Genomic DNA, 53,866 nt, shown 5'->3' on the forward strand with positions numbered 1-53,866 from the left:
TCGTCGCGCACAGTCCTCGGCTCCGGGCAGAAGCCGGTCGAGGTCCACGGCCCTTTCCCCGAGATGGACGAGGAACTCCTCGCCCCGCATATCGGTTTTTGGCAGCGCTAGGAGCGGCCTGACTTCGGCACCAGCTACGCCGGAATTTCGATGTCGTGGCCGCCGACGATGGGTAGAGCCGGGTCATCTCCGGCCGCCGCAATCACGCTGTCGAGCAGGCCGGGGAAGCGGGCGTCGAGGTCGGCGCGGCGCAGCGTGATCATCCGGTTGGTGCCGGCCACTTCGGCGCGGGTGACGCCGGCCTCGCGCAGTTTGGCCAGGTGATAGCTGAGATTGGTCTTGGAGCCGAGGTCGAGGAACCGGCTGCAGTTCAGCGGCACGCCTTCCTTGCTGGCGAGATAGCGCACGATGGCGAGTCGGGTCGGGTCGCCAAGCACGCCGAGCACGACCGGCAGGCTGATCTGGTCTGTATTGGGGTGCGGCAAAGTCATGGCCCGAAACTAAGCACAGTCGGTGGCGATTTCAACGCGTCCATGTTTCGCGGGCATGCACAGTCCGCTTCGCGATTGGCCCAATGGCTGTCCTGACACAGGGCTGTCAGCAGGCTTCAGCTATTTTCGTCTGGCTTCATTGACATCACGCCCTGTTATGTCCAATTGTTCAATAACTTTTGAACTAAGGACACGCCCTATGGACAAGCGCCTCTTTTGGCTTGCGCTCGGATCGTTCACGATCTCGACCGAAGGCTTCGTCATCTCCAGCCTGCTGCCTGACATCGCCACCGACGCCCGCATTTCCATTCCGCTCGCCGGCACGCTGATCACCGCCTTCGCGCTGGCTTACGCCATCGGCACGCCGATCCTGGCAACGCTGACCGGCGAATGGGACCGGCGCCGCGTCATCTTGTGGACGCTGGCGTTCTTCGTCATCGGCAATGTGGTGGCGGCGCTGAGCTCGTCCTTCGAGCTGCTGCTCATTGCCCGCATCATCATGGCGCTGTCGTCAGGCCTGTTTGCCGCTACCGCTCAAGGCACGGCGGTGGCGCTGGTCGATGACCACCACCGGGCGCGGGCCATTGCCGTCGTCGTCGGCGGAACCACGGTGGCGGTTGCGCTCGGTGCACCGCTCGGCGCGCTGGTTGCCACGATAGCCGGCTGGCGCGGGACCTTCTTTGCCATTGCCGGGCTCGGCGCGCTGGTCGGCGCCATCCTGTGGTACCGGCTGCCGCGCGGCATTGTCGGTACCAAGCTGCCGCTCAGTCGGCGGCTGGCTGCGGCGCTGCGCCCCGGCGTCATGCCGATCCTGCTGACCACCGCTCTTGCCCTGATCGGCGCCTTCTCGGTGTTTTCCTATATCGCGCCGCTGGCCATCCAGAGCGGCGGCCTCAGCCCGATTGCGCTCCCCGGCATGCTGCTCGCCTTCGGTGTCGGCGCCGTCATCGGCAACATAGCCGGCGGCCAGGCGGCCGACCGTTTTGGTGCGACGCGCACCGTCGGCTGGTCTCTGGCGCTGAGCGCCGTCATGCTGGTGATGCTCTCGGTCATCCCGACCTTCCTGCCGCAGCATCTCGCCGGGCCGGCATTGATGGCCATGATGGTGCCGTGGGGCATGGTCGGCTGGGCATTTCCGCCGGCGCAGGCCAGCCGCATCATCAAGCTGGCGCCCGACGCCGCCCCGATCGTGCTGTCGCTCAACGCTTCGGCCCTCTATCTCGGCGTGGCGCTGGGTGCTGTGGTCGGCGGCGCCGTGCTGCGCTACGGCGTGCCGGCCGATCTCGGCCTAGTCGCCGCCATCTTCCCGCTGATCGGGCTTGGCGTGGTGCTGGCCGGCCGCTGGGCGGCCCGGCCGGTCGCCATGCCGGCGGAATAGACCTTTGCAGTGACTGGCGGCCGCTCTTTCAGCTTGAAGGGGCGGCCGCGGGCACGTCGTAGTCCAGCGCCGCGACTTCATCCAGCATAGCGCGCAGATCTGCCGCTCGTTGCGGGCCGACCAGCGCCTCGAAGCGCTGCTGGGCAATGGTCCACAATTTCGTCGTCTCCTCGAGCTTGGCCAGGCCTTGGTCGGTCAGCCGCACCCGCTTGACGCGGCGATCGTCCTTGTCAGCGAAGGTGTCGACATAGCCGTCGCGGATCAGCGGCTTCAGCGTGTGGCCGAGCGCCGAGAGATCCATGACCATCGCTTCGGCTATCGTGCCCATCGCCGGCTCGTTGCTGACATGGATCTGGTAGAGCAGGCCGTACTGCGTGCCCTTCAGACCCGAAGGCGAGATTACATCGTCATAGAAGCGGCCGAGCTTGCGCGCGGCCCGCCGCAGCGTGGCGTTGTTGCAAAGGCTAAATCCCGGCAGCGCGGTCTTGCTCATCACGACTCCTTGCCGGCAAAACCGCTGCCGGCCTGCCGCAGAAATAGTTTCTGCTGCCTCCGTTGACAAGATGGTGGTATATGCCTACTTCCCGGAAAGTGGTATATGCCACTAATTGGAGATCAGGGCGGGACGAGGGTTCATCGACCTGTCTCGCCGGGCAGAAAAAAGGAACAGGACAATGAGTGGACAGGACAACAAGGGTACCGCAGTCGTCACCGGCGCATCGGCCGGCATAGGTGCTGTCTATGCCGACCGGCTGGCCGGGCAGGGCTACGATCTGGTGCTGGTGGCGCGGCGCGCCGACCGGCTGCAGGAACTGGCTGAAAAGCTGCGATATGCTTACAAGCGCAAGGTCAGCGTGATATCAGCCGATCTTGCCGAGGACAATGATGTGCGCCGCGTCGAGCAAGCGATCGCAGCCGACGACAGCGTCACGCTGCTGGTCAACAATGCCGGCATTGGTGGCCAGGCCGTGGTGGCAACGGCCGACGCCGACGAGGCCGAGCGCATGATCAAGGTCAACGTCATCGCCTTGACCCGCCTGACCCGCGCCGTTCTGCCGGGGCTTCTTGCGCGCAACCGCGGCGCCATCGTCAACATCGCCTCTGTGCTCGCCTATGATACCTCGTTCGGCGGCATCTACAGCGGCACCAAGGCCTATGTCGTCAACTTCACCGAGGCCCTGCACCGCGAAGTCGCCGGCACCAATGTGAAGGTGCAGGCGGTGCTGCCGGGCGCGACCCGCACCGATTTCTGGGAGCTTGCCGGCGGCGACATCGACAATCTGCCGAAGGAGATCATCATGTCCGCCGACGATATGGTCGATGCCGCGCTTGTGGGCCTATCCAGGGGCGAAGCCGTCACCGTGCCGGCACTTGCCGATGCGACCAAGCTCGACACCTTCCTCGGCGCAAGGCAAGTCTTCTACGGCAGCCTGCACGCCGACAAGCCTGCTGCCCGCTATGCTGCTTGAGAGTAGCTGGTTCGCTTCGCGAACCAGGACCCCCACCCCGCTCACTTCGTTCGCGGCCCTCCCCACAAGGGGGAGGGTAAAGTGCGCGCTCCCCTACCTCCCCTTTGTGGGGAGGTCGGACCGCAGGTCCGGGTGCGGTACTGGCGCCGACCTCTGCGTTTACGCTCCCCGCCACATCGGTATGATCGACGCAGCCAGCACCAGCGCCAGCACGATGTTGAGCGCGCGCCATTGCCATTCGGTCTTGAGCAGCCGTGCCAGCACCATGCCCGCCACGCACCAGATCGACAGCGAGACGGCTGCAGTGAAGCCGAAGGTCGAGCCGAGCAGCAGCGCGAGTTGTCCCGGACCGTCGGCAAGGGCTGCGAACGAGGCCGCCGCACCCAGTCCCATCGCCCAGCCCTTCGGGTTCATCCATTGAATGCCGGCGCCGCCGAAGAAGCTGTTGGGTTTTGCCATCGCCACATCGAGATCAGGCGGCCCGGCGCGGCCGATCTTGATTGCCAGCCAGATGAGATAGAGCGAGCCGATGATTTTCATCGCCAGTTGCAGCGACGGCATGGCCAGCAGCAGACCGGCGAGCCCGGCGGCGGCAGCAGCGGTCACGGTGGCGAGGCCGGCAGCGCTGCCGATCAATAGGGGAACGGAACGGCGAAAGCCGAACTGCGCACCTGAAGCAGTCGACAGGGTGGTGGCGATTCCCGGCGTGACGGTGGCCACGAAGGCAAACAGGATGAGCGGAAAGATGGGCTGCAACATGAGGCGTCCTCCATCGAAGGCCCTACGGTAGACTTCTGCATACTTCAGTAAATGCAATGTTTGCGATGGTTGGCATTAGTAGGTATAATGCCAACCATGATCCGTAACCTCGACACAGCGCTGATCCGCACCTTCGTCACTGTCGCCGACAAGGCCAGCATGACGGCGGCGGCGAACGCGCTGCATCTGACGCAAGGCGCCGTCAGCCAGCAGATCAAAAGGCTGGAAGAAGCGCTCGGCTGCAGCCTGTTCGAGCGCGACCGGCGTGGCTTGCGGCTGACGCGGCCCGGCGAGCGGCTGTTCGGCAAGGGCAAACGGTTGCTTGGCCTCAATGACGAGATCTGGGCCGAGATGGCGGGCACCGAGGTCGCCGGCCAGGTACGGCTCGGTGTTCCCTATGACCTTGTCGGCACCTTGCTGGCGCCGGTGCTGAAAGCCTATGCCGAGACCTATCCGAAGATCGAGATATCCCTACTCTGCGCCGCCTCGCCGGATCTTGCCGCGGCTCTTGCAGCCGGCACCATCGACCTTGCCGTCATCGAGGAACCGGTCGGCCCGTCCGCCGGTGAGTGCCTGGCCATTGACCGGCTGGTCTGGGTGGGGGCCAAGGGCGGCGTCGCCCGCGCCAAGCGGCCGCTGCCGGTGTCGATCGTCGCCGACACCTGCGCCTTCCGCCCGGTGGTGCTGTCGGCGCTGAACGAGCACGGGCTGGAATGGCGCACCGTGTTCGAGAACGGCAACATCGACGCCACGACCGCGACAGTGCGCTCCGACCTTGCCGTCACCGCCTGGCTGGCCTCCACCGTGCCTGCCGATCTTGACATCCTGGCTTTTGATGCCGGGCTGCCGCCGCTGCCGAATTTTTCCATCAATCTGCATTTGCCGAAGTACGGCACGGCGCCGGCAGCGCAGGAGTTCGCGCGGTATATCCGGGGTGGGTTGGCACGGCGGGCTGTGGCGGCTTGACAGAACTTGCATTTCCTCTCCCCCGTCGATCGGGGGAGAGGAAAGGTGCCAAGCCTGTCCCTGTTACTTCCAGTTCTTACGCCGCTCGAGCTCGGCCTCTGACGGCTTCTGCGTAGCGAACGACCCGACCTTGACCTCACCCCCGCGTTCGTAGGTCGCCATGATGACGCCTGTGGTAGTGGCCTGCGACTTGACCAGCTTGAAAGCGGCGGGCATCGCACCACCATCGAACAGCCGCTTGCCCTTGCCCAGCAGCAGCGGGAAGATCATCAACCGGATCTCGTCGATCAGCCCGTTGGCGAGCAAAGTCTGGATCAGCTCGCTCGAACCCTGGATGAGCAGGTCAGGCCCATCTTCCTTCTTGAGGCGGCGCAACGCCGCGACGATATCTTCTCCAAGCCATTGCGTATTTTCCCAGGTGAGCGAATCCGGCCGATGCGTCGCCACATATTTGGTCGCAGGGTTGAAGGCATCTCCGATGGCATCTTTCTGATACGGCCAGTAAGCGGCGAAGATGTCGTAGGTTCTGCGGCCGAGCAGCAGGGCGAAGGGTTTGGAGAACAATTCCTCTATGGCCACCCCCGCCACCTCGTCGAAGTAGTGGAACGTCCAGCCGCCGAATTCGAAGCCGCCAACCGGGTCTTCTTCCGGGCCGCCTGGCGCCTGCATGACGCCGTCGAGGCTGACGAAGGTGGAAGCGATGATCTTTCGCATTGGATTTTCCTTTTCCAGGATCCGCGCCGTCAGGGCCGGATTTCGATCTAAGGACGGACAGGCCGGCGGCCGCCCGACAGGCGTTGGCAAAAAAACGCTGCCGGCCGACAAGGGTACCTACCGCCGTCGCCCGCCGCCAAGCGCCTGCGACGAAAACCAGACGTCGCCGATGATGGCGGTGGCGGTCCGGTCCGGCGCCCTGTCTGATGTCAGCCAGATCGAACGGCTGCGCGCCGCCTTCTGGAGGTCGGGGATTTTGGCCGCCGAACCGGCCGCCGAGGCGCCGACGCAGGGGATGAACCACGAGCGCATGAAGGGGTCGCAGGCAAAGCCCTTGTCGTTGCGGGTTACCATCACGGCCAGGCCGACGCCCTGGGACGGACGCCAGGGAAAGATCATGCGGCCACCGGGTTTCAGCGCCCGCAGCCAGGCAGCCGGCGGTGCGACGACACCGGCATTGACATAGATGATGTCGGACGGCGGCAGATCGCCGGTGACGGCATCGCCGTGGACGACGCCTACATTGCCGTAGGTTTCGAGATTCTTTGTTGCTCTGGCAGCAAGATCTGCCTCTATTTCGAAGGCGGTCACCGGGCCGGGCGCAACCAGCCGCGCCAGCAAGGCGGTGTAGTAGCCTGTGCCGGCGCCGATATGGGTGACGGCCTCGTCCAGTCTGGGGGCGATCCTGCCTATCCACATGGCGTGCAGGGAGGGTTCGCCATTGTTGATGCCCTTGTCGGCATCGAGCGCCACCAGCACGTCCTGATAGATGTGAACAGGATCGGCGCTCGGCGTCATGATCTTGCCGTTGCCGGTGGTGAGCGCCCTGCCGGCGACTACCGCCCAGGGTCCGGGACCGAGAAAGGCCTCGCGCGGCACGGTGGCAAACGCCTCTTCGAGGCGCGGGTCGGCCGAGCCGGCATTGGCCGCCATCAGTTGCACGTAAAATTTCCTGGCGTCTTCGACACTTGTCATGATGGCGATCAAGATAGCGCAAGCGGCCGGTTTGTCGCGGTCGGGAATGAAACTCAGCCGACGCCGAAGACGGTGTCGTAGAGCAGCTTGAAGTTGAGCACCAGGATGACCGCCGCGACGACCCAGGCGAGGACCGCCACGCCGCGGGGAATGGCAAGGTTGCCCATCTTCTTCTTGTCGGAGACGAACTGCACCAGCGGGATGACTGCGAAGGGCAGCTGCATCGACAGTACCACCTGGCTGAAGACCAGCAACTGGCCGGTGCCCTTTTCGCCATAGAGCGCGGTGACGACCACCACCGGGACGATGGCGATGCCGCGCGTCAGCAGCCGGCGCGCCCATTGCGGAATGCGCAGGCGCAAAAAGCCTTCCATGACGATCTGGCCGGCAAGCGTTGCCGTAACCGTCGAGTTGAGGCCGGAGGCCAGCAGCGCCACCGCAAACAGGATGGAGGCGATGCCGAGGCCGAGCAGTGGCGACAAGAGCTCGAAGGCTTGGCCGATCTCGGCGACATCCTGATGGCCGGTGCCATGGAAGGCCACCGCCGAGACGATCAGGATCGAGGCGTTGACGAACAGCGCCAAGACGAGCGCGATGGTCGAGTCCGTCGTCGCCCATTTAATGGCGTCGCGCTTGCCTTTTTCGGTCCGTTCATAGGCGCGTGTCTGTACGATCGAGGAGTGCAGGTAGAGATTGTGCGGCATCACCGTGGCGCCGATGATGCCGATGGCGATGTAGAGCATCGCCGGATTGGTGACGATCTCCGTCGACGGCACGAACATCGAATGCAGGATCGAGCCGACCGGAGGGGCAGCGGCAAAGATCTGGATGGCGAAACAGCCGAAGATGATGATCAAAAGCGCGATGACGAAGGCTTCGAGATAGCGGAAACCCTTGTTCATCAAGAGCAGCACGATGAAGGCGTCGAGCGCCGTCAGCAACGCGCCGCCGATCAGCGGAATGCCGAACAGAAGCTGCAGCGCGATCGCCGTGCCGATCACCTCGGCGAGGTCGCAGGCGATGATGGCGAGTTCGCAGGCGATCCACAGCACGAAACTGACGGGACGCGGATAATAGGCGCGGCAGGCCTGGGCGAGGTCGCGGCCGGTGGCGATGCCAAGCCGGGCGGCAAGCGCCTGCAGCAGGATCGCCATCAGGTTGGACAGCATGATGATGAACAATAGCGTGTAGCCGAACTGGGCGCCGCCGGCGAGGTCGGTGGCCCAGTTGCCCGGATCCATATAGCCGACCGAGACCATGTAGCCCGGTCCCATGAAGGCGAACAGGCGACGGAACCAGACGCCGGACTGCGGCACCGCGATCGTGGAGTTCACCTCGCGCAGGCTGGGAGGATTGTCCTCCGGCCTGTCAAATCGCCAGGATGATCCCAAGGTAGCGTCAGCTTCGGACATGGAGGGCTTTCCACTGGGTGGATCGGTTGACGTCATCCTATCTATGCCAGGGCTCAACATTATGCAATAGGCTATATTTCATTGTATGTGCTTCCTGTTGCGCCGACCGGCAGGCCGGCCGGGGATCGCAAACGCCGGTTGCGCCTACCATGGAATGGAAATAAACGGCTGGAACAGTTAAGCCCGTGCTATGAATGGCAAAGGGCGATTGCTTTGCCCAAAGCCGATTCTTGTCAAAAGATAGGAAGGAGCGCGTGTTGGCGCTGAAGCACAGACCGGTTGGACGCGAGGAGCCGCTGCCTGACGCCGAGATTCATTCGAAAGGGTTCCGGCAGCAGCGCGAAGCGCGCCGCGGCGCGCTGGTCGAGGATTATGTCGAGCTGATCGCCGACCTGATCGAGGACGGCAATGAGGCGCGTCAGGTCGATATTGCTGCGCGGCTCGGTGTCGCCCAGCCGACGGTGGCCAAGATGCTGACCAGGCTGTGCGCCGACGGGCTCGTTTCCAGAAAACCCTATCGCGGTGTGTTCCTGACCGACGCCGGGCGCAAGGTGGCGGAAGAGAGCCGCATCCGCCACCAGACGGTAGAAGCGTTTTTGCGTTCGCTCGGTGTCAGCGCCGAGACGGCGCGCATCGATGCCGAGGGCATCGAGCATCATGTCAGCGCCGAGACGCTGGAAGCCTTTCGCAAGGCGATGATCGCGCCGCGCTGAGGGGTGCCGGGGCCGCACCACTGGAACCTCCGCACGTCAGGCTCGTTGCTCCTGACGTTGCGCGTGATTGTCGCGCGCCAAGGAGGAAAACATGGGCGTCGAACAGGCACCGACCGCGAAGGGCAAGCAGGCGGCCGAGGGTTTGAGGCAGGCAGCGGCAAAGGACGAACGCAAGACCGAGGTCGAAACCGGCCATGCGCTGAAAAAGGGCGCCGCGCGTTTCGAGGAACGCTCCAAAAGCTCGGACGGCAAAAGCGCCGGCACCAAGCAGAAGATCTGAGTTCTGTTCGCAAGCGGCAACCTGCCGCTCATTCCTCGGTGTCCTGCACCCAACTGCGCGGATGGCCGTCGACGCGGAACTGGAATATGAAATAGGGCGGAATGCAGGAGCCCTTGCCAGGCTTGGCTGCGGCCAGATCGTCGTAGCCGGCGGTGCAGATATAGTCCTCGCGGCAGGGATGCGCCTTGTCGCAGGCGCGCAGGCCGGCGGTCTTGGTGAATTCCTTGGTGCAGAATTTGTGGTCCTTGCCCGACGCGATGCAGTCGTTGAAACCGGTCTTGGCGAGGCGGCCGCAAGTCGCCTCGTCGGGAAGCTTGTCGCAGCTTGCCTTGCGCAGCATGCCCCCGGGAAAGCCACCGGTCTTCTGCTCGGGGTTGTCGTAGCGTTGGCGCGCCGCGCCATAGCCGGCGAGCTTGATTACCGGTTTCTTGTCGCGCGCCGGATCGATGGCGCAGGCTTTTGCGGTGGCCGGCGACAGGCGGCAATATTTGTCGCTGCCCCAGCTCGACATCTTAATCTCGCCGAACTCGACGGGGTCGCCGACTGCGGTGGCCGCCTCGCTGACGCAGGTGCCGAAGCCCGGATGGATGTCGCTTTCATGGACGCCGGCGCAGCGCAGGCTTTCGCCGCAGCTCCAGTCCTTGAAGCTGGCATCCTTGCCGCTGTAGCAGATCGAGCCCCAGCCATTGTAGAGATCAGTGCCTTTCAGCGCTTCGGCGAGTTTGGCGTCCGGACGGGCGGCGAAGCCGCGTGAGAAATCCGGATGGCCGCCGGCGGCGAAGTCCTCGACGATGGCGCGGCGGCGAGGCAGGTCGGCGAAGAACACCGCCGAGCCGGGGACGAAGACGGCGTTGCGGCGCGGCTCGCTGGCCGGATCGGCGCCGGTGTAATGGAAGCCGGCAATGCCGTGCGTCTGGTGGCAGCCGGTGCAGGTCATTTCGTTGAGACGCAGATTGAAGCCGGCCACCGATTTCACGCTGCGCAGCTCGTTGCCCTTGGCGACATAGTCCTGCAGTGCCTTGTCGATGTCGGCATCGTCGAGCAGCCCATAGGCGATGTTGTTTTGCGATCTGGCCATGCCGCCGGGTGCGACCGAGACGGCGCTGGTCGCCAGGAATTTGTCGTCGATGACCAGCCGGCCGCGGTCGAGATCGTAGATGTTGCGGTCGGTGAGCAGCCATTTGGCGAAGGCCGGCCGGTCGGCCAGAACCACTTTCCGGTCGATCTGGTTCTCCATCTTCGATTCCTGGAAGGTGGACGTCGTTGGGTCCCATTTGAAAATCTTGAGGAGATATTCGGCGTGGCCACCGAAGTCGCGGCGGCTCGAGGCCGACAGCCGGAGAACCTGCATGTTCAGCTCAAGCCGCATGATCTGCGACGAATTCAGCATGGCGTTGGAGAGCGGCCCTTCGTCGGAGCGCAGCCAGGCTGCCAGTTGCTCGGGCGCAAGGTTCTTCTGGCCGGCGGCGAGCCAGCGCTTGGCGATTTCGGCACAGGAAACGGCGGTGGCGCTTGGACGGTCTCTCGAAGCGCGGGGGCGAGCCTCGCCGGGCCTGGCGTTGAAGACCAGACTCATGGTCAGCGGCAGCCGCGACGAGATGCGTTGCGCTGTCTTTCCCTTCGTGGGCTTCTCCGCCACCGAATAGTGGAAGCGGTAGATCAGCCTGATCTCGCCGCATTCGGTGTGGCCGAGATAGCCGCGGTCCATGCGGTTGACGACGCCGGTCAGGTCGAGCGTCGAGCCGTCATCGTCGATGTATTTCGGGTTGAATTTCTGGCTGGGGTCCTTCGACTTCGCCAGCGCAGCGACATAGGGATCGGGGCTATTGGCAGGCTCGTCGGCGATCTGCTGCTTGACGGCGTTGCGGACAGGGGTCAGCGCGCGCACCGAAAACAGGCCGCGATTGTCGACCTCGCGCGTGAGACCCAGCGCCGGGCCGAGCAGGCGGCTGATCGAGAGGCCGCCACGCTCAAGCGCCTGCAATGTCTCGGGATCGGTCACGGCGACGCTGGAATCGAGCGTCACGGCGCGCGCCGGCAACGGGCCGAGGCATAGCACCACCGCCAGCAGCAGAAATCGACCGATCGTCCGCAAGTCCCGACACCCCCGTTCGAACCGGATGCTACAGCGCGCATGCCGCCTCGACCAGAGTGCGAACGCGATGCCGCTGCCACGAAAAATACTGTGACTTGGCGCAACCATTGCGATAATTGTCTGTTGGGTCGGACTGGGCCACGACATCGGCCAGGCCAGCCGAAAATTTGCATACGGGGAGTTGCCATGCTCTGGAAGGGCCGCCGTCAGAGTGACAATGTCGAGGACGAGCGCAGCGACAGCGGCGGCGGTGGTGGTTTGGGCGGCGGCAGCCCTGGCCAGTTCCGCATCCCGATCGGCGGCCGCACCGGCGGCGGCGGCAGCATATTGCTGGTCGTCCTCGTGGTGCTGGCCGGATGGTATTTCGGCTTCGACCCGTCGCAGATCCTGGGCAGCGGCGACGGCGGCGGCGTGCTGCCGGGTGGCGGTGGCCAGATTACCGACAACAGCGGCGGCCAGGACGACGGCGCCGGCACGCCTGCTTCCGACGAGATGAAGCAGTTCGTGGCGACCGTGCTGGCCGAGACCGAAGAGACCTGGACCGGCATCTTCCAGTCGCAGGGCCTGAAATACGAGGACCCGAAGCTTGTGCTGTTCAGCGGCCAGATCCGCTCGGCCTGCGGCTCCGCCTCGACGGCAGCCGGACCGTTCTATTGTCCCGGCGACCACAAGGTCTACCTCGACACCACCTTCTTCCAGCAGCTCGACCAGCAGTTCGGCGCCTCGGGGGATTTCGCCCAGGCATATGTGATCGCCCATGAAGTCGGTCACCATGTGCAGAACCTCACCGGCATCCTGCCCAAGTTCAACCAGATGCGGCAGTCGATGGGTGAGGCGGAAGCCAACCAGATGTCGGTGCGCATCGAGCTGCAGGCCGACTGCTTCGCCGGCGTTTGGGCGCATTTCACCGCGCAGAAGGGCATTCTGGAACAGGGCGACATCGAAGAGGCGCTCAACGCCGCCAAGCAGATCGGCGACGATACGCTGCAGAAGAAGATGCAGGGCTATGTCGTTCCGGAAAGCTTCAACCACGGGACGTCGCAGCAAAGGCAGAGCTGGCTGGCGCGCGGCTACAAGAGCGGCAAGCTGTCGGATTGCAACACGCTGACCGGTCCGGTTTGAGGCGCTCGCAAGTTCCAGCCGACCGCGGTCCAAAGCGCATCCGTCGGCGGGCCGATTCACCACCGGCAACAGATGTCAGGAGGAGAACGCCTGAGGCGTTCTCCTATTGTTCCAAAGTGGCGCCTCGCCTATAACGGGCGCCCGCCCAAGGGCGGTCCCAGGGAGCAGACGCCATCATGATCGACCCCAAAACCGCCAGGCGGGGCCTTGCGCTCGTCTTCACCACGCTGCTGCTCGACATTATCGGCTTCGGCATGATCATGCCGGTGTTGCCGGCCTTTCTCAGGGAGCTTTCCGGCGTCGGCATCAGCGAAGCGGCGATCGAAGGCGGCTGGCTGTTCTTCGTCTATGCGGCGATGCAGTTCTTCTTCGCGCCAATCATGGGTGGATTGAGCGACCGCTTCGGGCGGCGGCCGATCCTGCTTGCCTCGGTGCTTACATTCTCGATCGACAATCTGATCTGCGCCATCGCCTGGTCCTATCCGATGCTGTTCATCGGCCGCGTGCTGGCCGGCGTTTCGGGCGCCAGCTATTCGACGACGTCGGCCTTCATTGCCGACATCTCGAACGACGCCAACCGGGCGAAGAATTTCGGTCTGCTCGGCATCGCCTTCGGCGTCGGCTTCGTCATTGGGCCGGTGCTGGGCGGGCTGCTCGGCACGTTCGGGCCGCGAGTGCCGTTTTACTTTGCCGCCGGGCTTGCCTTCGTGAACTTCCTCATCGCCATGTTCTTCCTGCCTGAAACGCTCGATGAAAAGCACCGCCGCCGCTTCGAGTGGAAACGCGCCAACCCGGTCGGCACGCTGCTGCAGATGCGCCAATATCAGGGCATCGGCTGGATCGGGCTCGCCTTCTTCCTGATGACGCTCGGCCACATGATGTATCCTGCGGTGTGGTCGTTCGTGTCCAATTATCGTTATGGCTGGAGCGAGCAGCAGATCGGCTTCTCGCTCGGCGCCTTCGGCCTGTGTGGGGCGATCGTCATGGCGACGGTGCTGCCGCGCGTGATCCCCAAACTTGGCGAGTGGAAGACGGCGGTCATCGGCCTGACATTTACGGCGGCCAGCGCCTTCGGCTACGCCTTCGCCTCGCAAGGCTGGATGATCTATGCGGTGATCGTCGTCGGCTGCCTCGAAGCACTGGCCGATCCGCCGCTGAGAAGCCTTGCCGCCGCCAAAGTGCCGCCATCGGCGCAAGGCGAATTGCAGGGTGCGATGACATCGATCTTCTCGATCACCTCGATCATCACGGGGCGGCGCCCCCTATCTGGTTGGCGCGTGCTTCCTGACGCTTGCGGTCATTGTCTTTGTGACGAAAGTTGCGAGGCCGACGGCGGTGAGAAGCGTTGCCACCGGCGCTGCGGAAGATGGAGCCCAGATATGAGCCATGACAGCCGCATAGAGCTAACCAAGGACGGTTTGTCGCTGTCGCGGCTGGTGTTCGGCGCCTGGCGCCTGCTCGACAGCGCCGCGCGCCCGGACGCCGACCAGATCGCGCGGCTGATCGGCACTGCGGTCGATCTCGGCCTGACCAGCTTCGACCATGCCGATATTTACGGGCATTACCAGGTGGAAGCTGCCTTTGGCGCCGGCTTGTCGCGCTGGAAGGGCAAGCGCGACAGCATCGAGCTGATCTCGAAATGCGACATCATTCTGGCATCGGCCAACCGGCCTCAGAACCGGCTGAAGCATTACGACACCAGTGCGGCCCACATTGCCGCCTCGGTCGACCGTTCGCTCGCCAATCTCGGCACCGACTATCTCGACCTGTTGCTGCTGCACCGGCCGGATCCGCTGATGGATGCCGACGAGACGGCGGCGGCTCTTGCCGGGCTGGTCAAGTCGGGCAAGGTGAGAGCGGTCGGGGTCTCCAATTTCACGCCGTCGCAGTTCGACCTTCTGGCTTCGCGGCTGCCGTTTGCCTTGGCCACCAACCAGATCGAGATGTCGGTGCTGAAGACCAATGCGCTGATGGATGGCAGCCTCGATCACGCGCAACGCCTCGGCTATGCGCCGATGATCTGGTCGCCGCTCGGCGGCGGCTTGCTGTTCACCGGCAAGGAAGGGCGCGAGGCGCGGGTCAGGGCGGCAATCGCGGCGGTGGCTGCCGAGATCGGCGCCGGCGATCTCGCCGCCGTCGCCATCGCCTGGCTGCTGCGTCATCCGGCGCGGCTGGCGCCGGTGCTGGGCACGATGAAGCCCGAGCGGCTGGCCGCCATGGTCAAGGCGCTGGAGATCGACCTCGACCGCCAGCAATGGTTCGCCATACTGGAGGCCAGCGAAGGCCGGCCGGTGGCGTAAGGTCAGATACTAGGCTTCGATCCATTCGCTGGGCACGTCCAATGCCTTCGACAGCATGGTGCTGGTTTGGGCCGATGGCTTGCGGCGATTGGATTCAAGGTCCGACAGGAAGCCCTGGCTGACACCGATGGCATCAGCGAACTCGCCCTGCGTCAGCTTGCGCCAGTTGCGCAGCGCCTTGAGCCCAGCTGGAACCTCGCAAAATATCCATGGTCACCTCGGCGGGCAGAGGCTTTTCCGTTTTGAACTCGGCCTTCCGCTCATCGTAGATCGCCACATCCGCAGCGTCTTCTCTGGCTTCTTCGGCGGCATGCAGCAATGCCTCGTAGTCAGCCTTCGGGATGACGACCAGTTCTTCCCCGGTTGAAGTCCTTATGATTTGCGGAGCGTTCATGATGTGCTGTCCTATGGCCGGCTGTAGGTCGTCGTTTCGCGCTTGCCGATGTAGATCGCGAGGATTGTCGTGCGATCTTCATCAATATAACGCGGTAGCAACCGATCCGAAGTCTGTAACCGTCTCGGCCGGCAAGACGTTCTACATCCCCACGCCCGCTGATGGCATAAGTGTTCAAACCCTCAGAGACCTGCTCGCGGACATCGGCCGGCAGGTTGTCGAGATCGCGAGCTGCCGACACCGAGAGGATGATCGTCTTGACTCGCGCAATATCGCAGATTTATCGCTCGAGGCTAAGCGATATTATCGCTGCTACAGGGCTCAGGCCCGTTCGGCCAGCAGTTCCTCGCCGCGCTTTTCGCGGATCAGGTTGACGAAGCGGCGGAACAGATAGTGCGAGTCCTGCGGGCCGGGCGAGGCCTCGGGGTGGTGCTGGACCGAGAACACCGGACGTCCGGTCAGCGCGATGCCGCAGTTCGAGCCATCGAACAGCGAGACATGGGTTTCCTCGACGCCCTCGGGCAAGGAGTCGGCATCGACGGCAAAGCCGTGGTTCATCGAGACGATCTCGACCTTGCCGGTGGTATGATCCTTGACGGGGTGGTTGGCGCCGTGATGGCCCTGGTGCATCTTGGCGGTCTTGCCGCCCAGCGCCAGGGCCAGCATCTGGTGGCCGAGGCAGATGCCGAACACCGGAATATCGGTCTTGAGCAGGTCCTGGATGACCGGCACCGCGTATTCGCCGGTGGCTTCCGGGTCGCCGGGGCCGTTGGAGAGGAAGATGCCGTCGGGCTGCATGGCCAGGATTTCTTCCGAACCGGTACCGGCCGGAACCACGGTGACCTTGGCGCCGAGGCCGGAAAGCAGGCGAAGGATGTTACGCTTGACGCCGTAGTCGATGGCGACGACGTGCATCGACGGCTCGGCCTGTTCGCCAAAGCCTTCGTTCCACACCCAGGGCGTTCCACGCCAGACCGAGGACTGGCCGGAGGTGACTTCCTTGGCGAGGTCAAGCCCGATCAGGCCCGACCAGGCGGCGGCCCGCCGCTTCAAATCGTCGAGGTCGAAGATGCCGTCGGGCGCGTGCGCAATGACGGCATTGGGCATGCCCTTTTCGCGGATCAGCGCGGTCAGCGCCCGGGTGTCGATGCCCGACAGCGCGACGATGCCGCGCTTCTTCAGCCACTGGTCCAGCCCGGTGTCGGCGCGGTAGTTGGACGGGTTGGTGACATCGGCCTTGAACACCGCGCCAACGGCGCCGGCACGGGCGACCGGGTTCAAGTCCTCGATGTCCTCGTCATTGGTGCCGATGTTGCCGATATGCGGGAAGGTGAAGGTGACGATCTGGCCGGCATAGGACGGGTCGGTGAGAATTTCCTGGTAGCCGGTGAGCGCGGTGTTGAAGCAGACTTCGGCAACGGCGGAACCGGTGGCGCCGAGGCCGCGACCCTCGATGACGGTGCCGTCGGCCAGCACCAGGACGGCGGTCGGCTTTTCGGTTGCCCAAGGCGGGGTCAGTTCGGGGGTCATCTCGGCCATGGCGACGCTCCTGTCACGCTGCGCGCTTCGATGGCGGGCCATCTGCGCAGCAAACGGCGCGGCCGATCTCTCGAGCCTGCGCGCATCAATTCTTTGTCTTGTGCAAGGCCGAGTACATAGGGGAAGGCGCCAGAGCGGTCAATGATACCCGTGCCAAAAACGGCGAGCATTTGTTTCGTCGAACGATATCAGGGCTTTGGCGCGTTTGCTTTGCGGATGGGCCGCGGTTATTGTCCGCGCCGTTCGAAGGAGAAAGCATCATGCGCGCAAAAATCGCCGAATCCCTGAAAAGCGCGATGAAGGCGCAGGACAAGCACCGGCTGCCGACGCTCAGGCTGATCCAGGCCGCCATCCACGACCGCGACATCGCCAATCGCGGCTCGACCAAGGACCCCGCCAGCGACGAGGAGATCCTGCAGATCCTGGCCAAGATGGTGAAGCAGCGCGAGGAATCGGCCAAGGCGTTCGAGGACGGCAAGCGCCCGGATCTGGCCGCGCAGGAGCGTGGCGAGATGGAGATCATCCGCGGCTTCCTGCCGACGCAGCTGGATGAGGCCGCCGTAACAGCTGCGGCGCGCGAGGCGATCGCTGCGACCGGTGCCGCCAGCCAAAAGGACATGGGCAAGGTGATCGCCGCGCTGAAGCAGAAATATGCCGGCCAGATGGATTTCGGCAAGGCCAGCGGCATCGTCAAAGGCCTGCTGCAGTAGGAGCCGACACCGCTTCAATGGCGAAGGAGAGCAGGGGCATTACCTCTGGGCAAGAAACGGTCCGCACCGGCTTAAGCGAGCAAGCGTTGACCTGCCGGAGAGACCCACCATGATCGAAATCGTCAAACCCACGCTCGAACATCTGCCCTCCTACAAGGCGGCGCTCGAGCGTGGCTGGTCGCCGGACAATGTCCGGCTGATGGAAGCGACGCGCGAGCAACTTGCGGCGATCGACGAGGATCCCGCGGCGTTCCTTGCCAGCCTCGACGATCCCGAGGCCAAAGGAGGCCCGATTACCTTGCCGGACGGCACGACCGTGCCGCGGCTGCCGGGCTTCCGGCGCTGGATCTGGGACGGCGAGGCCGCCGGCTCGATCGGCTTTCGCTGGCAGCCGGGTACGGCCGCACTGCCGTCGCATGTGCTCGGCCATATCGGCTATGCCGTGGTGCCGTGGAAGCGCGGACGAGGCTATGCGACCGAGGCGCTGCGGCTGATGCTGGACGAGGCGAGGGCTGTTGGTTTGCCATATGTCGAGCTCACCACCGACCTCGACAATCCGGCCTCGCAGAAGGTGGTGCTGGCCAATGGCGGCCGTGTGGTCGGTCCGTTCATCAAGGACGCCGCGTATGGCGGCGCCGAGAGTTTGTTGTTCCGGATCGATTTGTAGTCCGATGCTATTCGGCCGCTGCTGGCAGCGGCGGCGCTGCCCGGCTGCGCCCCTCCCAGATGTAGGAGGCAAGTGCCACCACCACCGCCACCAGCATGGCGGCAGCGCCCACAACCGGCAGGCTGCGATAGCCGTAGCCGGCATTGAGCATGGCAGCGCCCAGCGACGCGGCGAGCGCGATGCCGACATTGAAGCCGGAGGGGATGAGCGAGGAGGCGAGGTTGGAGGCGTCCGCCGTCCAGGCCAGGATGCGGGTCTGGATCGGCGTGCCTATGGCGAAGTTGAGGCCACCCCAGATAACGATGGCGATGACCATCGGCACGGGGTAGGGGCTGACGGCATAGATCACGCCCAACATCACCGCTTGCAGCGCAAGCATTGTGATCAGCGACGGCATCAGCTTCCAGTCGGAAAGCTTGCCGCCGAGAAACACACCGACGGTGGCGCCGACGCCGTTGAGCAGCAGCACCCAGGGGATCAGGCCCTCGTCGAGATGGGTCACCTCAAGCAGGGTCGGGGTGATGTAGGTGAACAGGCCGAACTGGCCGATCATCAACATCAGCATCAGGATCAGCGAGGTCCAGACTTGCTGGCGCGCCAGCACGCGAACCTCGCTGCCAAGACTGGCGGATGGCCTTGATGCGCCTGTCGCGCGCGGCAAAAGCGCAGTCATGGCGGCAAAGGCTACCACGCCAAGCGCGCACATCACCCAGAAGGTGGCGCGCCAGCCCCAGAGATTGCCGATTGCGGTGCCGGCCGGGACGCCGATGACATTGGATACGGTGAGGCCGGAGAGGATCACAGCCACGGCCATGCCGCGCTTGTCCTCGGGCACGAGGCCGACAGCCACCACCATGGCGACGCCGAAATAGGCGCCGTGTGCGACGGCGACCGCAATGCGCAAGAGCAGCATCGAGGCAAAATCGGGCGCCAGCGCGCAAGCGGCCTGGCCGATGGTGAAGGCGACGGTCAGGCAAAGCAGCAGCGTCTTGCGGGGAATGCCCTTGGTGGCGAGCGCCAGCAATGGCCCGCCAACCGCGATGCCGCCGGCATAGCCTGAGACGAGATAGCCGGAGGTCGGGATCGAAACGCCAAGGCCGTCGGCCACTTGCGGCAGCACGCCGGCAATGACGAATTCGGTGGTGCCGAAAGCGAAGGCGGCGATGAACAGGGCAATGAGCGGAAGCATGGCGCGGAAGCGATCCTTGAACGAGTTGGCCTCAAATCATGGATGGCGCTTGCCGGCAATGCAGAAATTTTTGCGGCCGGTTTAGGTTTTCTTGATCAGCTCGCCTTCAACCTGGAGCCGCCGAGCAGGCCGCGCTCTTCCAGCACCGGGTAGGCCATCGACGCCAGCAGCGAGTTGATCTGCTTCAGGTCGCGGATGGTGTCGAGGTGGATGGAGCTGGTCTCGACGCTCTTGGCGGTGCCGTCGCGCAGGCGCACGAAATGGCTGGCGCTGGTTTCCTTTTCGCGGTCGCGCAGCCGGTCCTTTTCCAGCACCAGCTGGCGGGCAGTCTCAGGGTCGCGCGACACCAGCACGTTGAAGGCAAGCCTGGCATTGGCCAGCACCGAGGTGTGAAAGGCGAGCAGCTCGCTCCAGCCCTCGGGCGTGAACTCCAGCCCGCGCTCGAACTTCTTCTTCACATGCACCAGCATGTTGCGCACGATGATGTCGCCGACCTGCTCAAGCTTGACGCAGGCGCCTATCAGCTCCTGGCAGCGCAGCGCCTCGTCCTCTGTGAGCGAGTTCCTGGTCAATTTGGCCAGATAGAGCTTGATCGCCGCGTGCTTCCTGTCGACGCGGTCGTCAAGGGCGGCCAGCGCCTTGATCTTGTCGCCGTCGGCGCTTTCATACAGCTCGATGATACGCTTGAGCATGATCTCGACCGTCTCGCAGACGCGGACCACCTCGCGGGTGGCGTTGGCCAGCGCCTGGCTCGGAACGTCGAGCGCGCCGTCGTTGAGGGCGGAGAGTTCGACCACATCGAGCTCTGTAGCCGGCGCCGGCTTGGTGCCCATTGCGACGATCTTCTCGGAAGCACGATAGATCAGGCTGGCAAGCGGCAGGCCGGCGAGCAGGATCAGCACATTGAACAGTATGTGGGCGTTGACGATCTGGTCGGGCACGGTGGCGCCGAGGAAGGCGACCGGTGGCTTCAGCGTCATGAACAGGATCAGCATCACCAGCGAGCCCATGCCGCGCATCAACAGATTGCCGATCGGCACGACGCGCACGCCAGGTTCGGCACTTCGGGTGAGCAGCGGCGCGATGATCGACGAGCCGAGATTGACGCCGAGCACCAGCACGATGCCGAGTTCGGGCGGGATGAAGCCGCGCCCGGCCAGCGTGACCATCAAAAGCACGGCGGCGATTGAGGAGTGGAAGAGCCAGGTAACGAGCGCGGCGAGCAGATAGGCGGTGACGTAGTCGCTGGAGAAATATTCGATGATGAGCGGCATCAGCGTGCTCTGGCGCAGCGGCTCCGAGGCCTGGCCGATCATCTCCAGCGACAGTACCAAAAGGCCGATGCCGACCAGGATGCGGCCGAACTGGCGCCAGTCGCGCCGCTCGGTGGCCATGAACATGACCGTGCCGGCGACGAGGCAGATCGGCACCAGCAGCGTCAGATCGAAGGTCAAGAGCTTGACCACCAGCGCCGAGCCGATCTCGGCGCCGCGCACAGCCAATTGGCCCGACATGCCCGAGACGATGCCGGCGCCGGCGAAGGAGCCGACGAGAAGCGTGACGGCGGTCGAGCTCTGCAGCGCGATGGACAGGCCGCAGCCGGCCAGCACCGCCATGATCGGATTGCGCATGGTGGAGCGCAGCCGGTGACGCAGCACGTCGCCATAGGCGCGCTCGACGCCTGTCTTGACCATGCGGGTGGCAAACAGCATCAGCGCCACCGAGCCCGCCAGATGCAGCAGAACGACGGAGCCGCTCATTTCGAAACCCGCACGCAGACAGCTATCGCGACGCGGAGGGCGCGCAGTGCAGGGATGAAAACGGGGCTGCGAATCATGGTCATGACAGTCTTGAACAATATCCGGAATATTTTAGCCGGGTAATAAAATCTTGTCGATTTCAAGAGCCGTCGCGGCGCGACAGGGCGTGTCGGAAAATGGACGGATGCGCAAATGGTTGCATGGCGGATCCCTGGTGATGGCAGCGGATCGTCCCGGTTTGCCGGACTCCCGGCAATCGCCTTTGCGATGATGTTCAAATATCCAGGATAAGCGCCGGATTTCATTGCGTAAATGTAATGCTAGTGTTCAGTTTCGGTTCATCCTTCGGGCGCTATTCCCTAGATCGACAACCAAGGAGCCCCGCTATGAAACGTATTGTTCTTTCCGCCCTCGCTTTCTCGATGCTGGCCGCCACTTCGCTTACCGGCCAGGCCGCACCGGTGAACGCACCGGTCGCACCGCAGTCGAATTACACGCAGGTCGACTGGCAGAGGCCCGGCAAGCATGTCGATATCAGGAAGCGCGTCGTGAAGAAGACGGTGGTCGTCAAGCGCAGCCATTGGCGCAATGGCCAGAAATATTCCAGCTGGAAGCGGCACCAGCCGATCCGCGATTATGGCCGCTATGGCCTGCATCGCCCCGGCCCCGGCCAGGAATGGATCCGCGTCGGCAACGACTATGTGCTGGTCAGCGTCCTGTCCGGCATCATCTTCGGCGCCATTGCCGCGCATTAAGCCCGGCCTCGCCGGCGCAATGCAGAGACTTGAAAGGAGGCGGCCCGAAACGGCCGCCTTTCTTTTGGCTGTAGAAACCGGGCTTTTTGGCTGTGGAAACCGGGTATGGTCCGCAATAAGGGTCGTCGGATTCCGCGAGCATGATTATATGAGGGACAAACGAGTTCCCCAATGCGCTTTCCGCCCGCCTTTCTCGATGAGATACGCGACCGTGTGCCGATTTCATCGGTCATCGGCCAGCGCGTCGCATGGGACAGGAAGAAGACCAACGCCTCGCGCGGCGACTATTGGGCCTGTTGTCCGTTCCATGGCGAAAAGAGCCCCTCCTTCCACTGCGAGGACAAGAAGGGCCGCTATCACTGTTTCGGCTGTTCGGTGTCGGGCGATCATTTCAAGTTCCTGACCGAGCTCGACGGATTAAGCTTTCCCGAAGCGGTCGAGAAGATCGCCGACATGGCCGGCGTGCCGATGCCGGTGCGCGACGAGCGGGAAGAACAGCGTGAGAAGGAACGCGCCAGTCTGACCGATGTCATGGAGATGGCGACTGCCTTCTTCCAGGAGCGGCTGCAAGGACCGGAGGGTGCAAAAGCCCGCGCCTATCTCAGGGATCGCGGGCTGACGCCGGCGACGCAGCAATCGTTCCGGCTGGGCTTTGCGCCCGACAGCCGCAATGCGCTGAAGGAACATCTTGCCGCCAAGGGTGTGCCCAAGGCCGACATCGAGGCCTGCGGGCTGGTGCGTCATGGCGACGACATCCCGGTCTCCTATGACTGGTTCCGCGATCGCATCATGTTCCCGATCCCGGATTCGCGCGGCAAGATCATCGCCTTTGGCGGCCGCGCACTGGCGCCCGATGCGCTGGCCAAATACATGAATTCGCCCGACACGGAGCTCTTCCACAAGGGCAACGTGCTCTACAATTTCGCCCGCGCCCGCAAAGCGCTGGCGAAAGGCGGCACGGTGATTGCCGTCGAAGGCTATATGGACGTGATTGCGCTGGCGCAGGCCGGCTTCGAGAATGCCGTGGCGCCGCTCGGCACCGCGCTCACCGAAAACCAACTCGAACTTCTGTGGCGCATGGCGCCTGAGCCGATGCTGTGCTTCGACGGCGACCAGGCCGGGCTGAAGGCGGCGTGGCGCGCCGCGGATCTCGCGCTGCCGTCGGTGCAGGCCGGGCGGTCGGTGCGCTTTGCGCTGTTGCCGGAGGGCAAGGATCCCGACGATCTGGTCAAGGCAGAAGGGCCGGACGCGTTTCGTGCCGTGCTGGCGGAAGCGCGGCCTCTTGCTGATTTGTTGTGGATGCGTGAGACATCCGGTGGCGTCTTCGACACGCCGGAGCGGCGGGCGGGGCTGACAAAGACGCTGCGCGAACTGACCAGCCGCATCCGCGATGAGAGCCAGCGCTACCACTACCAGCAGTGGATGCGCGAGCGGGAGCTGACCTTCTTCAGCGCCCAGCGCGAAGTGCGGCAAGGTCGCCAGGACTGGAAACCGGGGCAGGGCAAAACGCCCGCACCCGGCGGACAGTTCGCCAAAGGCAGCGGGGCAGGCGCGCGCGCCGCGATCACCGAAAGCCTCGGCCGCTCCGCCATGGTCAAACGCGGTGGCGAGATGATGTCGGTGCGCGAGGCGACGATCATCGTAGCCCTCGTCAACCATCCGGCGCTGATCGACGAGAACTTCGCCCATGTCGAGTTCCTCGATCTCGCCAACACCGATCTGCAGCGGCTGCACGCCGCCATCCTCGATGCGATGGCGCACGACATGGCCAATGACCGTAGCGCGGTGATCGCCACCATCGAACGTGCCGGCTGCAGCGATATCTGGGGGCGCGCCGTGGCGCTCATCCAACGGGCCAGGCAATGGCCCGCGCTGGAAACCGCAGCGCTTGACGATGCCCGCGACGCCTTCAACCAGGCGCTGCACTTGCAGCGCAGCGCGCGCACCTTACATAAGGAGCTGAAACAGGCGGAAGCAGCGCTCGCCAGCGATCCCACTGACGAAAACTACCGGCACCTCATCGAGATTCAGGCGCAATTCCGTGATGTACAAGCAACGGAAGCGCTGATCGAAGGGTTCGGTGTATCCTCGGGCAGGGGTGGGCGCGTCTAGGTCGAAACCTGCGCAAGAATGAATGTTGTACGTGCTGCGCGTCGAATCGACGCCTCTAAGTCGGGTAATTGATTCGCTTTTTTGATGCGAATCATGCGAGAGGCGCTTGACCTTCTGGCAGAATGACGGAATCAGGACGATTCGAAACCTTAACCCGCGCCGGCGTCGATGGAAATGCACTGACGCGAGGTGCTGATCACTGGACAGGCTGTCAGCCTGCCACAGATATCAGGGTTAATCTGGACTTAATGCATATCGCCCAAAAGTGAAAACCGGTTTTGGGGGCACGATATGAACAAACAAAAGAGTTGATTCGGTTACCGGCCCGGTTAAGCGCCACCAGCGCATGTAGTTTGACCGGTGCGGCAGCTACGCGGCTTCGATGCTCGGCCGCTAGGAGAAGATAAAGACTATGGCGACAAAGGAAAAGGAAGAGGTCGAGACCGAACGTGAAGGCGCCACCGATGGGCCTCTGCTCGACCTTTCCGATGATGCTGTCAAGAAGATGATCAAGGCCGCCAAGAAGCGCGGCTATGTGACTCTCGACGAACTGAACGCGGTGCTGCCGTCGGAAGAGACCGATCCGGATCGCATCGAAGACATCAATGCGATGCTGTCCGACATGGGCATCAACGTGGTCGAGGACGACGATCAGAGCGAGGAGCCCGAGGCCGCCGACAGCAATGCCGACGCCGAGGAAGACGCCAACGAGCTGGCCGAGCAGACCGGCACCGCCGTCGCCGCCACGACCACCAAGAAAGAGCCGACCGACCGCACCGATGACCCGGTGCGCATGTATCTGCGCGAGATGGGCTCGGTCGAGCTCCTGTCGCGCGAGGGCGAAATCGCGATCGCCAAGCGCATCGAGGCCGGCCGCGAGACGATGATTGCGGGCCTCTGCGAAAGCCCGCTGACCTTCCAGGCCATCATCATCTGGCGTGACGAGCTCAACGAATCCAAGATCCTGCTGCGCGAGATCATCGACCTCGAAGCCACCTATGCCGGCCCCGAAGCCAAGCAGGCGCCGGTGGTCGAGCGCATCGAGGAGGCGCCCAAGGCCGAGGACAAGCCGAGGCGTGGACGCGACGAGGAAGACGACATCACCAATGTCGGCGCCGACACGCGCGGCCTGGTCGATGACGACGAGGAAGACGAGGACGAGGCGAGCCTGTCGCTGGCGGCGATGGAAGCGGAACTGCGCCCGCAGGTGATGGAGACGCTCGACGTCATCGCCGACACCTACAAGAAGCTGCGCAAGCTGCAGGACCAGCAGGTCGAGAACCGTCTGGCCGCGACCGGCACGCTGTCGCCAAGCCAGGACCGCCGCCTGAAGGAGCTGAAGGACCAGCTGATCAAGGCGGTGAAGTCGCTGTCGCTCAACACGGCGCGCATCGAGGCGCTGGTCGAGCAGCTCTACGACATCAACAAGCGGCTGGTGCAGAACGAAGGCAAGCTGCTGCGCCTGGCCGAAAGCTATGGCGTGCGCCGCGAGGAGTTCCTCAAGGAATATCAGGGCTCCGAGCTCGACCCGAACTGGACGCGCTCGATCGGCAATCTGACCTCGCGCGGCTGGAAGGAATTCACCAAGAACGAGAAGGACGCGATCAAGGATCTGCGTTCGGAAATCCAGAATCTCGCCACCGAGACGGCGATCTCGATCCTGGAATTCCGCAAGATCGTCAACCAGGTGCAGAAGGGCGAGCGCGAAGCCGCTATCGCCAAGAAGGAAATGGTCGAGGCCAACCTGCGCCTCGTCATTTCCATCGCCAAGAAATACACCAATCGCGGCCTGCAGTTCCTCGACCTGATCCAGGAAGGCAATATCGGCTTGATGAAGGCGGTCGACAAATTCGAATACCGCCGCGGCTACAAGTTCTCTACCTATGCGACATGGTGGATCCGGCAGGCGATCACGCGTTCGATTGCCGACCAGGCGCGCACCATCCGCATCCCGGTGCACATGATCGAAACGATCAACAAGATCGTGCGCACGTCGCGCCAGATGCTGCATGAAATCGGCCGCGAGCCGACGCCGGAGGAACTGGCAGAAAAGCTCGCAATGCCGCTCGAAAAAGTGCGCAAGGTCTTGAAGATCGCCAAGGAGCCGATCTCGCTCGAAACCCCTGTGGGTGACGAAGAGGATTCGCATCTGGGCGATTTCATCGAGGACAAGATGGCGATCCTGCCGATCGATGCGGCGATCCAAGCCAATCTGCGCGAGACCACAACGCGGGTGCTCGCATCGCTGACGCCGCGCGAGGAGCGGGTGCTGCGCATGCGCTTCGGCATCGGCATGAACACCGACCACACGCTGGAAGAAGTCGGCCAGCAGTTCTCGGTGACGCGCGAGCGTATCCGCCAGATCGAAGCCAAGGCGCTGCGCAAGCTCAAGCACCCGAGCCGGAGCCGCAAGCTGAGGAGCTTCCTCGACAGCTGATACCGGCAACAGACCAGCATTCGAAAAGGGCGCCGATGGCGCCCTTTTTGTTGCCCGGGTGAAGGCTCTTGTCGCCCATCTCCGTCGGGAGGATACTTGCCTGGTCGGATGTATGTTCTGGGCGAAAAACCGGATGTCCGCCCCGGCTGATGTCCTCAGCCGTGCTCCGTGGCGCCGGAGGGAGGTGTGTGATGACAACCTACATCCTGCTGATGAACTGGACGGAACAGGGCGCCAGAAATATCCGAGAGTCGCCGAAGCGGCTCGATGCCGCCAAGAAGCAACTGGCCGACATGGGCGGCTCGTTCAAGGCGTTTTACCTGACTATGGGCGAATATGACATGGTGGCGATTATCGAGGCGCCCGACGATGCTGTGCTTGCTCGTTTCGCGCTGATGCTGGCAACGGGTGGCAGCGTCAAGACGCGAACGCTCAAGGCTTTCCCGGAATTTGCCTATCGCGAGATCGTCACTTCGCTTGGATAGCGCTGGGCGCGGGTCCGTGCGGCTCGGCGTCATATTGCGGGGCCGTGCCGTCAGGGTGATAGTCGCGCCATGTCCAAGCCTGCGCTGACCGTCTGGTACAACACACGCTGCCCCGTCTGCGATGGCGGCATCACCCGGCAGAAACGGCGGCTGATCGAGGCGATCAAGGCCGGGCGGATCGAATTCCGCGACATCAACCTCGAACCGGCGGCGCTCTCTGGCTACAGCGCCTCGCTGGAGGACATACGCCGCCGGCTGCATGCCACCGATGCCGAAGGCAGGCTGCTGGTCGGCGCCGATGTCGCGGTTGCCGTCTGGCGGGCGACGCCGGGCGAGGGCTGGCTGGCGACGCTCTTCGGCAATCCGGTCGCGCTGCCGCTGACGCGCTTGGCCTATGATCGTTTCGCCGATCTTCTCTATGCCTGGAACCGGCGCAAGGGCCGCTGGTAGCGAGGCAAGGCCCGAAGAATCTGCGGGCCTTACCGTCATGGGCGTTACCGGGACGCCGGCTCGCAAAGCCAGCCGACAATGCGGCGCACCGCCGGCAGCACCATGAGCAACGTTGGGAACGCTACCAGCCAGGACAGGCCCCAGGCAGTGAGCCAGACAGCCGGCAAATCAGGTTGCAGTCCAAGGCTTTTCAGCGTCGATATGAACGAGACGATGAAGGTCATCAGCAGCGACAGCACCAGCGGGCTGACGATCGCGGCATAGCGCGCCGGCAGCTTGCCGCGCTTACGGGTCGTGGTCATTTTTGGATTTTCCTGAAACATCCGGTCCGTCGCATTTGGCATCCATTGCGCCGGGTTTCCGGCGGAACTGCCCGGAAAGACCGGGGTGGCAGACGCTTACGGAGAGGTTTTGGCCCTCATGCGCTTTCTAGCTGCCGGCGGCGGCGAAATCAACCTTCTGGCGCCGCCTTTAGATACATCGTAAGATATATCTTGACTCGTCGGCGGGGCAAGCCTAATTAAGATGTATCGTAAGATATAACTCAAGGAGCAATTCATGCACAGACATCATCCCTTTGGCGAGCGCGCCGAGCGCGCATTCCTGCACATGGCAGGCAAATTTGGTGGAAGAGGGGGCGGCGGCTTTGGTCCGTTCGGCCACGGCGGACGTGGCGGTGGACGCGGCGGCCCGGGCGACATGTTTCGTGCCGGGCGCATGCTGGCCGACGGCGATCTCAAGCTGATCACGCTGTCGCTGCTGGCCGAGGCGCCGCGCCACGGCTACGACATCATCAAGGCGCTGGAAGAGCGCACCAGCGGCATCTACAGCCCGAGCCCGGGCGTCGTCTATCCGACGCTGACCTTCCTGGAAGAGGCCGGCTATGCGGCTTCAGCCGCCGACGGCAACAAGAAGGTGTTTTCGATCACCGAGGCGGGGCAGGCGCATCTCGCCGAGAACCGCGAGATGATCGACGGCGTGCTCGAGCATCTGGAGCGCTTCGGCCGCAAGATGGCGAAAGCGCGGGACTGGTTCGGCTGGAACGACGACGGCGAGGAAGGCGGACGGCGTGGTGGACGGGGTCGCTCGGAAGCCCGCGACGAGTTCCGCGCCGTGCGCCACCGGCTGCGTGCCGCGCTCGACGATCTCGTCGACGCGCCGGCTGAAAAGCAGGCCGAGGCGATTGCAGTCCTGGAAGCCGCCGCTGAAGCCCTAGAAGCGCTATCGCGCGGTTGACCCCGGGCGAGAACCCTTGCCCGTTCGACTGAGGAACGGTACTGAAAATCATCCTGCACCGCGAGACATGGTGCAGGATGATTGCCGTTGGAGGAAGCCCCATGTCTTTTCTGAAACGTCTTTTCGGTGGTGGCGGCGGTGAGGCGGGCGAGCCCAAGAGCGCAGCACCGGCAAAGCAGGTTGAGCACAAGGGATTTTTGATCAGCGCCACGCCCTACAAGGCGGAGGGGGGCCAATACCAGACCTGCGGCGTGGTTTCGAAGGAAGTCGACGGCGTGATGAAGGAACACAAATTCATCCGCGCCGATCGCTTTGCCGGACTGGACGACGCCGTCGACATCTCGATCAAGAAGGGCATGCAGTTGGTCGACGAGCAAGGCGAGAGGATGTTCGGGTAGCCTACAGCCTCGGATCGATTGGCTCGCTCTCCAGCGCCAGGACGCCGAAAACACACTCGTGAACACGTCGCAGCGGTTCCTTGGCGACAAACCGCTTCAGTGCCTCGTGACCGAGCGCGAACTCTCTGAGCGCCAGGCTGCGCTTGCCACCCAAGCCTCGTTCGCGCAGGCGCACGAGATTGTCCGGCGCATCGTATTCGGGGCCATATATAATGCGAAGATACTCCTGGCCGCGCACTTTCAGCGCCGGTTGCATGAGCCCCTTCTTGTTTCGGCTGACGACGTCGTGCGGCTTCACTACCATCCCTTCGCCGCCTGAGTCGGTCAGCGTCTCCCACCAGGCGACGGCCTCCGCACAAGAACCGGCATCGGCCAGGTCAACCATCCGCCATTGCGTTCGCGTTACCACGCCGCCCCCGGCAGCCAGACGGTCCGCAAGCGTCATGTGCCAAACGTGGTTCTGGTCGTACCAGACGCATCCCTCACTTGCCAGCAGGTGGAACGGCGCGACCTTCAGGTCGTCGACGCCCGAGACCGGCCACACGTAAGGCGCCCAGGCAGTGGCGTATCTGGCGGCACGCGCGGCGCGGTCCTCAATGCGAGCCTTGAGCGCGGCCGTATCCACGCCGCGTGCCATCGCACGGGCCAGCGCTTCGCGGCTGGCCTGGAGCCCAGCGGCCGCAGACGTTGCCACTGGGGCGTACTGGCTTTCAATCAGGCTGCTTGCCTTGGCCGACCATGGCATGATCTCGGTGTCCAGCAGCAACCAGTCGCTGTTCAATTCCTGCCATAGATCCGCAGCGTCGACGCTGGCGCGCAGGCGATTGAGCAGGCGCTCCGTCATGCCGCTGTCGCTGAAAAAGGAGCGTCCGGTCCGGGTCCAGATCGCGCCTGTCTCGTCGCCAGATACCCCGAACCGGTCGCGCGCCGTCTGCGCGTTTCGGCACAGAGCGATGACTGCCCGCGAACCCATGTGCTTCTCTTCGCACAGGATTTGGGTGACGCCACGCTCGCGGAAATGACTGAAAGCTTCCTCGGGGCGTTCCAGCCAGCCGGCTTGGCTGCTGGTCTCGGATGGCGACATTGTCGGCGGCAGATATACCAGCCACTGCGGCGACAGCGCGAAGCGGCTCATCACCTCAAGTGCCGCCGACGCGTTCTCCTCGGCCACGACAACCCTGCCTTTCAGTTCGGTCTCGATCCAGCGTCGCCCAGAGACATCCTGATAGTCGAGCACGCCGTCGGCATCGGCCTGTGCCGATTTGCCAAGGCCCGGTCCACCGAGGGGACGCACGGGTTCGGACCAGGTCTCGACTGCCGGCACGTCGACCAGTTCGCGTTCCGGCCAGCGCAAGGCAGTCAGCTTGCCGCCGAACACGCAGCCGGTGTCGATGCAAAGCGTGTTGTTGACCCACTCCGCCGACAGCACCGGCGTGTGCCCGTATACTACGCTGGTTTTGCCCCGATAGGCGGCTGCCCAGTCGGCACGGACGGGCAGGCCAAATTCGTCGATTTCGCCCGTGGTTTCGCCATAGAGGGCGAACTCGCGCACCGCGCCGGAACCGCGCCCGATCATCTCTTCCTTGAGTCCGGCATGTGCCACGGCGAGGCGTCCGCCGTCCAGCCAGACGTGGCTGCGCAGGCTGTCGAGGAAGGCCGGCAAAGCCTCTCGCAGGCCGCGATCCTGAGCGTCCAACTGGTCGATGGTTTGCTGCAGGCCGTGGGCGATCGTGACCTTGCGGCCTTCCAGCCAGCGGCTGAGTTTGCGTTCGTGATTGCCCTGGACACAGTAGGCGGTTCCCGCCGCGACCATGCTCATGGCGATGCGCAAGACGTCGGGCACGTTGGGACCACGATCGACGAGGTCGCCGACAAAGACGATCTTGCGGCCTTCTGGCGGCGTTACAGTGACGGTCCGATCACCATGGCCGTCGGACCAGGCGATGCTGTAACCGAGCTGACAGAACAAGGTCTGAAGTTCGTCGGCGCAACCATGGACATCAGCTATGACGTCGAAAGGACCGCAATCGTCGCGCTTGTCGGTCCATAATGGCTGACGCGAGACCTTGGCCGCGTCGATACTGGCCTCGCCGGTGAGCTTCCAGACCTGACGGAAACCTTCGCGTTGCAGGCCGCCGAGGCCCTTGCGAATTTCGTTCGTCATGCGCTGGGCAACGCCGGCGCCGAAGGGACGATCGGCTCGTAGCGCGTTGCGGGCGACGCAAACATCAACACCCGGATCGATGACCACGGCGACCGGCAAAGCGTGCCATTTGCGCGCCAGCTCGACCCACGCCTTGCGATCAGCGGGTCGCACATTGGTCGCGTCGATGACGGCCAGCTTTCGATGCTTGAGCCGTTTGCCGGCGATTTCGCGCACCAAATCAAAAGCGTCGGCCGAGACATCCTGATCAGTCTCGTTGTCGCTGACGAGCGCGCGGCAGCGATCCGACGAGATGATTTCGGTCGGCAGGAAGTGCCTGGCGGCGAAGGTCGACTTGCCCGATCCCGTCGAGCCGATCAGCACGACGAGGGCGAAGTCAGGGATGGTGAGGTCGGTCTTGTCTGGCTCTCTCATCGGGTGAACACCGCCATCTGCGTCGGCGCGCCGAGCACGGGGTCCACGGCTCCGATGCCACTTAAGGCGGCGCTATAGCCATAGATCTCGCCGATCCTGACCGCCCAGGCTTCAAACCGAACCCGGCCCCATTCGAAACGGTGATCCGGATGGCGAAAAGCGCCAGCGGCCAGACTGGGGAACAAGGGGTTGTAGTCAGCGTTCGGCGTAGTCACGATCACGAATTTTGGCGCTGTCTCGCCGAAGATAATACGCTCGATCATTGGCAGCCGGTCTTCGTCGAGATGTTCGATGACCTCGACCAGCACAGCGACGTCGGCTTCCGCCCATCGGCTGTCGCGATATGTCAGCGATCCGTGCAGCAACGTGACCCGGTCTTCAGGCGGCCCCCCGAACTCGTTCAGTTTGAGACGCTTGGCGGCCCATTCCAGTTCACGAATAGCGGGGTCGAGCCCGAACAGCTTGTGGACCCATTTTTCGCGCACGAGCCGATAGAGCAGCTTGCCTTCGCCACACCCCAAATCTGCAACACTGGCCCCTCCGGTCGCCCGAATGGCTTGCACCACGGCGTCCATGCGCAGGTCGTTCAGCCGGATGGGCGCCTCCAGCGCTTGCTCAGGTGCAGCCCGGGCTTCGGGGGGTAGGACCTCATTGGCCGTCTCCGGAGCCAGCCGCTCCAGGGCGATGCGGGCCAACGCACCTCGGTTGCGCAGATAACGGCGCACGATCAGGTCTTTGGCTGGGTGGTTTTCCAGCCAGCCCTCGCCCTTGGACAGCAGCTTGTCAATCTCGGCCTCGCCAACCCAGTAGTGCTTGGTGTCGTCCATCACCGGGATCAGGACATAAAGGTGGTTGAGCAGGCTGCTTAGGCGGCCGGTGCCAGTCAGCCTCAGATGACCGTATCGTGGTCCACCCGCGCCAGATCCGACAGTTTCGACCGGCGCCAGGTTGACGGTCCATCCCAGCGGTTCGAATAGATCTCGAACCAGGGCCTCGCCGCCAGGCATCGGCAGCGGGGTCACCACAGCTTCGAGCGGGAGGTCGCTATCGGCCAGTTGCTGGCGCTCTTTCGAGATGCCGGTCATCGCTGTCCGCAGTACCTTGTTCAAAGCCACAGACAGAAAAGACGATGCCGTATAAGGTCGGTCGTTTACATATTGATCCAGCAAGCCCTCTGCTTGGCCTTTGCCCCGAACGAGCCCTATCGGATCGACATCGAGCAGAAGCACAGCCTCACAACGCTCATCGGTCGCCTCCGGATAGAACAGCCAGGCCTTGCCGAAGGATAGGTCAGTCTCGTGCAGACGTTCGGGATGCTTGTGCAGCAAGAAGCCGAGATCTGTGGCTGGATGATGGGTTGTCGCGACGGAAAGGAACATCAGCGACCGATAACGCAGACAGGCCGAATAACCAATGGCGTTGCGCGGCAATCTAGTAACGCGATAGATCCGTTTTCGACACGCAACCTATCGCGCCGCCTGACAAGGAAAAAGGCAGGCGCCGAAGCGCCTGCCTTTCAATGCGAATGACGGGGTGTGCTTACGCGGCGATTTGCGCGCTCGCGGTCTTGGCCACCACGGCGTCGACCTTGGCCGTCGCATTGGCGAGCGCGGCGGTGACGGCATCAGGGCCCATGCCGACGCCTTCGATGCGGATGACGTCGACATCGGTCATGCCGAGAAAGCCGAGCACGCCGCGCAGATAGGGGATGGCGTGATCGAACTGCACGGCCGCACCTTCGGAATAGATGCCGCCCGAGGCGAGTACGATATAGACCTTCTTGCCGGTGACGAGGCCCTTGGGACCACCCTCGCCATAAGAGAAGCTCTTGCCGGAGCGGGAGATGTGATCGACCCAGGACTTCAGGGTCGAGGAGATGTTGAAGTTGATGAAGCCGGTGGCCAGGATCACGGTGTCGGCTGCGAACAGTTCGTCAAGCACGATGTCGGAGACGCCGACGACTTCGGCCTGGCGCGGCGTGCGGGCTTCAACGGGGGTGTAGATGCCGGTCGCATAATCGGTGTCGATATGCGGCAGCGGGTTGGCCACGAGGTCGCGTACGACGAGCGTATTCGACGGGTCGGCGGCGACGAGCTTTTCAGCGAATTCGGTAGCGATACGGGTCGAGTGCGAGGCAGCGCCGCGCGGGCTCGAGGTTACAAGCAGGATAGACATAGCGGTTCTCTCCAGTGGGAATTGATTTCTCCCGCCTGATATGGGCCTACCGACCCATCCAAAAAACTGGTATATTTTCTATACGATCCATCCATAAAGTAGGTATGCCGTGCAGCCCAATCCGACGCTCGACCAATTGCAGATCCTGGTTGCGGTCGCCGACACCGGCAGCTTCTCAGCCGCCGGCCGCAAGCTTAACCGCGCGCAGTCCGTCATCAGCTACGGCATCGCCAATCTTGAAGCGCAGCTTGGCCTGAAACTGTTCGAGCGCGAGGGCACGCGCGAGCCGCAGTTGACCGAAATCGGCCGGGCGATGCTGGAGGACGCCCGGCGAATGGTCGGCGTGCTGCAGCGCATCCGTTCGCGTGCCGACGGTCACCATCAGGGGCTGGAGGCTGAAGTTTCGCTATCGGTTGACGCGGCGCTGCCCTCGCCGGTGCTGGTGCGGGTGCTGAAGGCGTTCGAGGCGCAGTTCCCGACCGTGATGATGCGACTGCATATCGGCACGCTCGGTCTGATCCCCGACCATGTCGTCAGCGGACAGTCGGATCTTGGCATCGGTGGCCTGCTGGGCGAGGTCGACGTGCATCTCGTGCGCATCGGCTTCATGTCGATCGTGCTGGCTGCCGCCCCCACCCATCCTCTGGCACTGCTGCCGAAACCGGTGGCGCTCGAGGATGCGCGCGAGCACACCCAGCTGGTTGTCACCGACCAGTCGGAACGCACCAAGGGACGAGACTTCGGCGTCTTTGCCTATCGTACATGGCGGCTGACAGACGTGCGTATCAAGCATACGTTGATGCGCGAGGGGCTGGGCTGGGGCGGGTTGCCGCGCTGGCTGATCGCGGACGATTTGGCCAGCGGCAGGCTGGTCGAACTCGACCTTGAACCCTTTAGCGAGGTGCGCTCATCGCTCTATGCCATGCACCGCGCCGACCGCAGCCCGAAACCGGCGGCGGCCTGGCTGATCGACCAGTTCAAACGCCAGCTCGGCTGCTTCAACGAGTTCGAACCGGACGACCTGCCTGAGGGCGAGCCGGAGACAGCCCATCGATCAGAGCCATGAGCACGGCGCGATAGTCTTCGGCCGAGGCGCCGGCCTCGACGGCAAGTGCTGCGCGGTCGAAGGCAGCGGCGAGCAAAGCGGTCAGCGCATCGGCAGGCAGTCTGGTCATCGACTGTTCGCGCATCGCCGCAACCAGGCCTTCGCGCAGCGACCGGTTGCCGTGGCGATTGTCGATCGCATCCATGGCGGCGCGGCCAAGCACGGCCGGTCCGTCAAGCAGCAAGAGCCGCGTGCGGCCGGGCGCGCGCATGGCGGCGAGATAGGCGTCCGAGCCGGCAATCAGCGCATTGCGGGCAAACAAAGAAGGCGGCGAGGCGCGCTCGATCTCTTGCGCCACCGCCGCCGCCTCCTGCTCGACCACGGCGGCAAACAGCGCCTGCTTGTCGGCAAAGTGGTGATAGAGCGCGCCGCGGGTGACGCCGGCGGCCGCAACGATCTCCGGCGTGCCGGTCTCGGCATAGGACTTTTCGATGAACAGTTTGCGCGCCGCGGCGATCAGGTCGGCGCGCGTCGCTTCGGTGCGGTCGCGGTTGGAGCGGCGCGGGGTTTCTCGTTGCATACATGCAGCCTGTATGTTATTTCGAATTACATGCAAACTGTATGTTGGCTGATGGGAGAAAGAAAGATGAAGACGACGAGCTATTATCCGGTGCTGATGACGGGCGACGTAGCCGGAACAAAAGCCTGATATCAATCACTTCCGCTTCAAGCCGCTGTTTGCGAGCGACTGGTATGTGCATCTGCAGTCTGCCGAGGATCGCCGGGTCAATCTCGGTATCGTCCAGGGCGACCACGAGACGATCCCCGAGGGGGGGCGCGGCCGCACATCGGGGCTGCTGATCAATTTCGAGGTGAGGGATCCTGATGCTGTCTATGAACGGATCGTTGCGGCCGGCCTGCCGATCCTGTGCCCGCTGCGCGACGAACTCTTCGGCCAGCGCCATTTCATCACCAGGGATCCCAATGGCGTGCTGATCGACGTCATCAAGCCGATCCCGCTCAGCCCGGAATTTCAGGCGCAATTCGCGGCGGGCGCGGCGGGCGCCTGAACAATGGCAGCAAATGTCGGCAGCGGCTCCGGCCGCTGTGGCCGGACCCGCACCATGCGGTCTATGTTGGTGATGTTGAAGCTGGGCCTGCCGCATGCGTGACATCTGCCTTGTTCGTGCGCCATCCAATCTCGGCCTTCGGCCCTTGGAGCCGGGCCATGTGCCCGGCACCTGGCGTGCGCCGCAGGCGCTGAGCGAAGCTGGTTTGATCGAGTCGCTGGCGCCGGGGCGGGTGGTCGATCTCGACAGACCCGCCTACAGTACCGAACCGCAACCGGGCACTAGGCTGCGTAATGGTCCGGCGATCCGCTGCTTCAACCTCGATCTTGCCGAGATCGTCACCGGTGCGCTTGGGCAAGGCGAGTTCCCGCTGATCATCGGCGGCGACTGCTCGATCCTGCTTGGCGCACTGGTCGCCGCGCGGCGCTCGGGCGCGGTCGCCCTGGTCCATGTCGATGGCCACAGCGATTTCCGCCATCCCGGCAACTACGATGTCAATGCCTCACTCGGCTCGGTTGCCGGCATGGATCTGGCACTTGCCACCGGACGCGGCGAGGCTTTGCTGGCGCAATGGCCAGGTGTTGTCGGTCCGCTCGTCGCCGACGAGGCGGTGGTTCAGATCGGCGAACGCGAGAGCCGCGATGCCGATTTTCCCTGGCCCGACATCAATGCGACCGCCGTGACGCGCATCGACGTCTTTGCCGCGCAGGAACTCGGCGCGGCTGGAGTGTTGCAAAAGACAAGAGCGACGCTGGCGCGCGCCGGCTGTCCCTACTGGCTGCATCTCGATGTCGATGTGCTCGACCAGACGGTGATGCCGGCGGTGGATTCGCCCGGCAGCCCCGGCATCGACCCCGATGAACTCGTTGCCATTCTGTCGGCGCTGACAGCGGACCAGCGCTGCACCGGCTTGGACATGACGATCTACGATCCCGACCTCGACCCGACCGGTGACCTTGCGCGACTGCTGGTGTCGCTGCTCGGGCGGGTGCTCAAGCCTCGATAAGGGCTCAACTCGCCCTTGCTACCGGCGTCACCGTCACCTGGCTGACGCCGGTGCGGCGCACCACGGTGCACAGCGTCTCGCGGCCGATGCGTTCGGCGTCGAGCATGCGCACGAGGTCGTCGACGCCGGTGACCGGGCGACCGTCTATTGACGCGATGATGTCGCCTTCCCTGAGGCCGGCCTTCGCCGCGGGTCCGTCTTTCTCGACGCTGCGCAGCCGTACCGCCGTACTGGTGGTCACCTGCGACAGAAGGGCGGCGCGGCGCGGCAAACTGGTGGTGTCGGCCGAGATGCCGATGAAGGCACGGCGCACGCGCCCGAAGCGGATGATCTCCGAAATGACGAAATTGGCGGTGTTGGAAGCGACCGCGAAGGCGATGCCTTGCGCGCCGTGGATCATGGCGGTGTTGACGCCGATGACCTCGCCTGCCGACGACACCAGCGGTCCGCCGGAATTGCCGGGATTGAGCGCGGCATCGGTCTGGATGACATCGTCGATCAGCCGCCCGGTCGAGGCGCGCATCGAACGGCCAAGTGCGGAGACCACGCCCGACGTTACGGTCCATTCGAAGCCGAGCGGATTGCCGATGGCAATGGCGATCTGGCCGCGCCGCAGCCGCTTGGAATCGCCGAGCGGCGCGACTTCGGTGAAGCTGCCATCGGCGCGCACCAGCGCGATGTCGGTGTCGGGGTCGCGGCCTAGCACGCGGCCTTCGCTGGAGGCGCCGTCGGGCATAGAGACGCGCACCGTTTTGGCATCGCCAACGACATGGAAATTGGTGACGACCAGCCCGTCCGGGGTGATGACGAAGCCGGAGCCATGGCCACCTTGGCCACCGACGCGCTCGATGCGGCAGACGGCTGGGCCGATGCGGTCGACGGCGTCGGCGACTGTCATCGAATAGGCGTCGAGCAGTGTGTCGTCGGTTTCGAACTTGTGGGCGGCGAGGGCCATTGGCGGGGCTCCGTGTTTTCAGGCGCGATGATGACTATATGTGCGGAGCGGCTCGAACTGCCGCGACCTGACCAGATGGCCAGTCAAACCAGTAACTAGCCGTCAGACGAGTACCTCCGGGCGCACTGCCGAGCGATATCTGGGGCATGAGAAAACCCAGGAGATCATCATGAGTGACTTCAACCTTAATGCATTTTCCGAGGCCATCGCCGATCTCGCCGCCAAGGCTGCGCCGGCAACGGCAAGTTTCACCACCCATCACCATCGCACCGCCAGCGCCTTCCACTGGCGTGACGGCTATTTCGTCACCGCCGAGGAAGCTGTCGAGGCCGGTGAGGAGATCGAATTGACATTGGCTTCGGGCGAAGCGGTGAAGGCCGAACTGGTCGGTCGCGATCCGTCGACCGGCGTAGCGCTTCTGAAGCCGGCCGGCGCGGCCGCGGCGCCTGCGCTCGCCAAGGCGGATGGGGTGCGGCCGGGCAACGTCGCCATCGCTGTCGGCAGCAGTCAGGGCTCGGCGCTGGCTGTCTCGGGCTCGGTCGGCGAGGTCGGCCCCGCCTGGCGCTCGATGCGCGGCGGCACCATCGATCGGCGCATCAATCTCGCCGTCAATGCCGGCGGCCGTTTCGAGGGCGGGCCGGTGCTTGACGCCAAGGGCGCGCTGATCGGCATGCTGCTGTTTGGGCCACGTGGTCGTGCGCTGGTCATGCCTTATGAGACGATCGAGCGGGCCGTGGCGACGCTGCGGGAAAAGGGCCATGTCGCGCGCGGCTATCTCGGCGCCGGCCTGCACCCGATCCGTGACGGCGCGGCGCGCGGCGCCATGGTCATGAGCCTCGACGACAATGGTCCGGCCAAGGCCGCCGGCCTTGCGCTGGGCGACATCATCGTGGCGTGGAATGGCGAGGCCGTGCACGGCCCGCGCGAACTGATCCGAAAGCTCGGGCCGGATAGCGCGGGTGCCGCGGTGACGCTCGGCGTGGTGCGCGGCGGCGAGCAGCGCGATGTCGCGCTGACCGTCGGTGAAAAGCCGCTGAGCTGAGAGGGCCGATGGAAAGCGACACGCTGACAAGGCCGGAGGCGGGTGGGCCGGAGGTGGGTGGGCCGGAGGTGGCGGGCGGCGGACGCCAGCTCGTGGTGCTGATCGCGCTGCACGATGCCGCGCGTGCCGAGCGCCTGTCAGCTTCGCTTGCCATGGCGGACGATCTGCTTCCGGTCGTAGCCGGCAGCGGGATTGCCGACGTCGCTGTCTTCGATGACGCTGTTGCGAACAGTGCGGCCTGGCTCGATCGAGCCGATGGTGGCAACAGCGCAATCCCACGGGTGCTGCTATCCGCGAGCGCTGGCCGGCCGGAAATCCGGGTGCTTGCCGTGCTGCCTTTGGCGTCGGATGCGAATCTGATCGCGGCTGCCGTCAGACTGGCGGCGGCCGGCTACCGGGTGTCCAGGGATGGGCGTTCGACGCCCGCTCGCCACGACGATTTCGATGCCGCCGCCAACGGCGGAAGCCATAGCGGGCTGTTCGGCGAGGAGCCGTTGGACGATGGCGCTACCGCCCGTCCGGCGCTGTCGCCGCGCGAGGCCGAAGTGCTGGCGCTGCTGGCCGAAGGCGCACCCAACAAGGTGATCGCGCGGCGGCTGAACATCTCCGTGCACACGGCAAAGTTCCACGTCGCCGCGATCCTGATCAAGCTGGGTGCTGCGAACCGCACGGATGCCATCGCGATCGCGATGCGGCAGGGCCTGGTGCTGGTCTAACCCCCTTTTCCGTTTGAGCCTACGTTGCGTAACCCGTTGCAGGCTGCCGAGGCCTTGCGCAGTGCATTGCCGCCGCGCAATGGTTCGCGTCAGTGATGTAGCAAGGGAGGTGCCAAGACATGTCGCTCAAGGGAAAGACGCTGTTCATCTCCGGCGGGTCGCGCGGCATCGGTCTTTCGATCGCGCTGCGAGCTGCGCGCGACGGCGCCAATGTGACGATCGCGGCCAAGACCGCCGAGCCGCATCCGAAGCTGCCGGGCACGATCTACTCGGCAGCTGAGGAGATCGAGCAGGCCGGCGGCAAGGCGCTGCCTGTTTTGTGCGACATCCGCGAGGAGGCGCAGGTGGCTGAGGCGGTTGCCAAGACCGTCGAAAAGTTCGGCGGCATCGATATCTGCGTCAACAATGCCAGCGCCATCCAGCTCACCGGCACGCTGCAGACGGACATGAAGCGCTACGATCTGATGCACCAGATCAACACGCGCGGCACCTTCCTGGTGTCGAAAATGTGCATTCCGCACCTGAAGTTGGCAAGCAATCCTCACATCTTGAATCTGGCGCCGCCGCTCGACATGAAGGCCAAATGGTTCAAGAACCATGTCGCCTACACCATGGCCAAGTTCGGCATGTCGATGTGCACGCTGGGGATGAGCGCCGAGTTTGCCAAGGACGGCATCGCGGTCAATTCGCTGTGGCCGATCTCGACCATCGACACGGCTGCGGTGCGCAATCTGCTCGGCGGCGCGACGGTGGCGGCGATGAGCCGCTTACCCGACATCATGGCCGATGCCGCACACGCCATCTTCCTGCGCTCATCGCGCGAGACATCAGGCAATTTCTACATCGATGAAGAGGTGCTGCGGGCCGAGGGCGTGACCGATTTCGCGGTCTATGCGCCGGGCGCGACCGGGCCGCTGGCCGGCGACTTTTTCGTGCCGGACGCGGTATTTGCCAATTCGCCGACGAACGTCAAAAGCATCTACTGACGGAAATCACGGGCCGACGGCGCTGCTTCCTCATCCACCTGCCGGCGTTTTTCGAAAAACCAAGCAATTGGCTTTTCGCCCGCTGTGCGGACCAGCCTCACCTCCCCATAAACGGGGAGAAAGGGGCTCATCACTCCTCGCCCTTCTTGCCTTTGCTCAGTCCCATCAGCCGGTCGATATAGGCCAGCATCAGCGCCGAGACGACGAAAGCGAGGTGGATGATGGTCAGCCACATCAGCTGGTCGATCGTATAGGAAGACGAATTCAGGAACACCTGCAACAGGTGGATCGAGGAAATAGCGACGATGGTCGAGGCGACCTTGACCTTCAGCGAACCGACATCGATCGTACCCAGCCAGTGCACACCGCCATCCTGGTCGTCGAAGCGGCTGACGAAATTCTCGTAACCGGAGATGATCACCATCACCACCAGCGAGGCGACAAGTGCGGCGTCGATGAGGCCGAGCATCTTCAGGATGGTGTCGGTGTCGTCGAGTGTGAAGGCGACCATGACGAACTCGTAGAGTTTTTTGCCGAAGGACAGCGCATAGACGGCGAGCGCCAGGGCCAGCCCGATGTAGAAAACCACCAGCAGCCAGCGTGAGGCGAGGATGATCGATTCGATGGCGAGTTCGAGACGTTTCATGCAGCGGTTCCGGTCAGCTTTCTGAGGTCGACTGGGGTATTTCGATCAGCTTGCCGCAGTTTGCAAGGCAAATTGCGACGCAAAAAAACCCCGCCGGGAGGGCCGGCGGGGTTCAATGCATCCCGCTGGAGTCGGGACGGGGCAGGGAACGCCCAGGCTTGAATCTGGGGAGGGCGGCCGCTCTATTCAATGAGCCGGTTCTAATACCAGTACAATTCTTGCTGAACCGGGATTGCTGTCCGCAGCTCGACCCATCCCGATCTGCCGGGATGGGTCCTTGTTGTCGATCTGATTCCAGAAAGCTGCTCAAGCCATTGGAAAGCAGATCAATTGTTACTCGCCACCGGTGCCACCAGCGAGGTGATGCGACGGATGCCGACACGGCGGTTCTCGCGGTTGGGCGCCGTGGTGTTGACCTTCAGGTATTCCTCGCCATAGCCCTGAGTGGTCAGGTTTTCCGGCGGGATCCCGAAGGCATTGGTCAGCGCTTCGGCGACAGACTCAGCGCGCCGGTCGGACAGAGCAAGGTTTGCTTCCGGCGTGCCAACCGCATCGGTGTGGCCTTCGATCAGGAAGGTTTCGGCCGGGTTCTTCTTCAACAGTTTCTCCATGGCCGTGGCGACGCCTTCCAGTTTCTGCACTTCGGTGTCGGATATCGAGGCCGAGCCGAACTCGAAGTTCAATGTATCGAGGTCGACGCGACGGGCAATGTCGCGCACGCGCGCCGAACGCTTCACTTCGTCGATGGAATAGAGGCGCTGGACCTTCTCCACCGGCGGTTGTTCGAGGAACTCGTAATAATCGTCCGGGCTTTCGACATCTTCCGAATCGAGGATGTACTCGCGGCGCGGGATGGTGAGCCGCATCGGCGGCAGGTCGTCACCGGGATCGCGCCAGTCATTGTCGTCGTCATAGCTGCGCTCGTCGACATAGCTCAGCACATATTCGTGCCCATCCGGCGTGATGCGCGATCGCCTGATGACGTCGCCATTGCGGTTGCGGATGGTGACGATCTGGATGCCATTGTCGCGCTCGACGATTTCCCGAGAGCGATCGCCCGACAGTTCCTCATAGTAAACATTCCTGGCGCCGCGGTGCATGCGCGGAGCGTCATTGCTTTCCACGATCGTCTGGTTGTTGAACTGCAGGATGACGCGGTCGCCGAGTTCCTTGACGACGTCGACGCCTTTCGGACGCCGGCGGTCGCGGACGTTCTCATCGGGTGCACGCTCGACGCGTTTGCCTTTTTCCTCCGTCACCGGGGCGATCTTTTCTGGCTGAATTGCCTGCTGAGCTGACTTGTCGTCGGTGGGCGGCGGTCCCTGGTCGACCGGAGCCGGCTTCGGGGCTTGCGCCTCGGTGCCGCCCTGCGCGGGCTGCTCGCCCGTCTGGCCGCCAGCATTCTGGCCGTTCCCATTTTGGCCGTCGCCATTCTGGCTGTTGCCGCCCTGGTCCTTGCGGTGCTTGCGCCTGGCATCCTTCTGGCTGTCCAGGATGGGCGCTTCGTCGGGGTTGGCCGTGGCTTCGCCTTGCGCCGGCGTCTCACGTTGCGCGGGCTGCTCGGCATTGGCCGGTTGCTCCGCAGGCTGTGGTTCACCGGTCGCAGGCTGCTGTTCGCCCGTCACCGGCTGTTCGCCGACAGTTTTTTTGCCGTGCTTTTTCGCCTGATCCTTCGGCTGTTCACCTTCGGCGGGAGCCGCTTGCTGATCGGCCGGGGGCTGAATCGGCTCGGCCTGCGGCGCGGGCTCTCCGGCAGGCGCAACTTTGACGTCTGGCGCTTTGTCGGCAGGCGCGGCCTCAATCTGCTGATCCTGCTTGCGCTTTTTCTTGCCCGACTTGTTGTCGTTTGCCGGCGCCACCTGTTCGGTGGGCGCTGCCTGCTCGGCAGGCTGCTGGGCCGGCTGTTCAGCGGGCGCCGCTTCGATCTGCTGTTGGTCGCGCTTCTTCTTGCGTGGCTTTAGCGGCTGTTCTTCATTTGCCGGAGCTACCTGTTCGGCCGGTTGTTCAGCCGGTGCTGCCTCGATCTGCTGCTGGTCACGCTTCTTCTTGCGTGGCTTGAGCGGCTGCTCATCGGTCGCCGGCGCTGCCTGGGCGCCGCCCTCATCCGCAGGCGCCGCCTCGATCTGCTGCTGTTGATTGCGCTTCTTTTTGCGCGGCTGCTGTTCCTCGGCGGCAGGTGCGGCCTGTTCGGCCGGGGCCTGCTCGGTCTGCTGCTGATCCCGCTTCTTCCTGCGCGGCTGTTGTTCCTCGGCGGCAGGGGCGGGTTGCTCTGCAGCCGGTGCAGGCTGCTCGGCGGCCGGCGCTGCCTGTTCGGCCTGCTGGCGTTTCTTTTTGCGCGGCAGTTCCTGGTCGGTCTGCTGACCATCTGCAGCAGGGTCGTCCTGGACCAGGATCAGTGGCGCGGCCGTGTGCTGCAAGGGGCCGAAAACGGCGTTGCCCTGCAACGGGGATGCGCCCAACGGCGCGGATGCCATAAGCAGGCCAAGTGCCGTACCTGCCAGTACCCGTGGTTGGCGTTTCATCTTAAATTCTCCTTGTGGGGTCCCATCCCTGCCCAAACTGTCCTTGACCGGATTGGTTCCGGTTTGCAGGCATTACCCGCACCCAAGGACGATTGACCGGCGTTTTGAAGGCAACTTCATGTTTTTCCTATGGTGCGGCCGGAACTTGAAGTCACACAACAGCTTGACCTTGCCGCATGCGGAGGCCACATCTCGACCCATCATGGAAACGCCGTTCTGGAAGACCAAGACGCTGGAAGCGATGACGCCCACCGAGTGGGAATCGCTGTGCGACGGCTGCGGAAAATGCTGCCTGTCTAAACTCGAGGACGAGGATACCGGCGAGATCTACTGGACATCAGTCGGCTGCCGGCTGTTCGATGGGCAAAGCTGCCGCTGTTCGGACTATGCCAACCGGCTGGCGCGCGTGCCGGACTGTGTCGGGCTGACGCCGCAGAATGTGCGCACCATCACGTGGCTGCCGAAAACCTGTGCCTACCGGCTGGTTGCCGAGGGGCACGACCTCTATTGGTGGCACAGGCTGGTGTCGGGAAGTGCCGAGACCGTTCATGATGCCGGCATCTCCATGCGCGGCCGCGTCCGCGCCAGTGAGACCGATCTGGCCGAGCCGGACGACTATTTCGACTATATGCTCGATGACGAGCCCTGAGCATTCTGGAACGGACGCTGCCATAGGGCGTTCTGCGCCATTGGACGTTTTTGACGGTCAGGATCGTTTGCAGCGGTGGAAGGGGCGGTTGCTTTCAACCTGTCGGGCAGATTAACCGAAAATGAACGGCCGGTTCGCGAAGAGTTCAGATTGCAAGGAGCATTCTCCCCCATCGGTTCGACCAAGACGGGCGCAAGCCCTCAACAAGGAGAGAAGACAATGTTCAACTCATTCAAGACGGCAGCCCTTTCGGGTCTCGTAGCTCTCGGCACCCTTGCCGCAGTGCCCGCTCAGGCGGACTCGATCTATCTCGGCTTCGGCAACAACCATGACCGCCGCGTCGGCGTCTACACCGGCGACGATGAGGACGGCTTTCGCCGTGACCGCAATTGGCGCCGCTGCTCGCCGGACCGCGCCCTCGACAAGGCCGAGCGCATGGGCCTGCACCGCGTCCGCATCGTCGATGTCAATCGCCGCGTGGTGAAGGTCGCCGGCCGCCAGTATGGCGATCGCGTAGTGGTCGTGTTCGCCAATGAGCGCGGCTGCCCGGTTATCTATCGCTAGAGAACCAGACTGATCTTCTGCGAAGATCAGTCTGAGATACGACCTTCTGCGAAGGTCGATCCGGAGGCATGTTCCTCTGCGAGGATCAGCCTGGAGTAGCGGCATGACCCTTCTAGGGTCAGCCAGGAGCCCCTTTCCCTCCGCGGAAAGGTGCGGCTCGAAAAAACCCCGGAGGCCAGTCCTCCGGGGCTTTTCATGTCGGAAATCTGCGGTTCCGGCCGACGGGTTCAGCAGAACCGCGCCCGGCCCGGCGGCCTGCTACTTAAGCTCGAATGTAACTGTTACCTGCACGGCGTAGGCATTCTCGCCGGCCTGCACGGGAACCGCGGCGCCTGCCGCATCGAAGGCCTTGGCATTGATCGGCATCGGCGCCGGCGCAACGTTCTGGTCGGTGATTTCCAGCACCCGGCCGATGCTGACGCCGGCGGCTTCGGCCAGCGTCTTGGCCTTGGCCATGGCATCGGCGACCGCCTTCTTGCGGGCTTCGGTGACGGCAGCTTTCGGGTCTTCGTTGGAGAACGAAATGCCTCCGCCCTGATTGACGCCGAGCGACACAGCCTTGTCGAGAATCTCACCTGTTTTGTCGATGTCGCGGATGCGCACCGAGAGTGTGTTGGTCACCTGGTAGGCGACAAGCTCGGCTTCCTGGCTGCCGTCCGGTTTGTTGGTGTAGTTGTAACGCGGGTTGATCTGGATGCCGGCGGTCTGCAGGTCGCGGTCCTTGATCCCTGCCGACTTCATTGCCGCGATCACGGCGGCCATGGCGTCGTTGTTGGCGTCGAGTGCCGCGCGTGCGGTCTTGGCCTCGCGCATGACGCTGAGCGTCAGCAGCGCCAGGTCAGGCGCCACGGTCGACTGGCCTTCACCCGACACGATGATGCGGGGCGGGGGCAGCGAATCGGCAGCGCTTGCCATCGCCGGAAAAGCGATCGCGGCGGCAAGTGCGAGCGGCAAAATATGTCTGGTCATGAAAATCTCCTCGGTGTGCGATCCAGTCGCGCCTGTCGACTAGGGCGCGAATATGGGCTGATTTGGGCGATCTCGGCCAGCCCGTCCGGAAAGCCTTGTGCCGCGCAAGGAAAAACACTAATCCAGCGCGCGTGGGGCCTGTAGCTCAATGGTTAGAGCCGGCGGCTCATAACCGCTTGGTTGGGGGTTCGAGTCCCTCCGGGCCCACCATGACCTTTGATTTTGTTATTAAAAATATGCCTCGGCCCAAAACGTTTTGGGCCCATTATGGGCCCGAAGAAAAGGGCACCCGATATGGGACCCTGCTCATGGTCGGTTGATTTCACTTACTTGACGACGCGCAGCCGCTCGCTGCTTCATCGCATCGCGTTTGGTCTCGCGCTCGTTGATGGCGCGGGCTATGTCGACGGCCATTCGCTTCTTGTTAGCCTCCCGGACATATTCGTCCGTCACCGTCATGGAAGAATGCCCCATCGCCTCCATGATGGCACGCGATTGGATGTTGCATTCGGCGAGATACGTGCCGAAGGTGCGGCGTAGCCCGTGGAGAGTGTAGCCCTCCGGAATGCCGGCCTGCTTGTTCCAATGTGCCATCATGCCGGTGAGGCTCTTTTCCGCGAATGGACGCCCATAGGCATTCTTCAGTACCGTTCCGCCTTTCGAACGTCGAGCGGCGCCAAGGCTTGCGCCAGCTTGTCGAGGATGGGGATAAACATCTCGCGACCGCCGTGACGGTTGCGGTTCTTCTTCTGCCGGAAATCGAAGGCTTCGATCACCTCTAGGGAGCCATCGAACAGTTCGATCTCCTCGAAAACCAAATCGTCCCATTGCAACGAGGCGATATCGCCTCGTCGGTTGCCCAGCCAAAAGGCGAGCGCGTAACAGGTGCGCGGCGGGGAGCCGATCGGATGGCGCGCCTCGAACTTTTCACAAATGGGGACCGGCCACGCGGGATTGGTGGTGGATTTAGGAATGCGGACGCGGATCGACAGTGAGGGATTGTTCTGCGGTTTGATCCATTTCTCAACTTCGATCCCCACCCACAGGAGCTTCTTGATTGCGACCAGCAGGTGCTTGGCAACCGTCCGGTTGGCGGCAAAGGCGCTTTCGACAATCGCACGCAGATGGTCGGCGTCGAGATGTTCTACTGGCGTATCGCGCCAAGTCAGCGGGTAGGCAGGTTCGACCTGCATCCCAAGGAAGCGTTCAATCAGCCTGACATTCTTCCGCTGCGTTGCTTCGTCAAAGTCCAGCCATTCCATAGTCCCTTCAAGTCGCCGCGCTGCATGACCGAACGTCTTTGGCAACGCCCGACCGGGTAGGTCGATGATAATTGCCTTCAGGCCCTGGCTCTGGGTCGCCCTCCGTCATCAACAAGCGATTCGTGTGTCATCGCAGTGTAGAATCACACCCGATTCCGCAGGGCAATACCTATCTTAGCGCCTATGCCGGCCAGGCCGGGATGGTCGTTGGGCAACGTGTTGACGGCACTTGTCTTCACCTCACGCCCAACCCGGTTGAACTGCAGCTGACCGTCGATGTCGTGGCTGAGAATGTCCTTGAGGCTGACCTTGGGCGTCGCCGGTCCAGCTAGGCGTCATTGCATGCCTGGTCGAGAATGAGAGGCTGTCGATCATGCAACTGCTTCATCGGGTCTGCGGCAGGCTCTGTAATGATGGTGCAGCTGGTTATGTCGAGATTGGACTTGTAAGCCCATATGCCTGCAAACGAGAAAGGCGCGTGGCCAGGCTGGTAGATGTGCCAAGGGTCTTTCTTCCCGTCGGCTGGCGATATCGTCCATTCATAGAAGCCACCTGCCGCGATCAGACATCGCTTTGACTTGAAGTCGTCGCGGAACGCTGACGCCGTGTCGGCCCCCTCAATCCACGCATTGAAAGGGACCGGCCACCAATTCCCCATGGGGATATTCGGTGTGCGTCGCAGTCCTAAGAGTGAGAGGGGTGCGCCCGTCTTAGGCCGGAAGGCGTAGTTGCATGCAATTTGAGCCTCAGCTAATGTTGTCCTGTGACGAGAATTCAAACCCCTCGTCAGCTTTTAATGAGATTTTACGCCCGCTGGCTCGCGCCGGCGGGTTTTTTCATCCTACGCGGGAATTTGATAAACGTCGCTTCGGTCTCTGGCTGAACCGGTTCACGCTAATCGACGGCTGTCCGCAGATCGGGCAGGCATAGACATGGTCGCGACGTGGGCTGGCTCGGCGTTGCATCGCTCGCCGGCAATCGGGCCGAGATCGGACAGTTGGTCGTTCAGTTAGGCCTTGTCGACAAGCGGCGTTTTCGCTTGGGTGCAACGTGGCTCTCCACCAAGCGAACGTGCTCGATTTCGACAGTCACCAGCGGCCGATCGGAGGCGCAAGTTTCTACATATCAGGCTCGTTTTGATCGCGCTTGTCGGCGCCCCAGCACGACCCTTATTTCGTTCGCATTTCCGCCTAATGGGCGCTGCAAGCCGGCGCCCTAGTTGCAAGGCTGCCAGCCGCGACCGCCGGCCTTGTTCTTGATGTTCATTCCAGGCCACGAAGGTCGGCCGCGCAACCGCAACCGGAGGCCTACCTATGGGTGAGGTTGTTGGCTAACGCTTGTTCAGCCGCGGGGTCTGGCTTTCGGCCCGGGAAAGGTAGCCGATGGGTTTGCAGCCAATCTGGCTGACCGCTTATCTCTGAGCCAGAGCGACATCGTTTTCCTTGCTAGCAACTCATCGCGGTCGCTATCCGCGCTGCTCTTGCCAGCAATTGCATAGTCGGCCCTGTTGGTTCGAAAGTCCTGTTTCTGCACGGGCATGGTTGCTACTCCCGTCGGCCTCCCCCTCGGCCCGACGGAGCCAGTAGCTGCCGATGCATCGCGAGAGTCTACCAATCGGGGATTGCGTTAAAAATGAAAACACTCAGCGGATGTTAAACGCCGGATTGACCGGCGCGCACCGCACCTGGCTCGCACGGGACAGCGCCGGCAAGGCACCCGTCGACACGCCGCGTCGGGCAATGGGTGACCTTCTGAGTCACGCGTCCGCTTCGGCGTACCCGACAGCGTCCTGGCGGCAGGCGAAGGTCGAGACGACGCTGTCGCTCAGATGCGCCTTGCCTGACATGGCGATGGCTGCAGCACTCTCGGCAGCCCATCTTGCCGCCATCCTGTTCCCTCCGAACCTGCGGCGGCTCTACGTCATCCGCGACAACGATCCGGCCGGTGACGGTGCCAGAGACAGCCTGATGGAGCGCGCGACCGACGCCGGAATCGAGGCAATCGTGCTGTCGCCGGCTATGGAGGACTTCAACTAAGACCTCGGCCGTTTCGGACTTGCCGCCTTCCGTGCCCCGATTGCGGACCAACTGATGCGCAAGGACTGCCTCCGCTATCTGAAGCGGTTTACTTGAGCCGGCAGGGAAGCGTGCGGCGGCGCACGGTGCCGGCGGCGTTGCCTGGATGCGGTAGAGAACCGCGATCCGGCCTTCGAGAGGGCGATCAGCCCACAAGCTCGCCGGCCAGGCAATGGCGGCGGCCGACTATTCTCCGGCGGCGCGCGATTGCTGGCGAAAGCCAGCGATAGGGTGCGACGCCTTTCCATCGCGATGCAAAATAGCCGGCCGCCGCCATCCTTCGCTACGCTCCGGCTCTCCGCTTCGCTTCGGGTGTCCGGCCAACCCGCCCACGGGCTCTCGTCGCCATGAAGGCCGCGAGGGGCGCGGTCAAACCGACGGGAGCATCCCATGGCCGAGCACGACGACACCGAACCGCACCACGCAGCTTCTCCGACCGCTCACATCCTCACCGAACTCCAGCTCTATGGCTGGCGCCCCTATGCCGACGAGCCCGACCCGCGACTGCTTCCCAGCGGCGACCACGTGGCCGGAGCCGTGGCCGACATCTATGACGCTCTCATCGCCACCTTGGCCGACACGCGCCTCGAACCCGACCTCGATGACCTGCTCTGGTCCGTCACCAATGTCTTCCACCGAGCTGTACACCGGATCGAGCGGCAACTGGACGACAACGAGCATGCCCAGCGCTGCCTGCAGCGCGAACAGGATGGCAGCGAGATCAAGGCGGTTGAACTCGAGACACTCACCGCCCAGGGCCAGACCATGATCGACGGCGCGATGCCTTCGACCTGATGCGTGACCAGGCGGCCAACCACTACGATCAGGCCGGCGCAATCTTCGCCGCGAGCAGAACGCGGTTCGCCAATGTGTGGACGCTGAGTTCCTTACGATGTTGGGCGGAGAGATCGAGCGGTTTGAACGCGCCGCCGAGGTCGAGCGAGAGCAACTCGGCGTAGATCGGTCCGACCTCCGAGGGATGTTCCCCGTAACGTTGAACAATCGCGCGAAATTTTTCATCGCGCATGGCTTCGCTGTCGGCGGATGAAAAGCCTGCAAGCCGGCTTAGGCGTTGGATGATGGGGTAGAAGGCTGAGGTGATGTGATAGGGGGAGCACTGCAGCCGGATTAGCTCATGATGGCTCTCATAAAGCCGTTCCTCGAGCGCATCCACGAGGCGCGACTTCCCGATGCCCGCTTCTCCCGACACGAAAACCGCCTGGCCTTGGCCGGCTTCGGCCAACTCCCAGCGCTCGAGCAGAATGCCGATTTCGCTGGTTCGGCCGACGAACTTCGACAAAGCGCGATCGTGCGCTGCGTCGAACCGGCTTTCCACCTCCCGCTCGCCACGAACCGCGAATAGGGCAATAGGCGATTTGAAGCCTTTCAACTCCTGCTCACCGAGGCTCTCGATCTCGAAGGACTGCCCGGCGAGCCGACGCGTGCTGTCGGCAACGACGATCTGACCGGGAGCGGCAGCGCTTTGCAGGCGCGCCGCGAGATTGGGTGTGTCCCCTGCGATTGAGGCGCGCTCGTTCACGCTGCTGCCCGCAATGTCGCCGACCACCACGTGGCCCGATGCGATGCCAATACGCGCCTTCGGTTGCTCGCCGTCGGGCGATTGGATGGCCTCGACTGCGGCGAGGGCCTGGAGGCAGCCCGAATGGAACGCTCTGCGTGATCCTCGTAAGCCATCGGCCACCCGAAATAGGCAAGCACGCCGTCTCCGAGATATTTGGCAACATCGGCCTCGAATTGTGGGGCAGGGAAGGGCGGGCACGCTCCCGAACGTTGATCATGCAGTAGCACGGCTATGACTGACGTCTGTGCACGAAAAGGGAAGGCAGGAAGGAGGGTAGTAGTGACGACGGATATGGCTGGACAGAAATCGGATGGCCTGCTCTTCCACAATCGGAGCCGTGAGGCTCGATCGAATTGCACCCATGATGGATGGAGCGGATAGATAAGTAATATCAGACGTTGCGGGAGACCGTGCAGAAATCGCACACGGAAGTCCTGCTTCTCTTCTTTTTCGTTCCCACGACGGAGCCGCCGACAGCCCCATTCGGACGTTCTTTGCCGACGATATTGCGTTGCAATAGACGTTTGAATACAAACAATCCGACAGGTCCATATCGCATGCTTTATACGCTAAGGGATTGGATTAGCCGAAGCAGGCCCATATCCTCGAAGGAGTCGATGCCATCCAGATCCGGTCTTGCCTCGGCATTTACCCGGGTTTTCCTGCCAATGTCGGTTTTGCGCTCATCCCTTCCTGCACACGTCGATGCGGCCTTGCCGGCGCCGCGCATCCGCTTCTCTCCAGGCGGCTGGCAGGTCCCCAACATGTCCTTGATGTGCCGCGAACGAGCCGCGGCCGCCAGCAAGGGTCCAAGCGATTCTAAGAGGCATTTTGCGCAGCAGATGTTTCAGGGTAAGGTCTGGAAGGAATACGACTGCACCGAAGCCCTTAGCCGCTGCGGGCGTTGTAGATGAGTGCGGATCTCGTCGGTGGCGCGTTCGCCAACGTTGTCCCAGATGTAGAACACGGCGGCAAGGATCAACAGAACTAATCGCATGATCTGCGCCTCGGTAACGTGGTTTGCCCACGGCGCTTAGGCGAGTTGAAGGTTTCGGCCCGAGTCCGCGCGCATCCTCAACACCAGCAGGCGCGTCGCTGCGAATGGCGTCAAAACAATAAGCGCCATCGTGGTGTTGACTAAGAGCGACAGCAAACAGATCGAGCTTTGGGCGTAGCAAACGGATTCCATGACGTTCCCCTTTTCCATCGTTACTGGTGGCCTCCGTGCGGCAAGAATGATCCTGGTTCACGAGAAATACAAGCAGTTGCTAATACGTTGATATTTCCCCTAGGGTTGGGGCAACGATGCGAAATCGACGCCGGTCAGTTGTTTGGATAGCGATTGCCCTTGTCCTGGCGGCGTTGGCGATCACGGCGGCGATCATTGGCTTTCAGAATTTACAGCGCTCGTCACCGATCATGGTCTCGGCTGTCTCGGCCTTTAATACTGGGGGGCTCGTCCCTGGCCCCACGGTTAAGGCGCCCTCGAAAAACCTTGGTGCTGTTGCTACCGGTAGGGATATCTGGCTCGAAGTCTCATGGAAGTTTTTCGGGGAGTTGCGGACGCTAGATACCGTAACTGTCGGCGACCTTCGGGCAAGGCGCCTGGTGCGCAGTCATGATGTGCCCTCAAGCGCCAATTCCGAGGTCTGGTTCATATCAGCCGGCAGCGGCGACATATTGGAAAACACAACGTCGACCGACATCGGGTTCACTTTTGATGGCGGCAACCCGTCTGTCACGGCGCAGATTTACAGAGTGGTTGGAGCTTCTGAGATACCTGCCGCGATAGCTGCAGAAAGCGGCGACAGGATTACCATCACCATTCCAGCCGATGGCATCGCTTTTATCTCGCTCATCGCTTCCGGCACCACCTCCGGGTCCATGAGCAATGTCACCGAAGATTTTAGTGCCCTTTGTGGAAAGGATTTCCTTGGCATCCATGCATCAACAAGTTCGACCTCCGCTGAATCAGAGACTGCTACGTTTTCGGGAAACTCAACGGCAGATTTTGCAGCTGTCGCACTTCAGTCGGCCGCAGCGAGATAGCTAACCAGCCAGCGCCATTCCAAAGCAAACGCCTAGGCCGACAGCGAGGCCAAGGAACAGCTTGGCGGCAAGATCGAGGGCGAAGGCGCGGACTGGGCGCCACACGTCTGAGCGGGGCTCTCTGAGGGCATTGGCGATATCATCGAACACCGTTTCCATGGAATGATTCCAAATCGGAACTCCGGGAATGTGAATCCTCAGTTTGTTCCACTGTCGCCCCATTGGGCAACCTGCACGGTTCACCCGAAACCGTGCAGGCAGCAAAGGTGGCTTAACGCACCACTCTGAAGCCAGTCGACTCCAGCGACGCTAGTGCCGTCTCTGCAAAGGTCGCGCAATTGTCCAAAGGATCATTGTTTTCATAGAGCGTTGGCTTGATAGGCTGCTGCTATGCCTTCAAAAATGGCGGTTAGAACTTGGTCGCGGCCTCTGGCGGCGCCAGCGGCCGGTTCAACAGTCATCTTTGGTGTTTCTGGGTGTTTGCCTTCCATGAGGAACTCGAGGAGCGCCGACACCAGCCACTCGGTGCTGTCCCTGTCCAGGGTCCCGCAAGACTCGGCCGGGCTCGCGTCACCTCGCCGGGCGGTGCGAGCCCACAATCGCGGGCCATCTGGTCCGCTGCTTCAGCTTGGGCTTCATCAGAATGAAGGGCGACATGGTTCATCCGAATGTAGAAATTTGCGTTGGGGGGAGGTGAGAATGAGGCTACCAGGAAATGTGTTGGCTGGGAGAACGCCGAGGTGCAGTGCGGTCCGCGAAAGCGATCAATGAGGTTGAATGCACAGAACGTGCCGCCAAGACAGCCAGGTTGAAATCGCTACGCTTGGCTCAGATCTTGCCAGAGGCCGACCCGCACTTTTCGTTCAACGAGGAACTCGACTGCTCGGTACTTGTCGCCGTGCTGGCTCGGGAACCGCATTATAATCCAAAGCGGCCCGAATCCCATTCTTTCCGGCGGCTGCCCCTGCGACGAGGCCTTTGATCTCCTCAAGCAGCGCCGTTAGGCTTTGTTAACAATCGGCTTTTTTCGCCGTGGCGACCCCACATGGCTCTCAACAACGCGCACGTGCTCGGCGTCGACAGTCACCAGTGGCCGCAGGCTGACGGTTACCTTGTCGCCGATGCGCGTGACCGGGCCGACTAATTCCATATCTGGCCGATCACGGCCT

52 protein-coding genes, 1 tRNA gene and 4 pseudogenes (1 of these 57 only partly in view) are annotated in these 53,866 nt (G+C 63.1%); 30 read left to right on the top strand and 27 right to left on the bottom strand.

Features of this window, described 5'->3' with window-relative positions; translation table 11 throughout:
• Positions 1 to 111, top strand: the 3' end of a protein-coding gene (locus NKJ75_RS14425) for a nucleoside deaminase (RefSeq protein WP_352499851.1). Its footprint begins 360 nt before the window's first position; only the last 111 of its 471 coding nucleotides appear in the window; its start codon lies off the left edge, out of view; its stop codon occupies positions 109 to 111.
• Positions 112 to 134: 23 nt separating this feature from the next.
• Here NKJ75_RS14425 and NKJ75_RS14430 read toward each other — a convergent pair whose 3' ends face one another.
• On the bottom strand, positions 135 to 491 hold the full coding sequence (locus tag NKJ75_RS14430) for an ArsR/SmtB family transcription factor (RefSeq protein ID WP_023672424.1): 357 nt from the start codon (positions 489 to 491) through the stop codon (positions 135 to 137).
• A 199-nt stretch (positions 492 to 690) separates the two neighbouring features.
• Here NKJ75_RS14430 and NKJ75_RS14435 point away from each other — a divergent pair, with 199 nt between their 5' ends.
• Entirely contained in the window at positions 691 to 1,869 is a 1,179-nt protein-coding gene (locus NKJ75_RS14435; protein WP_023833489.1) for an MFS transporter, read from the top strand.
• A gap of 28 nt (positions 1,870 to 1,897) precedes the next feature.
• Here the strand turns inward: NKJ75_RS14435 and NKJ75_RS14440 are convergent, their stop codons facing one another.
• On the bottom strand, positions 1,898 to 2,362 hold the full coding sequence (locus NKJ75_RS14440) for a MarR family winged helix-turn-helix transcriptional regulator (protein ID WP_023672426.1): 465 nt from the start codon (positions 2,360 to 2,362) through the stop codon (positions 1,898 to 1,900).
• Between the two features lie 181 nt (positions 2,363 to 2,543).
• Here NKJ75_RS14440 and NKJ75_RS14445 point away from each other — a divergent pair, with 181 nt between their 5' ends.
• On the top strand, positions 2,544 to 3,338 hold the full coding sequence (locus tag NKJ75_RS14445) for an SDR family NAD(P)-dependent oxidoreductase (RefSeq protein WP_023672427.1): 795 nt from the start codon (positions 2,544 to 2,546) through the stop codon (positions 3,336 to 3,338).
• A gap of 159 nt (positions 3,339 to 3,497) precedes the next feature.
• Here NKJ75_RS14445 and NKJ75_RS14450 read toward each other — a convergent pair whose 3' ends face one another.
• Positions 3,498 to 4,097, bottom strand: coding sequence for a LysE family translocator (locus NKJ75_RS14450; RefSeq protein WP_023833488.1), 600 nt, complete (start codon positions 4,095 to 4,097; stop codon positions 3,498 to 3,500).
• Between the two features lie 87 nt (positions 4,098 to 4,184).
• Between NKJ75_RS14450 and NKJ75_RS14455 the strand changes: the two genes are divergently transcribed.
• Positions 4,185 to 5,063: a LysR family transcriptional regulator gene (locus NKJ75_RS14455; RefSeq protein WP_032888145.1), complete on the top strand. Its 879-nt coding sequence runs from the start codon at positions 4,185 to 4,187 to the stop codon at positions 5,061 to 5,063.
• Between the two features lie 63 nt (positions 5,064 to 5,126).
• On the opposite strand, the gene NKJ75_RS14460 is transcribed toward NKJ75_RS14455, so the two are convergent.
• The 3 genes from NKJ75_RS14460 to NKJ75_RS14470 all read right to left on the bottom strand — a co-directional run bounded on the left by NKJ75_RS14460 (position 5,127) and on the right by NKJ75_RS14470 (position 8,164).
• Entirely contained in the window at positions 5,127 to 5,777 is a 651-nt protein-coding gene (locus NKJ75_RS14460) for a dihydrofolate reductase family protein (protein ID WP_023833487.1), read from the bottom strand.
• A 117-nt stretch (positions 5,778 to 5,894) separates the two neighbouring features.
• Positions 5,895 to 6,752 carry a protein-L-isoaspartate O-methyltransferase family protein gene (locus NKJ75_RS14465; protein ID WP_023833486.1) on the bottom strand — a complete coding sequence of 286 codons (858 nt, stop codon included), beginning with the start codon at positions 6,750 to 6,752 and terminating at the stop codon, positions 5,895 to 5,897.
• A 53-nt stretch (positions 6,753 to 6,805) separates the two neighbouring features.
• Positions 6,806 to 8,164 (bottom strand): Nramp family divalent metal transporter, encoded by a 1,359-nt coding sequence (locus NKJ75_RS14470; RefSeq protein WP_023672432.1) that lies wholly within the window; start codon positions 8,162 to 8,164, stop codon positions 6,806 to 6,808.
• A gap of 257 nt (positions 8,165 to 8,421) precedes the next feature.
• Between NKJ75_RS14470 and mntR the strand changes: the two genes are divergently transcribed.
• Entirely contained in the window at positions 8,422 to 8,877 is a 456-nt protein-coding gene (mntR, locus tag NKJ75_RS14475; protein ID WP_023672433.1) for a manganese-binding transcriptional regulator MntR, read from the top strand.
• A gap of 91 nt (positions 8,878 to 8,968) precedes the next feature.
• Positions 8,969 to 9,157 carry a hypothetical protein gene (locus NKJ75_RS14480; protein ID WP_023672434.1) on the top strand — a complete coding sequence of 63 codons (189 nt, stop codon included), beginning with the start codon at positions 8,969 to 8,971 and terminating at the stop codon, positions 9,155 to 9,157.
• A 28-nt stretch (positions 9,158 to 9,185) separates the two neighbouring features.
• Here the strand turns inward: NKJ75_RS14480 and NKJ75_RS14485 are convergent, their stop codons facing one another.
• Positions 9,186 to 11,252 carry a hypothetical protein gene (locus tag NKJ75_RS14485; protein WP_031203825.1) on the bottom strand — a complete coding sequence of 689 codons (2,067 nt, stop codon included), beginning with the start codon at positions 11,250 to 11,252 and terminating at the stop codon, positions 9,186 to 9,188.
• A 186-nt stretch (positions 11,253 to 11,438) separates the two neighbouring features.
• Here NKJ75_RS14485 and ypfJ point away from each other — a divergent pair, with 186 nt between their 5' ends.
• From ypfJ to NKJ75_RS14500, 3 genes and pseudogenes are all read left to right on the top strand, one after another.
• Positions 11,439 to 12,374 (top strand): KPN_02809 family neutral zinc metallopeptidase, encoded by a 936-nt coding sequence (ypfJ, locus tag NKJ75_RS14490; protein WP_023828078.1) that lies wholly within the window; start codon positions 11,439 to 11,441, stop codon positions 12,372 to 12,374.
• A 176-nt stretch (positions 12,375 to 12,550) separates the two neighbouring features.
• Positions 12,551 to 13,757, top strand: a pseudogene (locus NKJ75_RS14495) (TCR/Tet family MFS transporter).
• Positions 13,754 to 14,674 (top strand): aldo/keto reductase, encoded by a 921-nt coding sequence (locus NKJ75_RS14500; protein WP_352499852.1) that lies wholly within the window; start codon positions 13,754 to 13,756, stop codon positions 14,672 to 14,674. Before NKJ75_RS14495 ends, NKJ75_RS14500 begins: the two are co-directional and overlap by 4 nt.
• Before the next feature lie 9 nt (positions 14,675 to 14,683).
• Here the strand turns inward: NKJ75_RS14500 and NKJ75_RS14505 are convergent, their stop codons facing one another.
• The 3 genes from NKJ75_RS14505 to carA all read right to left on the bottom strand — a co-directional run bounded on the left by NKJ75_RS14505 (position 14,684) and on the right by carA (position 16,607).
• Positions 14,684 to 14,881 (bottom strand): helix-turn-helix domain-containing protein, encoded by a 198-nt coding sequence (locus NKJ75_RS14505; RefSeq protein ID WP_348524580.1) that lies wholly within the window; start codon positions 14,879 to 14,881, stop codon positions 14,684 to 14,686.
• Positions 14,808 to 15,068, bottom strand: coding sequence for a hypothetical protein (locus NKJ75_RS14510; protein ID WP_245274106.1), 261 nt, complete (start codon positions 15,066 to 15,068; stop codon positions 14,808 to 14,810). Before NKJ75_RS14510 ends, NKJ75_RS14505 begins: the two co-directional genes overlap by 74 nt.
• 321 nt (positions 15,069 to 15,389) lie before the next feature.
• Positions 15,390 to 16,607 (bottom strand): glutamine-hydrolyzing carbamoyl-phosphate synthase small subunit, encoded by a 1,218-nt coding sequence (gene carA, locus NKJ75_RS14515; protein WP_081726027.1) that lies wholly within the window; start codon positions 16,605 to 16,607, stop codon positions 15,390 to 15,392.
• 260 nt (positions 16,608 to 16,867) lie between these two features.
• On the opposite strand from carA, the gene NKJ75_RS14520 reads away from it, so the two are divergent.
• Together NKJ75_RS14520 and NKJ75_RS14525 are read left to right on the top strand one after the other, a co-directional pair.
• Positions 16,868 to 17,317 (top strand): GatB/YqeY domain-containing protein, encoded by a 450-nt coding sequence (locus tag NKJ75_RS14520; protein ID WP_032888139.1) that lies wholly within the window; start codon positions 16,868 to 16,870, stop codon positions 17,315 to 17,317.
• Between the two features lie 109 nt (positions 17,318 to 17,426).
• Positions 17,427 to 17,984 (top strand): GNAT family N-acetyltransferase, encoded by a 558-nt coding sequence (locus tag NKJ75_RS14525; protein WP_023672441.1) that lies wholly within the window; start codon positions 17,427 to 17,429, stop codon positions 17,982 to 17,984.
• A gap of 7 nt (positions 17,985 to 17,991) precedes the next feature.
• Here NKJ75_RS14525 and NKJ75_RS14530 read toward each other — a convergent pair whose 3' ends face one another.
• Together NKJ75_RS14530 and NKJ75_RS14535 are read right to left on the bottom strand one after the other, a co-directional pair.
• Positions 17,992 to 19,173, bottom strand: a complete 1,182-nt coding sequence (locus tag NKJ75_RS14530; protein WP_352499853.1) for an MFS transporter — start codon at positions 19,171 to 19,173, stop codon at positions 17,992 to 17,994.
• A 95-nt stretch (positions 19,174 to 19,268) separates the two neighbouring features.
• Positions 19,269 to 20,933 (bottom strand): Na/Pi cotransporter family protein, encoded by a 1,665-nt coding sequence (locus NKJ75_RS14535; RefSeq protein ID WP_352497543.1) that lies wholly within the window; start codon positions 20,931 to 20,933, stop codon positions 19,269 to 19,271.
• Between the two features lie 386 nt (positions 20,934 to 21,319).
• Between NKJ75_RS14535 and NKJ75_RS14540 the strand changes: the two genes are divergently transcribed.
• The 5 genes from NKJ75_RS14540 to NKJ75_RS14560 all read left to right on the top strand — a co-directional run bounded on the left by NKJ75_RS14540 (position 21,320) and on the right by NKJ75_RS14560 (position 27,172).
• Entirely contained in the window at positions 21,320 to 21,688 is a 369-nt protein-coding gene (locus NKJ75_RS14540; protein WP_352499854.1) for an RcnB family protein, read from the top strand.
• 171 nt (positions 21,689 to 21,859) lie between these two features.
• Positions 21,860 to 23,800: a DNA primase gene (dnaG, locus tag NKJ75_RS14545; RefSeq protein WP_023683795.1), complete on the top strand. Its 1,941-nt coding sequence runs from the start codon at positions 21,860 to 21,862 to the stop codon at positions 23,798 to 23,800.
• A gap of 412 nt (positions 23,801 to 24,212) precedes the next feature.
• Positions 24,213 to 26,237 carry an RNA polymerase sigma factor RpoD gene (rpoD, locus tag NKJ75_RS14550; protein WP_023672446.1) on the top strand — a complete coding sequence of 675 codons (2,025 nt, stop codon included), beginning with the start codon at positions 24,213 to 24,215 and terminating at the stop codon, positions 26,235 to 26,237.
• 191 nt (positions 26,238 to 26,428) lie between these two features.
• Complete coding sequence (locus NKJ75_RS14555) at positions 26,429 to 26,722, top strand: GYD domain-containing protein (RefSeq protein ID WP_023672447.1); 294 nt, start codon at positions 26,429 to 26,431, stop codon at positions 26,720 to 26,722.
• A 69-nt stretch (positions 26,723 to 26,791) separates the two neighbouring features.
• Positions 26,792 to 27,172, top strand: a complete 381-nt coding sequence (locus NKJ75_RS14560; protein ID WP_023697082.1) for a thiol-disulfide oxidoreductase DCC family protein — start codon at positions 26,792 to 26,794, stop codon at positions 27,170 to 27,172.
• Positions 27,173 to 27,216: 44 nt separating this feature from the next.
• Here NKJ75_RS14560 and NKJ75_RS14565 read toward each other — a convergent pair whose 3' ends face one another.
• Complete coding sequence (locus NKJ75_RS14565) at positions 27,217 to 27,474, bottom strand: DUF2798 domain-containing protein (protein WP_023672449.1); 258 nt, start codon at positions 27,472 to 27,474, stop codon at positions 27,217 to 27,219.
• A gap of 256 nt (positions 27,475 to 27,730) precedes the next feature.
• On the opposite strand from NKJ75_RS14565, the gene NKJ75_RS14570 reads away from it, so the two are divergent.
• Positions 27,731 to 28,408: a PadR family transcriptional regulator gene (locus NKJ75_RS14570; RefSeq protein ID WP_352499855.1), complete on the top strand. Its 678-nt coding sequence runs from the start codon at positions 27,731 to 27,733 to the stop codon at positions 28,406 to 28,408.
• Between the two features lie 101 nt (positions 28,409 to 28,509).
• Complete coding sequence (locus NKJ75_RS14575) at positions 28,510 to 28,806, top strand: HlyU family transcriptional regulator (protein ID WP_023691516.1); 297 nt, start codon at positions 28,510 to 28,512, stop codon at positions 28,804 to 28,806.
• A 1-nt stretch (position 28,807) separates the two neighbouring features.
• On the opposite strand, the gene NKJ75_RS14580 is transcribed toward NKJ75_RS14575, so the two are convergent.
• The 3 genes from NKJ75_RS14580 to NKJ75_RS14590 form a co-directional block, all read right to left on the bottom strand.
• On the bottom strand, positions 28,808 to 31,384 hold the full coding sequence (locus NKJ75_RS14580; RefSeq protein ID WP_352499856.1) for a polynucleotide kinase-phosphatase: 2,577 nt from the start codon (positions 31,382 to 31,384) through the stop codon (positions 28,808 to 28,810).
• Positions 31,381 to 32,814, bottom strand: a complete 1,434-nt coding sequence (locus tag NKJ75_RS14585) for a 3' terminal RNA ribose 2'-O-methyltransferase Hen1 (RefSeq protein WP_245265744.1) — start codon at positions 32,812 to 32,814, stop codon at positions 31,381 to 31,383. Before NKJ75_RS14585 ends, NKJ75_RS14580 begins: the two co-directional genes overlap by 4 nt.
• 109 nt (positions 32,815 to 32,923) lie before the next feature.
• On the bottom strand, positions 32,924 to 33,559 hold the full coding sequence (locus NKJ75_RS14590) for an FMN-dependent NADH-azoreductase (protein ID WP_023672454.1): 636 nt from the start codon (positions 33,557 to 33,559) through the stop codon (positions 32,924 to 32,926).
• Positions 33,560 to 33,668: 109 nt separating this feature from the next.
• Between NKJ75_RS14590 and NKJ75_RS14595 the strand changes: the two genes are divergently transcribed.
• Entirely contained in the window at positions 33,669 to 34,625 is a 957-nt protein-coding gene (locus NKJ75_RS14595; RefSeq protein ID WP_023744351.1) for a LysR family transcriptional regulator, read from the top strand.
• Here the strand turns inward: NKJ75_RS14595 and NKJ75_RS14600 are convergent.
• Positions 34,558 to 35,184 (bottom strand): TetR/AcrR family transcriptional regulator, encoded by a 627-nt coding sequence (locus NKJ75_RS14600; RefSeq protein WP_023691512.1) that lies wholly within the window; start codon positions 35,182 to 35,184, stop codon positions 34,558 to 34,560. The two genes, NKJ75_RS14595 and NKJ75_RS14600, sit on opposite strands and share 68 nt — an antisense overlap.
• A gap of 66 nt (positions 35,185 to 35,250) precedes the next feature.
• On the opposite strand from NKJ75_RS14600, the pseudogene NKJ75_RS14605 reads away from it, so the two are divergent.
• Both NKJ75_RS14605 and NKJ75_RS14610 read left to right on the top strand, forming a co-directional pair.
• A pseudogene (locus NKJ75_RS14605) lies at positions 35,251 to 35,674 on the top strand (VOC family protein).
• A 94-nt stretch (positions 35,675 to 35,768) separates the two neighbouring features.
• Entirely contained in the window at positions 35,769 to 36,680 is a 912-nt protein-coding gene (locus tag NKJ75_RS14610; protein ID WP_352499857.1) for an arginase family protein, read from the top strand.
• A 4-nt stretch (positions 36,681 to 36,684) separates the two neighbouring features.
• Here NKJ75_RS14610 and NKJ75_RS14615 read toward each other — a convergent pair whose 3' ends face one another.
• Positions 36,685 to 37,635 (bottom strand): S1C family serine protease, encoded by a 951-nt coding sequence (locus NKJ75_RS14615; RefSeq protein WP_023691509.1) that lies wholly within the window; start codon positions 37,633 to 37,635, stop codon positions 36,685 to 36,687.
• Positions 37,636 to 37,804: 169 nt separating this feature from the next.
• Between NKJ75_RS14615 and NKJ75_RS14620 the strand changes: the two genes are divergently transcribed.
• From NKJ75_RS14620 to NKJ75_RS14630, 3 genes are all read left to right on the top strand, one after another.
• A complete protein-coding gene (locus NKJ75_RS14620) occupies positions 37,805 to 38,677 on the top strand; it encodes a S1C family serine protease (protein WP_352499858.1) in 873 nt (290 codons plus the stop codon).
• Positions 38,678 to 38,685: 8 nt separating this feature from the next.
• Complete coding sequence (locus NKJ75_RS14625) at positions 38,686 to 39,393, top strand: helix-turn-helix transcriptional regulator (protein WP_352499859.1); 708 nt, start codon at positions 38,686 to 38,688, stop codon at positions 39,391 to 39,393.
• Between the two features lie 119 nt (positions 39,394 to 39,512).
• Positions 39,513 to 40,379: an SDR family oxidoreductase gene (locus NKJ75_RS14630; protein ID WP_352499860.1), complete on the top strand. Its 867-nt coding sequence runs from the start codon at positions 39,513 to 39,515 to the stop codon at positions 40,377 to 40,379.
• A gap of 130 nt (positions 40,380 to 40,509) precedes the next feature.
• On the opposite strand, the gene NKJ75_RS14635 is transcribed toward NKJ75_RS14630, so the two are convergent.
• Together NKJ75_RS14635 and NKJ75_RS14640 are read right to left on the bottom strand one after the other, a co-directional pair.
• Positions 40,510 to 41,025: a TIGR00645 family protein gene (locus tag NKJ75_RS14635; RefSeq protein WP_023672463.1), complete on the bottom strand. Its 516-nt coding sequence runs from the start codon at positions 41,023 to 41,025 to the stop codon at positions 40,510 to 40,512.
• 326 nt (positions 41,026 to 41,351) lie between these two features.
• Positions 41,352 to 43,547 (bottom strand): OmpA family protein, encoded by a 2,196-nt coding sequence (locus NKJ75_RS14640; protein WP_023691506.1) that lies wholly within the window; start codon positions 43,545 to 43,547, stop codon positions 41,352 to 41,354.
• A gap of 202 nt (positions 43,548 to 43,749) precedes the next feature.
• On the opposite strand from NKJ75_RS14640, the gene NKJ75_RS14645 reads away from it, so the two are divergent.
• On the top strand, positions 43,750 to 44,196 hold the full coding sequence (locus tag NKJ75_RS14645) for a YcgN family cysteine cluster protein (protein WP_023672465.1): 447 nt from the start codon (positions 43,750 to 43,752) through the stop codon (positions 44,194 to 44,196).
• 219 nt (positions 44,197 to 44,415) lie between these two features.
• A complete protein-coding gene (locus NKJ75_RS14650; RefSeq protein WP_023672466.1) occupies positions 44,416 to 44,760 on the top strand; it encodes a hypothetical protein in 345 nt (114 codons plus the stop codon).
• Between the two features lie 258 nt (positions 44,761 to 45,018).
• Here NKJ75_RS14650 and NKJ75_RS14655 read toward each other — a convergent pair whose 3' ends face one another.
• A complete protein-coding gene (locus NKJ75_RS14655; RefSeq protein WP_023672467.1) occupies positions 45,019 to 45,729 on the bottom strand; it encodes an SIMPL domain-containing protein in 711 nt (236 codons plus the stop codon).
• A gap of 134 nt (positions 45,730 to 45,863) precedes the next feature.
• On the opposite strand from NKJ75_RS14655, the gene NKJ75_RS14660 reads away from it, so the two are divergent.
• Positions 45,864 to 45,939, top strand: a tRNA-Ile gene (locus tag NKJ75_RS14660).
• A 96-nt stretch (positions 45,940 to 46,035) separates the two neighbouring features.
• On the opposite strand, the gene NKJ75_RS14665 is transcribed toward NKJ75_RS14660, so the two are convergent.
• From NKJ75_RS14665 to NKJ75_RS14675, 3 genes are all read right to left on the bottom strand, one after another.
• Positions 46,036 to 46,374: a tyrosine-type recombinase/integrase gene (locus NKJ75_RS14665; RefSeq protein WP_245265772.1), complete on the bottom strand. Its 339-nt coding sequence runs from the start codon at positions 46,372 to 46,374 to the stop codon at positions 46,036 to 46,038.
• Entirely contained in the window at positions 46,371 to 46,991 is a 621-nt protein-coding gene (locus NKJ75_RS14670) for a site-specific integrase (protein ID WP_245265777.1), read from the bottom strand. Before NKJ75_RS14670 ends, NKJ75_RS14665 begins: the two co-directional genes overlap by 4 nt.
• Positions 46,992 to 47,319: 328 nt before the next feature.
• Complete coding sequence (locus NKJ75_RS14675; protein ID WP_023833479.1) at positions 47,320 to 47,649, bottom strand: SOS response-associated peptidase family protein; 330 nt, start codon at positions 47,647 to 47,649, stop codon at positions 47,320 to 47,322.
• A 994-nt stretch (positions 47,650 to 48,643) separates the two neighbouring features.
• Between NKJ75_RS14675 and NKJ75_RS14680 the strand changes: the two are divergent.
• A pseudogene (locus NKJ75_RS14680) lies at positions 48,644 to 49,123 on the top strand (toprim domain-containing protein); the annotation flags it as partial.
• A 333-nt stretch (positions 49,124 to 49,456) separates the two neighbouring features.
• Positions 49,457 to 49,893: pseudogene (locus tag NKJ75_RS14685) on the top strand (hypothetical protein); the annotation flags it as partial.
• Here NKJ75_RS14685 and NKJ75_RS14690 read toward each other — a convergent pair.
• The gene (locus NKJ75_RS14690; protein ID WP_352499861.1) at positions 49,890 to 50,846 is read right to left on the bottom strand and encodes an AAA family ATPase; all 957 of its coding nucleotides are present in this window, start codon (positions 50,844 to 50,846) and stop codon (positions 49,890 to 49,892) included. The pseudogene NKJ75_RS14685 and the gene NKJ75_RS14690 sit on opposite strands and share 4 nt — an antisense overlap.
• A 649-nt stretch (positions 50,847 to 51,495) precedes the next feature.
• Positions 51,496 to 51,645: a hypothetical protein gene (locus NKJ75_RS14695; RefSeq protein ID WP_023833475.1), complete on the bottom strand. Its 150-nt coding sequence runs from the start codon at positions 51,643 to 51,645 to the stop codon at positions 51,496 to 51,498.
• 308 nt (positions 51,646 to 51,953) lie between these two features.
• Here NKJ75_RS14695 and NKJ75_RS14700 point away from each other — a divergent pair, with 308 nt between their 5' ends.
• Positions 51,954 to 52,697: a hypothetical protein gene (locus tag NKJ75_RS14700; protein WP_352499862.1), complete on the top strand. Its 744-nt coding sequence runs from the start codon at positions 51,954 to 51,956 to the stop codon at positions 52,695 to 52,697.
• Here the strand turns inward: NKJ75_RS14700 and NKJ75_RS14705 are convergent, their stop codons facing one another.
• A complete protein-coding gene (locus NKJ75_RS14705; protein ID WP_023706897.1) occupies positions 52,698 to 52,856 on the bottom strand; it encodes a hypothetical protein in 159 nt (52 codons plus the stop codon).
• Between the last annotated feature and the right edge of the window lie 1,010 nt (positions 52,857 to 53,866).

The organism is Mesorhizobium sp. M0058 (assembly GCF_040323095.1).
In the GTDB taxonomy this organism is placed as follows: Bacteria; Pseudomonadota; Alphaproteobacteria; order Rhizobiales; family Rhizobiaceae; genus Mesorhizobium.

What these genes read in the sequence shown, in the direction of transcription:
- NKJ75_RS14430 (WP_023672424.1), bottom strand. Translation starts at nt 491, where the DNA reads ATGACTTTGCCGCACCCCAATACAGACCAGATCAGCCTGCCGGTCGTG.
- NKJ75_RS14435 (WP_023833489.1), top strand. Translation starts at nt 691, where the DNA reads ATGGACAAGCGCCTCTTTTGGCTTGCGCTCGGATCGTTCACGATCTCG.
- NKJ75_RS14440 (WP_023672426.1), bottom strand. Translation starts at nt 2,362, where the DNA reads ATGAGCAAGACCGCGCTGCCGGGATTTAGCCTTTGCAACAACGCCACG.
- NKJ75_RS14445 (WP_023672427.1), top strand. Translation starts at nt 2,544, where the DNA reads ATGAGTGGACAGGACAACAAGGGTACCGCAGTCGTCACCGGCGCATCG.
- NKJ75_RS14450 (WP_023833488.1), bottom strand. Translation starts at nt 4,097, where the DNA reads ATGTTGCAGCCCATCTTTCCGCTCATCCTGTTTGCCTTCGTGGCCACC.
- NKJ75_RS14455 (WP_032888145.1), top strand. Translation starts at nt 4,185, where the DNA reads ATGCCAACCATGATCCGTAACCTCGACACAGCGCTGATCCGCACCTTC.
- NKJ75_RS14460 (WP_023833487.1), bottom strand. Translation starts at nt 5,777, where the DNA reads ATGCGAAAGATCATCGCTTCCACCTTCGTCAGCCTCGACGGCGTCATG.
- NKJ75_RS14465 (WP_023833486.1), bottom strand. Translation starts at nt 6,752, where the DNA reads ATGACAAGTGTCGAAGACGCCAGGAAATTTTACGTGCAACTGATGGCG.
- NKJ75_RS14470 (WP_023672432.1), bottom strand. Translation starts at nt 8,164, where the DNA reads ATGTCCGAAGCTGACGCTACCTTGGGATCATCCTGGCGATTTGACAGG.
- NKJ75_RS14480 (WP_023672434.1), top strand. Translation starts at nt 8,969, where the DNA reads ATGGGCGTCGAACAGGCACCGACCGCGAAGGGCAAGCAGGCGGCCGAG.
- ypfJ (WP_023828078.1), top strand. Translation starts at nt 11,439, where the DNA reads ATGCTCTGGAAGGGCCGCCGTCAGAGTGACAATGTCGAGGACGAGCGC.
- NKJ75_RS14500 (WP_352499852.1), top strand. Translation starts at nt 13,754, where the DNA reads ATGAGCCATGACAGCCGCATAGAGCTAACCAAGGACGGTTTGTCGCTG.
- NKJ75_RS14510 (WP_245274106.1), bottom strand. Translation starts at nt 15,068, where the DNA reads ATGAACGCTCCGCAAATCATAAGGACTTCAACCGGGGAAGAACTGGTC.
- carA (WP_081726027.1), bottom strand. Translation starts at nt 16,607, where the DNA reads ATGGCCGAGATGACCCCCGAACTGACCCCGCCTTGGGCAACCGAAAAG.
- NKJ75_RS14520 (WP_032888139.1), top strand. Translation starts at nt 16,868, where the DNA reads ATGCGCGCAAAAATCGCCGAATCCCTGAAAAGCGCGATGAAGGCGCAG.
- NKJ75_RS14525 (WP_023672441.1), top strand. Translation starts at nt 17,427, where the DNA reads ATGATCGAAATCGTCAAACCCACGCTCGAACATCTGCCCTCCTACAAG.
- NKJ75_RS14530 (WP_352499853.1), bottom strand. Translation starts at nt 19,173, where the DNA reads ATGCTTCCGCTCATTGCCCTGTTCATCGCCGCCTTCGCTTTCGGCACC.
- NKJ75_RS14535 (WP_352497543.1), bottom strand. Translation starts at nt 20,933, where the DNA reads ATGAGCGGCTCCGTCGTTCTGCTGCATCTGGCGGGCTCGGTGGCGCTG.
- NKJ75_RS14540 (WP_352499854.1), top strand. Translation starts at nt 21,320, where the DNA reads ATGAAACGTATTGTTCTTTCCGCCCTCGCTTTCTCGATGCTGGCCGCC.
- dnaG (WP_023683795.1), top strand. Translation starts at nt 21,860, where the DNA reads ATGCGCTTTCCGCCCGCCTTTCTCGATGAGATACGCGACCGTGTGCCG.
- rpoD (WP_023672446.1), top strand. Translation starts at nt 24,213, where the DNA reads ATGGCGACAAAGGAAAAGGAAGAGGTCGAGACCGAACGTGAAGGCGCC.
- NKJ75_RS14555 (WP_023672447.1), top strand. Translation starts at nt 26,429, where the DNA reads ATGACAACCTACATCCTGCTGATGAACTGGACGGAACAGGGCGCCAGA.
- NKJ75_RS14560 (WP_023697082.1), top strand. Translation starts at nt 26,792, where the DNA reads ATGTCCAAGCCTGCGCTGACCGTCTGGTACAACACACGCTGCCCCGTC.
- NKJ75_RS14565 (WP_023672449.1), bottom strand. Translation starts at nt 27,474, where the DNA reads ATGACCACGACCCGTAAGCGCGGCAAGCTGCCGGCGCGCTATGCCGCG.
- NKJ75_RS14570 (WP_352499855.1), top strand. Translation starts at nt 27,731, where the DNA reads ATGCACAGACATCATCCCTTTGGCGAGCGCGCCGAGCGCGCATTCCTG.
- NKJ75_RS14575 (WP_023691516.1), top strand. Translation starts at nt 28,510, where the DNA reads ATGTCTTTTCTGAAACGTCTTTTCGGTGGTGGCGGCGGTGAGGCGGGC.
- NKJ75_RS14580 (WP_352499856.1), bottom strand. Translation starts at nt 31,384, where the DNA reads ATGAGAGAGCCAGACAAGACCGACCTCACCATCCCTGACTTCGCCCTC.
- NKJ75_RS14590 (WP_023672454.1), bottom strand. Translation starts at nt 33,559, where the DNA reads ATGTCTATCCTGCTTGTAACCTCGAGCCCGCGCGGCGCTGCCTCGCAC.
- NKJ75_RS14600 (WP_023691512.1), bottom strand. Translation starts at nt 35,184, where the DNA reads ATGCAACGAGAAACCCCGCGCCGCTCCAACCGCGACCGCACCGAAGCG.
- NKJ75_RS14610 (WP_352499857.1), top strand. Translation starts at nt 35,769, where the DNA reads ATGCGTGACATCTGCCTTGTTCGTGCGCCATCCAATCTCGGCCTTCGG.
- NKJ75_RS14615 (WP_023691509.1), bottom strand. Translation starts at nt 37,635, where the DNA reads ATGGCCCTCGCCGCCCACAAGTTCGAAACCGACGACACACTGCTCGAC.
- NKJ75_RS14620 (WP_352499858.1), top strand. Translation starts at nt 37,805, where the DNA reads ATGAGTGACTTCAACCTTAATGCATTTTCCGAGGCCATCGCCGATCTC.
- NKJ75_RS14625 (WP_352499859.1), top strand. Translation starts at nt 38,686, where the DNA reads ATGGAAAGCGACACGCTGACAAGGCCGGAGGCGGGTGGGCCGGAGGTG.
- NKJ75_RS14630 (WP_352499860.1), top strand. Translation starts at nt 39,513, where the DNA reads ATGTCGCTCAAGGGAAAGACGCTGTTCATCTCCGGCGGGTCGCGCGGC.
- NKJ75_RS14635 (WP_023672463.1), bottom strand. Translation starts at nt 41,025, where the DNA reads ATGAAACGTCTCGAACTCGCCATCGAATCGATCATCCTCGCCTCACGC.
- NKJ75_RS14640 (WP_023691506.1), bottom strand. Translation starts at nt 43,547, where the DNA reads ATGAAACGCCAACCACGGGTACTGGCAGGTACGGCACTTGGCCTGCTT.
- NKJ75_RS14645 (WP_023672465.1), top strand. Translation starts at nt 43,750, where the DNA reads ATGGAAACGCCGTTCTGGAAGACCAAGACGCTGGAAGCGATGACGCCC.
- NKJ75_RS14650 (WP_023672466.1), top strand. Translation starts at nt 44,416, where the DNA reads ATGTTCAACTCATTCAAGACGGCAGCCCTTTCGGGTCTCGTAGCTCTC.
- NKJ75_RS14655 (WP_023672467.1), bottom strand. Translation starts at nt 45,729, where the DNA reads ATGACCAGACATATTTTGCCGCTCGCACTTGCCGCCGCGATCGCTTTT.
- NKJ75_RS14670 (WP_245265777.1), bottom strand. Translation starts at nt 46,991, where the DNA reads ATGGAATGGCTGGACTTTGACGAAGCAACGCAGCGGAAGAATGTCAGG.
- NKJ75_RS14675 (WP_023833479.1), bottom strand. Translation starts at nt 47,649, where the DNA reads ATGGGGAATTGGTGGCCGGTCCCTTTCAATGCGTGGATTGAGGGGGCC.
- NKJ75_RS14695 (WP_023833475.1), bottom strand. Translation starts at nt 51,645, where the DNA reads ATGCGATTAGTTCTGTTGATCCTTGCCGCCGTGTTCTACATCTGGGAC.
- NKJ75_RS14700 (WP_352499862.1), top strand. Translation starts at nt 51,954, where the DNA reads ATGCGAAATCGACGCCGGTCAGTTGTTTGGATAGCGATTGCCCTTGTC.
- NKJ75_RS14705 (WP_023706897.1), bottom strand. Translation starts at nt 52,856, where the DNA reads ATGGAAACGGTGTTCGATGATATCGCCAATGCCCTCAGAGAGCCCCGC.